44 protein-coding genes (2 of these 44 cut by a window edge) are annotated in these 57,671 nt (G+C 71.3%); 17 read left to right on the top strand and 27 right to left on the bottom strand.

What is annotated here, in order from left to right; genetic code table 11:
• The 3 genes in view from QC385_RS12580 to QC385_RS12570 are tightly spaced (at most 60 nt apart) and all read left to right on the top strand, a layout consistent with a single transcriptional unit that may run on beyond the window.
• A protein-coding gene (locus tag QC385_RS12580) for an ATP-binding cassette domain-containing protein (RefSeq protein ID WP_279541381.1) crosses the window boundary here: on the top strand, positions 1-28 show its final stretch. The gene continues 752 nt to the left of window position 1, outside the view; only the last 28 of its 780 coding nucleotides appear in the window; the start codon falls outside the window, past its left edge; the stop codon is at positions 26-28.
• Complete coding sequence (locus QC385_RS12575) at positions 25-1,302, top strand: sugar ABC transporter permease (protein ID WP_397698706.1); 1,278 nt, start codon at positions 25-27, stop codon at positions 1,300-1,302. Before QC385_RS12580 ends, QC385_RS12575 begins: the two co-directional genes overlap by 4 nt.
• Before the next feature lie 60 nt (positions 1,303-1,362).
• The gene (locus QC385_RS12570) at positions 1,363-2,721 is read left to right on the top strand and encodes an ABC transporter substrate-binding protein (protein ID WP_279541380.1); all 1,359 of its coding nucleotides are present in this window, start codon (positions 1,363-1,365) and stop codon (positions 2,719-2,721) included.
• Between the two features lie 209 nt (positions 2,722-2,930).
• Here the strand turns inward: QC385_RS12570 and QC385_RS12565 are convergent, their stop codons facing one another.
• Positions 2,931-5,729, bottom strand: a complete 2,799-nt coding sequence (locus QC385_RS12565; protein ID WP_279541379.1) for an aconitate hydratase — start codon at positions 5,727-5,729, stop codon at positions 2,931-2,933.
• Positions 5,730-6,006: 277 nt separating this feature from the next.
• Here QC385_RS12565 and QC385_RS12560 point away from each other — a divergent pair, with 277 nt between their 5' ends.
• Both QC385_RS12560 and QC385_RS12555 read left to right on the top strand, forming a co-directional pair.
• Positions 6,007-6,207: a DUF4236 domain-containing protein gene (locus tag QC385_RS12560; protein WP_279541378.1), complete on the top strand. Its 201-nt coding sequence runs from the start codon at positions 6,007-6,009 to the stop codon at positions 6,205-6,207.
• Positions 6,208-6,291: 84 nt separating this feature from the next.
• Entirely contained in the window at positions 6,292-7,821 is a 1,530-nt protein-coding gene (locus tag QC385_RS12555) for a helix-turn-helix domain-containing protein (RefSeq protein ID WP_279541377.1), read from the top strand.
• 298 nt (positions 7,822-8,119) lie between these two features.
• Here the strand turns inward: QC385_RS12555 and QC385_RS12550 are convergent, their stop codons facing one another.
• The gene (locus tag QC385_RS12550; RefSeq protein WP_279541376.1) at positions 8,120-8,347 is read right to left on the bottom strand and encodes a hypothetical protein; all 228 of its coding nucleotides are present in this window, start codon (positions 8,345-8,347) and stop codon (positions 8,120-8,122) included.
• Between the two features lie 375 nt (positions 8,348-8,722).
• Between QC385_RS12550 and QC385_RS12545 the strand changes: the two genes are divergently transcribed.
• Complete coding sequence (locus QC385_RS12545; RefSeq protein WP_279541375.1) at positions 8,723-9,487, top strand: hypothetical protein; 765 nt, start codon at positions 8,723-8,725, stop codon at positions 9,485-9,487.
• 10 nt (positions 9,488-9,497) lie between these two features.
• On the opposite strand, the gene QC385_RS12540 is transcribed toward QC385_RS12545, so the two are convergent.
• The 5 genes from QC385_RS12540 to QC385_RS12520 form a co-directional block, all read right to left on the bottom strand.
• Positions 9,498-11,978, bottom strand: a complete 2,481-nt coding sequence (locus QC385_RS12540) for a hypothetical protein (RefSeq protein WP_279541374.1) — start codon at positions 11,976-11,978, stop codon at positions 9,498-9,500.
• Positions 11,956-15,318 carry a hypothetical protein gene (locus QC385_RS12535; RefSeq protein WP_279541373.1) on the bottom strand — a complete coding sequence of 1,121 codons (3,363 nt, stop codon included), beginning with the start codon at positions 15,316-15,318 and terminating at the stop codon, positions 11,956-11,958. The genes QC385_RS12540 and QC385_RS12535 overlap by 23 nt, the downstream gene beginning before the upstream one ends.
• Positions 15,318-18,950, bottom strand: coding sequence for an AAA domain-containing protein (locus tag QC385_RS12530; RefSeq protein ID WP_279541372.1), 3,633 nt, complete (start codon positions 18,948-18,950; stop codon positions 15,318-15,320). Before QC385_RS12530 ends, QC385_RS12535 begins: the two co-directional genes overlap by 1 nt.
• Positions 18,951-19,327: 377 nt before the next feature.
• Entirely contained in the window at positions 19,328-20,173 is an 846-nt protein-coding gene (locus tag QC385_RS12525) for an oxidoreductase (RefSeq protein ID WP_279541371.1), read from the bottom strand.
• Positions 20,170-21,042 carry a helix-turn-helix transcriptional regulator gene (locus tag QC385_RS12520; RefSeq protein WP_279541370.1) on the bottom strand — a complete coding sequence of 291 codons (873 nt, stop codon included), beginning with the start codon at positions 21,040-21,042 and terminating at the stop codon, positions 20,170-20,172. The genes QC385_RS12525 and QC385_RS12520 overlap by 4 nt, the downstream gene beginning before the upstream one ends.
• 128 nt (positions 21,043-21,170) lie before the next feature.
• Here QC385_RS12520 and QC385_RS12515 point away from each other — a divergent pair, with 128 nt between their 5' ends.
• Positions 21,171-21,947, top strand: a complete 777-nt coding sequence (locus QC385_RS12515) for an SDR family oxidoreductase (protein WP_279541369.1) — start codon at positions 21,171-21,173, stop codon at positions 21,945-21,947.
• An 85-nt stretch (positions 21,948-22,032) separates the two neighbouring features.
• Positions 22,033-22,587 carry a DUF488 domain-containing protein gene (locus QC385_RS12510; protein ID WP_279541368.1) on the top strand — a complete coding sequence of 185 codons (555 nt, stop codon included), beginning with the start codon at positions 22,033-22,035 and terminating at the stop codon, positions 22,585-22,587.
• Positions 22,588-22,592: 5 nt separating this feature from the next.
• Here the strand turns inward: QC385_RS12510 and QC385_RS12505 are convergent, their stop codons facing one another.
• From QC385_RS12505 to QC385_RS12495, 3 genes are all read right to left on the bottom strand, one after another.
• Positions 22,593-23,207, bottom strand: a complete 615-nt coding sequence (locus tag QC385_RS12505) for a hypothetical protein (protein ID WP_279541367.1) — start codon at positions 23,205-23,207, stop codon at positions 22,593-22,595.
• Positions 23,208-23,506: 299 nt separating this feature from the next.
• Complete coding sequence (locus QC385_RS12500; RefSeq protein WP_279541366.1) at positions 23,507-24,205, bottom strand: class I SAM-dependent methyltransferase; 699 nt, start codon at positions 24,203-24,205, stop codon at positions 23,507-23,509.
• 135 nt (positions 24,206-24,340) lie between these two features.
• A complete protein-coding gene (locus QC385_RS12495) occupies positions 24,341-25,021 on the bottom strand; it encodes a response regulator transcription factor (RefSeq protein ID WP_279541365.1) in 681 nt (226 codons plus the stop codon).
• Positions 25,022-25,374: 353 nt separating this feature from the next.
• Between QC385_RS12495 and QC385_RS12490 the strand changes: the two genes are divergently transcribed.
• The 6 genes from QC385_RS12490 (at position 25,375) to QC385_RS12465 (ending at position 31,038) form a co-directional block, all read left to right on the top strand.
• Positions 25,375-26,841 carry a Y4yA family PLP-dependent enzyme gene (locus QC385_RS12490; RefSeq protein WP_279541364.1) on the top strand — a complete coding sequence of 489 codons (1,467 nt, stop codon included), beginning with the start codon at positions 25,375-25,377 and terminating at the stop codon, positions 26,839-26,841.
• Entirely contained in the window at positions 26,838-28,157 is a 1,320-nt protein-coding gene (locus QC385_RS12485; RefSeq protein ID WP_279541363.1) for a pyridoxal-phosphate dependent enzyme, read from the top strand. Before QC385_RS12490 ends, QC385_RS12485 begins: the two co-directional genes overlap by 4 nt.
• Positions 28,158-28,162: 5 nt before the next feature.
• The gene (locus QC385_RS12480; protein WP_279541362.1) at positions 28,163-29,359 is read left to right on the top strand and encodes an aminotransferase class V-fold PLP-dependent enzyme; all 1,197 of its coding nucleotides are present in this window, start codon (positions 28,163-28,165) and stop codon (positions 29,357-29,359) included.
• A 90-nt stretch (positions 29,360-29,449) separates the two neighbouring features.
• Complete coding sequence (locus QC385_RS12475) at positions 29,450-30,214, top strand: class I SAM-dependent methyltransferase (protein ID WP_279541361.1); 765 nt, start codon at positions 29,450-29,452, stop codon at positions 30,212-30,214.
• Positions 30,215-30,360: 146 nt separating this feature from the next.
• Entirely contained in the window at positions 30,361-30,660 is a 300-nt protein-coding gene (locus tag QC385_RS12470) for a hypothetical protein (protein ID WP_279541360.1), read from the top strand.
• A 66-nt stretch (positions 30,661-30,726) separates the two neighbouring features.
• On the top strand, positions 30,727-31,038 hold the full coding sequence (locus tag QC385_RS12465; RefSeq protein ID WP_279541359.1) for an ArsR/SmtB family transcription factor: 312 nt from the start codon (positions 30,727-30,729) through the stop codon (positions 31,036-31,038).
• 25 nt (positions 31,039-31,063) lie between these two features.
• On the opposite strand, the gene QC385_RS12460 is transcribed toward QC385_RS12465, so the two are convergent.
• The 4 genes from QC385_RS12460 to QC385_RS12445 form a co-directional block, all read right to left on the bottom strand.
• Positions 31,064-31,936: an LLM class flavin-dependent oxidoreductase gene (locus QC385_RS12460; protein WP_279541358.1), complete on the bottom strand. Its 873-nt coding sequence runs from the start codon at positions 31,934-31,936 to the stop codon at positions 31,064-31,066.
• Between the two features lie 170 nt (positions 31,937-32,106).
• Complete coding sequence (locus tag QC385_RS12455) at positions 32,107-32,559, bottom strand: DUF6299 family protein (RefSeq protein WP_279541357.1); 453 nt, start codon at positions 32,557-32,559, stop codon at positions 32,107-32,109.
• A 104-nt stretch (positions 32,560-32,663) separates the two neighbouring features.
• A complete protein-coding gene (locus QC385_RS12450; RefSeq protein WP_279541356.1) occupies positions 32,664-33,062 on the bottom strand; it encodes a RidA family protein in 399 nt (132 codons plus the stop codon).
• On the bottom strand, positions 33,059-34,405 hold the full coding sequence (locus tag QC385_RS12445; protein WP_279541355.1) for an acyl-CoA dehydrogenase family protein: 1,347 nt from the start codon (positions 34,403-34,405) through the stop codon (positions 33,059-33,061). Before QC385_RS12445 ends, QC385_RS12450 begins: the two co-directional genes overlap by 4 nt.
• A gap of 127 nt (positions 34,406-34,532) precedes the next feature.
• Here QC385_RS12445 and QC385_RS12440 point away from each other — a divergent pair, with 127 nt between their 5' ends.
• Together QC385_RS12440 and QC385_RS12435 are read left to right on the top strand one after the other, a co-directional pair.
• Positions 34,533-36,155, top strand: a complete 1,623-nt coding sequence (locus QC385_RS12440) for an AMP-binding protein (RefSeq protein WP_279541354.1) — start codon at positions 34,533-34,535, stop codon at positions 36,153-36,155.
• 15 nt (positions 36,156-36,170) lie between these two features.
• Positions 36,171-36,998: a PaaX family transcriptional regulator gene (locus tag QC385_RS12435; RefSeq protein WP_279541353.1), complete on the top strand. Its 828-nt coding sequence runs from the start codon at positions 36,171-36,173 to the stop codon at positions 36,996-36,998.
• On the opposite strand, the gene QC385_RS12430 is transcribed toward QC385_RS12435, so the two are convergent.
• Together QC385_RS12430 and QC385_RS12425 are read right to left on the bottom strand one after the other, a co-directional pair.
• The gene (locus QC385_RS12430; RefSeq protein WP_443032898.1) at positions 36,982-39,342 is read right to left on the bottom strand and encodes a bifunctional salicylyl-CoA 5-hydroxylase/oxidoreductase; all 2,361 of its coding nucleotides are present in this window, start codon (positions 39,340-39,342) and stop codon (positions 36,982-36,984) included. The genes QC385_RS12435 and QC385_RS12430 overlap by 17 nt on opposite strands.
• Positions 39,343-39,347: 5 nt before the next feature.
• Positions 39,348-40,175 carry an enoyl-CoA hydratase family protein gene (locus QC385_RS12425; RefSeq protein ID WP_279541352.1) on the bottom strand — a complete coding sequence of 276 codons (828 nt, stop codon included), beginning with the start codon at positions 40,173-40,175 and terminating at the stop codon, positions 39,348-39,350.
• Positions 40,176-40,483: 308 nt separating this feature from the next.
• On the opposite strand from QC385_RS12425, the gene QC385_RS12420 reads away from it, so the two are divergent.
• A complete protein-coding gene (locus QC385_RS12420) occupies positions 40,484-40,951 on the top strand; it encodes an ATP-binding protein (protein WP_279541351.1) in 468 nt (155 codons plus the stop codon).
• Positions 40,952-40,957: 6 nt separating this feature from the next.
• Here the strand turns inward: QC385_RS12420 and argF are convergent, their stop codons facing one another.
• The 11 genes from argF to QC385_RS12365 form a co-directional block, all read right to left on the bottom strand.
• Complete coding sequence (gene argF, locus QC385_RS12415; protein ID WP_279541350.1) at positions 40,958-41,965, bottom strand: ornithine carbamoyltransferase; 1,008 nt, start codon at positions 41,963-41,965, stop codon at positions 40,958-40,960.
• 92 nt (positions 41,966-42,057) lie between these two features.
• Positions 42,058-43,281 carry an arginine deiminase gene (locus tag QC385_RS12410; protein ID WP_279541349.1) on the bottom strand — a complete coding sequence of 408 codons (1,224 nt, stop codon included), beginning with the start codon at positions 43,279-43,281 and terminating at the stop codon, positions 42,058-42,060.
• 131 nt (positions 43,282-43,412) lie between these two features.
• On the bottom strand, positions 43,413-45,125 hold the full coding sequence (locus tag QC385_RS12405; protein WP_279541348.1) for an HEXXH motif domain-containing protein: 1,713 nt from the start codon (positions 45,123-45,125) through the stop codon (positions 43,413-43,415).
• Positions 45,126-45,218: 93 nt separating this feature from the next.
• On the bottom strand, positions 45,219-45,455 hold the full coding sequence (locus QC385_RS12400; RefSeq protein ID WP_279541347.1) for a hypothetical protein: 237 nt from the start codon (positions 45,453-45,455) through the stop codon (positions 45,219-45,221).
• Positions 45,456-45,546: 91 nt separating this feature from the next.
• On the bottom strand, positions 45,547-46,686 hold the full coding sequence (locus QC385_RS12395; RefSeq protein WP_279541346.1) for an effector-associated domain 2-containing protein: 1,140 nt from the start codon (positions 46,684-46,686) through the stop codon (positions 45,547-45,549).
• A complete protein-coding gene (locus tag QC385_RS12390; protein ID WP_279541345.1) occupies positions 46,683-47,858 on the bottom strand; it encodes an alpha/beta fold hydrolase in 1,176 nt (391 codons plus the stop codon). Before QC385_RS12390 ends, QC385_RS12395 begins: the two co-directional genes overlap by 4 nt.
• Positions 47,859-47,945: 87 nt before the next feature.
• Complete coding sequence (gene fxsT, locus QC385_RS12385) at positions 47,946-52,256, bottom strand: FxSxx-COOH system tetratricopeptide repeat protein (protein WP_279541344.1); 4,311 nt, start codon at positions 52,254-52,256, stop codon at positions 47,946-47,948.
• Positions 52,257-53,327, bottom strand: coding sequence for an AAA family ATPase (locus tag QC385_RS12380; protein ID WP_279541343.1), 1,071 nt, complete (start codon positions 53,325-53,327; stop codon positions 52,257-52,259).
• Positions 53,324-54,913: a VMAP-C domain-containing protein gene (locus QC385_RS12375; RefSeq protein ID WP_279541342.1), complete on the bottom strand. Its 1,590-nt coding sequence runs from the start codon at positions 54,911-54,913 to the stop codon at positions 53,324-53,326. Before QC385_RS12375 ends, QC385_RS12380 begins: the two co-directional genes overlap by 4 nt.
• A 132-nt stretch (positions 54,914-55,045) precedes the next feature.
• Positions 55,046-57,622, bottom strand: a complete 2,577-nt coding sequence (locus tag QC385_RS12370) for a polynucleotide kinase-phosphatase (protein WP_279541341.1) — start codon at positions 57,620-57,622, stop codon at positions 55,046-55,048.
• A protein-coding gene (locus QC385_RS12365) for a 3' terminal RNA ribose 2'-O-methyltransferase Hen1 (RefSeq protein WP_279541340.1) crosses the window boundary here: on the bottom strand, positions 57,619-57,671 show its 3' end. It continues 1,411 nt past the right edge of the window; the window shows 53 of its 1,464 coding nt (coding positions 1,412-1,464); the start codon falls outside the window, past its right edge; it ends in the stop codon at positions 57,619-57,621. The genes QC385_RS12370 and QC385_RS12365 overlap by 4 nt, the downstream gene beginning before the upstream one ends.

Below are 57,671 nucleotides of genomic sequence, written 5' to 3'. Positions count from 1 at the left end.
GAAGGGCGACGAGGAGGCGTGGCCGTGACCGGGGGCGGACCGCCCCGGGGTGGTGGCGCCGGGCCGGTCGCGCCCGGCCGCGGGCCGCGCACCCGCGGCTGGCCCGGCGGCCTGCGCGACTACGCCCTGGAGATGCGCGGCAGCGTGCGGGACGCCGAGCGCGGGCCGCTGCTGGTGGTGGCCGGGCTGATCGTGATCTGGATCGTCTTCCAGGCGCTGGACGACAAGTTCCTCTCGCCGCGCAACCTGTCCAACCTGAGCGTGGACATCGTCGGGACCGGGCTGGTCGCCGTCGGCATCGTGTTCGTGCTGCTGATCCGGGAGATCGATCTGTCGGTCGGCTCGGTCAGCGGCCTGGCGGGGGCCGCGTTCGCCGTGCTGAACGTGAACCACGGGATGCCGGAGGGGCTCGCGGTGATCGTGGCGATCGCCGCGGGCATGGCGGTGGGCGCCTTCCACGGGTTGTTCTTCGCGTGGCTCGGTGTGCCCGCGTTCGTCGTGACCCTCGCGGGGCTGCTGATCTGGAACGGCCTCACGCTCGACCTGCTGGGCGCGAGCGGCACCATCAACATCGACGAGGAGGGCCTGGTCGCCTCCCTGACCAGCCGGCATTTCGGTGACGACGTGGCGGCGTACGCGGTGGCGGCGCTCGGCACGGCCGGGTACTTCCTGGCCGCCCACCGCAAGCGCGCCCGGCACCGGGCCGCCGGGATGCCGTACCGGCCGACGGGCGAGATCGGGCTGCGCACCGGTCTCCTCGCGGTGCTGGCCTTCGCCGCGGCCCACACGCTCAACCGGTTCCAGGGGCTGCCGCTCGCGCTGCTGATCTTCCTGGTGGTCCTCGTCGTCTCGGACTACGTGCTGCGCCGCACCCGCTACGGGCGGCGGGTGTACGCGCTCGGCGGCGGGGTCGAGGCGGCGCGGCGGGCGGGCATCAGCGTGGAGCGGGTGCGCGTGGCGATGTTCATGGTGTCGGGGACGCTGGCCGCGATCGGCGGGCTGTTCGTGGCCTCGGGCCTGACCTCGGCGAGCCCCACGACGGCCCGTGCCGCAGGCTCCGGGATGCTGCTGATCAACGCGATCGCCGCGGCCGTCATCGGCGGTACGAGTCTGTTCGGCGGGCGCGGCTCGCCCTGGTCCGTGCTGCTCGGTGTGCTGGTCATCCAGTCGATCGCCTCGGGCATGGGGCTGCTGGGCGTGGAGGACGCCGTGCAGTTCATGATCACGGGCGGGGTGCTGCTGGCCGCCGTCGCGGCCGACGCGCTCTCCAGACGCGCGGCGGCCCGGCGGGGTCGCCCATGAACAGCACGTTTGTCCAGAAATGCCTAAAAACCGGTAAAGATGGGTAGGGGCCGAAGTGCCATGAAACGCAGCCGCCTCGTCCGGTTGGCCGTGGCCGCCGCAGCCGTCACCGGCCTGGTCCTGTCGGGCTGCGGGGACACGGACCCGCAGCCGCCCGGCGGATCGAACGGCAGCATCAACGTGCTCAGCGTGGGCAATCCGCCGATGCAGGACCTCAAGAAGCTCACCAAGAAGTACTTCACCGCTGAGACCGGCATAGAGGTCAATTACACGCTGCTGCCGGAGAACGACGTCCGCAGGACGATGGACCGCGAGTTCGCACGCCAGGGCGGGCACTATGACGTGGCGAGCGTGAGCGCGTACGAAGTGCCGATCTACTCGGAGCGCGGCTGGCTCGCCCCGCTGGACTCCTACGTGAGGGCGGACAAGGACTTCGACCAGGCCGACATATTCCCCAACCTCGTCGCATCGCTGACCGGGGCCGACGGCAGGCTCTACGCCCAGCCGTTTTACGGGGAGGGTTCCTTCCTGGCGTTTCGCAAGGACCTCTTCCGCCAGGCCGGCCTGTCCATGCCCGCGAACCCGACCTGGGAGCAGGTCGCCTCGCTCGCGGCCAGGATCGACGGCACGCACGGCACGAGCGGCATCTGCTTGCGCGGTCTGCCCGGATGGGGGCAGAACCTGACGCCGATCAACACCGTCGTGAACACCTTCGGCGGCGCCTGGTACGACATGGAGTGGAACGCCCGGCTCACCTCACCGGAGTTCCGCAATGCGGTGCGGTTCTACGTCGATCTGGTCCGCGAGCACGGTCAGCCCAACGCCCACCGCATGGGCTTCCTGGAGGTCCTCGACGCCTTCGTGGCGGGCAAGTGCGCCATGTGGTACGACGCCACCGTCCTGGCCTCGTCGGTCGAGGCCGACGGCTCGGCGGTCAAGGGCAAGGTCGGCTATGTCCCGGCGCCGCACGACAGGACGGAGAAGGCCGGCTGGCTGTGGACCTGGGCGTGGGGCATCCAGAAGGCCAGCAAGAACAGGGACGCCGCGTGGGAGTTCATCTCCTGGGCCTCCTCCAAGGAGTACCAGGAGCTGGTCGGGCAGGAGGTGGGCTGGACCGCGGCACCCGCCGGGAACCGCAAATCGCTCTACGCCAATCCCGAGTACCAGCAGGCGGCCGGCGCCTGGTACCGGCAGGAGTACACGGCGGCGACCGACTCCGCCGACCCGAAGAACCCCGGCGTCGGCCCCCGTCCCTACCCCGGAATCGGCTTCGTGGGCATTCCCGAGTTCGCCGTGCTGGGTACCGCGGTCTCCGAGCAGATCGCCGCGGCCATCGCCGGGAAGCAGTCGGTGGACATGGCCCTGGCCAAGTCGCAGGACCTCGCCCAGGCCGCGGCGGCGAAGTACCGGGGCGAGTGACCCGGCGGTCACCGTCGTTCGGAGAGTGCCGGCACCCCGGCGTGCGGCTTCCGGGCCCGCTGAGGGAACCCCGTGTTCAGCCTGAGCGTGGGCGATGCCCCCGTGCCGTCGGCCTCCCGGCCCCGGCTGGCGCCAATGGCAGCGGGCCGCGCCCCCGGTCACCCGGGAACGCGGCCCTCGAACTGCCGTGAAGCGCCTCGCCGGTCCGCTTAGTTGCGGATCAGGCTGCGCAGCACGTACTGCATGATGCCGCCGTTGCGGTAGTAGTCCGCCTCACCGGGGGTGTCGATGCGGACGACCGCGTCGAACTCGACGCCGGTGTCGGTGGTGACCTTCACCGTGCGCGGGGTGGTGCCCTCGTTGAGCTCGGTGACGCCGGAGAAGGAGAAGGCCTCCTCACCCGTCAGGCCGAGGGACTCGGCGGACTGACCCTCCGGGAACTGGAGCGGAAGGACGCCCATGCCGATGAGGTTCGAGCGGTGGATGCGCTCGTACGACTCGGCGATGACGGCCTTGACGCCGAGGAGCGCGGTGCCCTTGGCGGCCCAGTCGCGGGACGAGCCGGAGCCGTACTCCTTGCCGGCCAGGACGACCAGCGGGATGCCGGCGGCCTGGTAGTTCTGCGAGGCGTCGTAGATGAAGGAGACCGGGCCGCCGTCCTGCGTGAAGTCACGCGTGTAGCCGCCCTCGGTGCCCGGCGCGATCTGGTTGCGCAGGCGGATGTTGGCGAACGTGCCGCGGATCATGACCTCGTGGTTGCCTCGGCGGGAGCCGTAGGAGTTGAAGTCGCGACGCTCGACGCCGTGCTCGGTGAGGTACTTGCCGGCCGGGGTGTCGGCCTTGATCGCACCGGCCGGGGAGATGTGGTCGGTGGTGACCGAGTCGCCCAGCTTGGCCAGCACGCGGGCGCCGGAGATGTCGGAGACCGGGGTGGTCTCCATCGTCATGCCCTCGAAGTACGGGGGCTTGCGCACGTAGGTGGACTGCGGGTCCCACTCGAAGGTGTTGCCGGTCGGGATCGGCAGCGCCTGCCACTGGGCGTCGCCCGCGAAGACGTCCGAGTAGGACTTGGAGAACATGTCCTCGCCGATGGCGTTGGCGACGACCTCGTTCACCTCGGCCTCGGAGGGCCAGATGTCCTTCAGGAAGACCGGGTTGCCGTCCTGGTCGGTGCCCAGGGCGTCACGGGTGATGTCCACCTTCATGGAGCCGGCGAGCGCGTAGGCCACGACCAGCGGCGGGGACGCCAGGTAGTTCATCTTGACGTCGGGGTTGATACGGCCCTCGAAGTTCCGGTTTCCGGAGAGGACCGAGGTGACCGCGAGGTCGTGGTCGTTGACGGCCTTGGAGACCTCCTCCGGCAGCGGGCCGGAGTTGCCGATGCAGGTGGTGCAGCCGTAGCCGACGAGGTTGAAGCCGACCTTGTCGAGATACGGGGTCAGGCCCGCCTTCTCGAAGTAGTCGGTGACGACCTTGGAGCCCGGGGCGAGGGTGGTCTTGACCCACGGCTTGCGGGTCAGGCCCTTCTCCACCGCCTTCTTGGCCACCAGCGCGGCGGCGACCATGACGTACGGGTTGGAGGTGTTGGTGCAGGAGGTGATGGCCGCGACCGTCACGGCACCGTGGTCGATCTCGTAGGTCGATCCGTCGGGGGCGGTGACGGTGACGGGGTTCGACGGGACGGCGGCACCGGTGCCGTCGGCGTGCTGCGGGGCGCCGGCGCCGTTCTCCTGGTTGCCGTAGGCCGGGGCGTCGGAGGCCGGGAAGGACTCGTCGCTCGCCTCGTCGACCGGGGAGGCCGAGGCGGCGGCCTGCTGGGCGACGGGGGCGTCGACGTAGTTGAGGACGTCCTTCGCGAACTGCTGGGCGGCCTCGGCCAGGACGATGCGGTCCTGCGGGCGCTTCGGACCGGCGATGGAGGGGACGACCGTCGACAGGTCGAGCTCCAGCTTCTCGGAGAAGTCCGGCTCGGCCTTCGGGTCCAGCCAGAGGCCCTGCTCCTTGGCGTACGCCTCGACGAGCGCGAGCTGCTGCTCGGAGCGGCCGGTGAGCTTCAGGTACTTGATGGTCTCGTCGTCGATCGGGAAGATCGCGGCGGTGGAGCCGAACTCCGGCGACATGTTGCCGATGGTCGCGCGGTTGGCGAGCGAGGTGGCGGCGACGCCCTCGCCGTAGAACTCGACGAACTTGCCGACGACGCCGTGCTTGCGCAGCATCTCGGTGATCGTCAGCACCAGGTCGGTGGCGGTGGTGCCGGGCGTGAGCTCACCGGTGAGCTTGAAGCCGACGACGCGCGGGATGAGCATGGAGACCGGCTGGCCGAGCATGGCGGCCTCGGCCTCGATGCCGCCGACGCCCCAGCCCAGCACACCGAGGCCGTTGACCATGGTGGTGTGCGAGTCGGTGCCGACGAGCGTGTCGGGGTACGCCTGGCCACCTCGGACCATGACCGTACGGGCCAGGTGCTCGATGTTCACCTGGTGGACGATGCCGGTGCCGGGCGGGACGACCTTGAAGTCGTCGAAGGCGGTCTGGCCCCAGCGCAGGAACTGGTAGCGCTCCTTGTTGCGGCCGTACTCCAGCTCGACGTTCTGCGCGAAGGCCTCGTTGGTGCCGAACTTGTCGGCGATGACGGAGTGGTCGATGACCAGCTCGGCCGGGGAGAGGGGGTTGACCTTCGCCGGGTCGCCGCCCAGCTCCTTCACGGCCTCACGCATGGTCGCGAGGTCCACGACACAGGGAACGCCCGTGAAGTCCTGCATGATCACGCGGGCCGGCGTGAACTGGATCTCCTGCGACGGCTGGGCCTGTGAGTCCCAGCCGCCGAGGGCGCGGATGTGGTCGGCGGTGATGTTCGCGCCGTCCTCGGTGCGGAGGAGGTTCTCCAGCAGCACCTTCAGGCTGTAGGGGAGGCGCGCGGCGCCCTCGACCTTGTCCAGCCGGAAGATCTCGTACGACTCGTCGCCCACCTGCAGCGTGCTGCGGGCGTCGAAGCTGTTCGCCGACACGACAGTCTCCTTCATTGATGTGCGCGTACCACCACGATCCTGCCGCCACGGCCTCTCGACCGATCCGCTAAGGTAAGGCTAAGTTAGGTAACCCTTACCGTTGGACTCGTTGACGGCTTGCGTCTGCGGTGCTCCTCGGCAGATATCTCGATGTCGAGATAACTCTAGTACACCGGTCGCGGTTGGTCATGCCCCGGCGTCCGCCATGCGGTCATGCACGCCCTTCTCCGGGGTATCCGAACCAGGTATCCACGCCACGAACGGAGAGGAGACAGGCATGCCGCTCACGTTCCGCAAGAGTTTCCGGATCCTTCCGGGGGTGCGTCTGAACATCAACAAGCGCTCCTGGTCCATCACGACCGGCGGCGGCAAGAACGGCCCGCGCCACACGCGCAGCAGTACGGGACGTCATACGACATCGATGGATTTGCCCGGACCTTTCGGATGGCGGCGCACGCGCACGAGTCGCCGACCCTGAAGCCACCAGGGAGGATTGACTTCCCGTCACCCGAATGGCCCCCCTGGCGGGGAGCCATCTCATATCTGAGATAACCTCAACCGCATGGCAGACGACTACCTCGTACGCATCGGCAAGCTCATCCGTGACGCCCGGCAGCACCGGGGCTGGACTCAGTCGCAGCTGGCCGAGGCGCTCGGAACCAGCCAGAGTGCCGTGAACCGGATCGAGCGCGGCAACCAGAACATCAGCCTTGAGATGATCGCGCGCATCGGGGAGGCCCTCGACAGCGAGATCGTGTCCCTCGGCTACGCCGGTCCGATGCACCTGCGGGTCGTCGGCGGGCGCCGTCTCTCCGGCGCCATCGACGTCAAGACGAGCAAGAACGCGTGTGTCGCGCTGCTGTGCGCCTCACTGCTCAACCAGGGGCGCACAGTGCTGCGCCGCGTCGCCCGCATCGAGGAGGTGTACCGCCTCCTGGAGGTGCTGGGCTCGATCGGCGTGCGCACCCGGTGGATCAACGACGGTGTCGACCTGGAGATCGTGCCGTCGGCCGAACTGGACCTGGCGTCGATCGACGCGGACGCGGCCCGCCGCACCCGCTCCATCATCATGTTCCTCGGTCCGCTGCTGCACCGCATGGACCACTTCAAGCTGCCCTACGCCGGCGGCTGCGACCTCGGTACGCGCACCGTCGAGCCGCACATGATCGCGCTGCGCCGGTTCGGTCTCGACATCGCCGCCACCGAGGGCCAGTACCACGCGGTGGTCGACCGCTCGGTCCGCCCCGACCGCCCCATCGTGCTGACCGAGCGCGGCGACACGGTGACCGAGAACGCGCTGCTCGCCGCCGCCCGGCACGACGGCATCACCGTCATCCGCAACGCCTCCTCCAACTACATGGTCCAGGACCTCTGCTTCTTCCTGGAGGCCCTCGGCGTCAAGGTCGACGGCATCGGCACCACCACGCTCATCGTGCACGGCGTGCCGACCATCGACGTCGACGTGGACTACTCCCCCTCCGAGGACCCGGTCGAGGCGATGAGCCTGGTCGCGGCGGCCGTGGTCACCGAGTCGGAACTGACGGTGCGCCGCGTGCCGATCGAGTTCCTGGAGATCGAGCTGGCGGTACTGGAGGAGATGGGCCTCGACCACGACCGCACGCCCGAGTACTTCGCCGACAACGGCCGCACCCGGCTGGTGGACCTCACCGTCCGGCCCTCCAAGCTGGAGGCGCCGATCGACAAGATCCACCCCATGCCGTTCCCCGGCCTGAACATCGACAACGTCCCGTTCTTCGCGGCCATCGCGGCGGTCGCCCAGGGCAAGACCCTCATCCACGACTGGGTCTACGACAACCGCGCGATCTACCTGACCGACCTCAACCGCCTCGGCGGCCGCCTCCAGCTGCTCGATCCGCACCGCGTCCTGGTCGAGGGCCCGACCCGCTGGCGCGCCGCCGAGATGATGTGCCCGCCCGCCCTGCGCCCCGCCGTGGTCGTCCTCCTGGCGATGATGGCGGCCGAGGGCACGTCGGTGCTGCGCAACGTGTATGTCATCAACCGGGGTTACGAGGACCTGGCGGAGCGGCTGAACTCGATCGGGGCGCAGATCGAGATCTTCAGGGACATCTGAGCTGCGGGTGCCGCGCGCACCCGCACGGGGGACGACCGACTCGCCGGCCTCCAGGTCAGCTCCCTTTCGGTTCCGCCGTTGCGGCTGCCCGGGTCTGGTGGGGGTTCGCCAGTTGGAGACCGTGTCGTTCTCGGATGCGGCTTGCTGCTCGCAGCGCTGGGGGGCTTCGTGCGTGAGGCGGCGGGTCATGAGGTTGATGGCGGCGAGTTGGGTCATGGCGGCTGAGCGGTGGGGGTGGTTTCGTAGTCGCGGGCCAGGCGGCGGTGGTGCATGAGCCGAAAATGCCGTCGGGGAGCACTCACTTCTCCTCCTCGATACGGGCAAGTTCCAGGAGGTCCCGGCGTACGGCCGGCGGCTTCGCGGCGAAGAAGCAGCGCCAGGCCAGCGAGGCCAGCCAGGGCAGAGAAGCGCTGGCGACCGCCAGCCCGTACAGCCAGGGGGTGCCGGTGGTCGCGGCCGCGGTGACGAGGGCGGCCGAGGTTCCACCTGCGGCGGCCGTGGCTTGAAGTCTGCGTGTCTTTGTCATGCTTCGAGTCTCGGATCGGGCCGATGACCGGTCTAAGGCCTGCTGTGATGAACTCCTGATGTGCACGCGGCCGTTGGTCACCGGGAGAGCATTTGAACGCTCACCGAGAGGACACCGTCGCAGGCCGCAGGCCGGTATGGTGAGCAAATGACGCACGGGGTGTCGGACGAACCTGATGGCATCGAGGTCGAGATTCTCGGCTCTCCGAGGGTTCGTCGGGCCGATGGAACGTGGTTGGATCTGTCTCCGCAGCTCGGAGACCTACTGGTAGCCCTGGTGCTCGCCGGGCCCGAGGGCCGGTCGGCGGAGTGGTTGCGCAGGGAACTGTGGTCTCATCTCCCGACTGCCGACAAAAACCCCGTCGCGCAAGCCGTCATGAAGCTGAGACGGGGGCCAGTCCTGATCCCCAGACCGCGCGCCGGAGGCAACTACCGTCTCGAACTCCCGGCGTCCCGGATCGACGCGCTGGTCTTCCGCGATGGTGTGGCGGCTCTCGGAGCCGACACCTCGACTGCGCGGGTGGACGCCCTGCTGGGTCTGTGGCGGGGCAACCCATGGGAACGCGGCGCGGGATTACGTCCGAGTGCGTGGAGCGACATCCGTAACGCCCGCGATCGGCTTGTCGCACACGTACGTGCGCTGCCGGCCGGGCAGCGGGCCGAGTTGACGCGGTGGAATCGGTTCTGTGAGTTCTTCGCCTCGGAAGCCGGCGCCTGGCGTGAAGAGCATCCGGTCCGTGAACGGCCCCGCCGGAAGCACGTGCTCATCGTCGACGACATGATCGGTGACGCGCTGAAAGGAGCACTTGGCGGTGTCTACGACTGCACGGTCGTGTCCTCGCTGAGCGACTGGAAGGTGATGCTGGAGCGAAGTCACGCTCTGGACTTCGACTGCGCCCTGGTCGACCGCCACCTGCGCGAGAGCATGGACGACCAGAGCGGTGAGATCGTCCTGAACGACCTGCGCCGGCTGTGTCCCGGGCTGCCGACCGCGCTGATGTCCGCGGAACTGCCCTACGAGGACGCCGAGAGCGTGCAGAACAGACTGGGAGTCCGCACCGTCATCGCCAAGCACAACGACAAGGACGGTGCGATGGTCCCGCTCACCGTCCTGGTCGAGAGGCTCATCGGACCGTCCTGAGCCCAGCAGATCAGGCGGCCAGTGGAAGCAAGAGACGCAGATGGGCGCCGCCCAGGTCGGCAGACGGCTCCCTGAGCCGCTCCAGCCTGCCCCGGCATGCCTCCATGTTCCGCTCGGCGTGCACCAGCCCCTCACCGCCGGGCATCCGGTTGGCTCTCCGGATCCGGTCGAGAGCGGTGCGGTCGGCGTTGCCGAACCCCGGGCCACTGTCCTCGACGTCCACCACCAGGAAACGCTCGGTCGCCGTGTCCCTGCGTCCGACGGTGATCCGTACCAACCGCCGGGACGACTGGGCGGCGTCCATCGCCTGAGCCGCGTTGAGCACGAGGTCGTTCAAGGTGAGCTGGACCAGCAGGCGCCGGGCTGTCACCCCGCTCTCGCCGCCCGTGCGATCCACCACCTCGGTCTGGACCTGGCCGACGGCGCGCTGAGCGTCGGCCAGCGACTCGGCCAAGGCGAGCATGTCGAATGTCGTGGTGCGTACCGCGTGCTCCACGTCACCCTTCTCCATCGCGTTCAAGTCCTCGATCAGTTCTTCCTGAGCCGAGATCTGAGCCTGCAAAGCCCCGCGCTCGGCGGGGTCGGAGGCCTTGGCGAGTCGGCTCCGCAGTTGATCGAGTGCGTAGAGATGCCCCTTCTTGACGTGCTGGTGGGATCGTTCGGTGCGGCTGACGAGGAGCAGACGGGCCAGTTCCTCGGCCTGGTCGAGATTCTCGTGCAGCCGGCGCAGCGCCTTCACCGTGTCCGCGGCCGTCTCCTCGCCAGCGATCAGGGAGACCAGCCCCGTACCGGGCAGCACCACGTCCCCGCCGCTGCGCTCGACGAGCCCCTCGTTCTCGATGCGGGTCAGAGCGCCGTCGGCATCGATACGCTCCAGCGGCAGATTGCGCGGTCGTAACCGCTCTGCTTCGTATTCCTCCATCAAGAGCATCGTGAGGTCCTCCAGCTCCGCTTCGAGCTGCTCGGCACTCACCCGGTCGGTGCCGTGACGCGCCGCTCTGCCGAACAGCGCGCCGCAGACGACCTGAGCGGGAACGTCGTCCCGGAGCGGGGCGAACACCGCCCGACGCAGGACTCGGGCCACCTCGGGTGAGTTCCTGAGTGCGGACAGATCCTCATGGCCGAGGTCGCGCGGGCGTCGGGCGCTGCTCAGCTCACCGAGCAGCGCCTCCAGGGCAGCCGGCACCGCGGCGGTGTAGTAGAGGACCATGTCCGCGACCTCTGGAGCGGCGCGCAGCCCCAGCAGGTCCATCAGCCAGAGCAGCTCCGCCTTCGTCCCCGTCCCGTCGCCGAGGTCCTGGTCCGCCAGGGAGGCCACCCGGTCGAAGGGCAGTTGCGCGCACACATGCCGCAGCACGTTCATCCGGCGCCACTGGGTGGAGTGCACGCGGCCCTCGTCGCCCGGCTGCAGCAGACTGAACAGGAAGTGGGGTTCGACCACCGCGACACCTTGTGGCAGCTCACCCCGGTCGTCCGAGGTGGGCAGCCACAGGCACGGTCCCGGTCGGGGGCGAGGCGGCTCAGGGCCGATGTGCAGTGTGGTACGCCAGGACAGGGTCAGCCAGGGAAGCCGGGAGTCGACGAGACAGGACAGCTCGACGGTGAAACCACCGTCGCCCGTGGACTGCACCCGGTGGACGGTCGGCGCGTCCTGGACGAGATGGCCGAAGGCGTCGGCGAGCCGGCGGGCGCTTGCCTCGTCCAGCGCATCATGGGCTTCGTGCACAGCGTTGAGCAACACCCAGGCGTGCTCGTCCGAGGGTGCCGGCCGGTACTCGCTGAAGTCAGCGGGCGCGGCGGCGGCCCCCAGGAGCCACTTCACGACGTGGGCACTGGAATGCCGCCCGTACGGCCATCGGGACGGCCGGGACACACTGGCCGGCCCCGCCAGGCCCGGTTCGTATGCCGACTGTGCGGCGACGCGCTCGGCAAGATCGTATTCACCGCTGTCCAGGCAGGCGAGCGCGACGACGAGTTGTTCGGGATGCAGTTCTCCCGACCGCTTCTCGATGTGCCGTCGGCGCGCCGCGACCGCGCCGTCGAGTTCGGTCTCCCACTCGTCGAGTGCGCTGCTGGCCTCTTTACCGCTGTCGAGCGCGAGCAGGTTCCAGTAGTCCTCGTCGACGGAGAGGCCGAGTGCTCTGGCCCGGGTGGCCAGTCGGTGGACGCGTGGCTGCAGTTGGCTCCGGGTCGCGGCGGCCGCCCGGTCGATGCGGTCGGCCAGCTCCGCGCGTTGCTCTTCCGGCAGTTCGGTGCAGGCTCGCTCCAGCAGTGCCCGAGCCGTGCGGAAGTCCTCGGAGTCGATCAGTCGCTGCACGCCCCCGGCCGGGTCCGTGACGGGTGCCAGCAGTCCCCCGAGGACTGCGTCCGCGGCACCGGACGCGGTCAAGCCGGTGGCGGTCAGGCTCAGCGCGAACAGGTCCGGCTGTCGCCAGGCCGCCGGCCAGTCCATGATCATCGCGGTCAGCTCATCCGTCCGTTCGTCGCTCACCGCTCCCCCATTCCCTGATGTCCTGCATCGCGGTCAGCGCATGCTCCGTGAGGTGACGCTGGGGCGCCGGGTGGCCACCCACGTCGGTGTACAGCGCAGGCCAGACCTCGGCCAGCCGGATCGCGGTCGGGCGGGCCTCGGACACCAGATAGCCGGCGGCTCCGTGGCTGTTCGGGTGATGGAACGCCGCGACGGCCTCGGCGGCATGCTTCACCTGGCGCAGCCGCTCGAGGTAGCCCCGTCGTATGCCGCTGTGGAGGATGTTGTTCTTGTGCCCGGCCATCACCTCCGCAGTCGTGCGGTCGACGTGATCGGGCAGCTCCGCCACTTCGCTTCGCGCGGCCCAGCGGACGACTCCGGGCAGGTCCCGCGCCTCGACGGCAGTACGCAGTTCGCCGAAGAGTCCGTGGGCGTGGAAGAGATGCTCGTTGGTCTTCAGGCCCGCCTCGAAGCGGAAGTGCGTCGCCGCGGCCGTCACCAGCGTCTCGTCCAGCACGTCCCAGGCCTCGACGACCTTGCTGTCCCGGTGGCGGCGCAGCAGTTGCCGGCGTGCGATGACGGTCGGGCCGGGGTGCTCGACGATGCCCGGCGGGCAGTGCCCGGCGAGTTCGGCCAGTTCCACCCAGCACGGCCCCGGGTCCGACACGGTCGCGAGGAACTCGAGGGTCTCACGGACCCGGGCCGCCAGGTGTGGCGGTACCGCGGGTTGACCGGAGGCGCCTGCCCAGGCGAGCAGTGTCGCCGCGCCCAAGGCGATGAGCGCGGCCGCCTGGCCCGGTGGGGGTGTCTCCTGCAAGGCAGCGCTTTCCAGGGCGTCACCGATGTGAACCGTATGCGCCGCCGCGGCGGCAGCCGCGAGGGGAAGAGGCAGCGTGCCCTGTGGCAGGGCCCGGCGCAGGACCCACGCTTCGAAGAAGTGCCCTCGCGCCCAGAGGTCTTCCACCAGCCAGTCGGCCCAGGGCAGCAGATCACGGTCGACGGCATCGAGCCGCCCGCGCAGCGCGGCGGCCACCGTCACGCGGAGGAGTTCGTCCGGCGCCAGGGCCTCCCGCAGGTCGGCCAGGAGCACTGCGGGGTCGCCTTCACCGACTGCGGTCATGACCAATCGCGCCCGGCCTCCGGCATCCGGACACCGATCCAGCTCGCCCATCAGACGGTGCGAGCGCTGGCCCAGGCGGCTGAAGGGCGCCGGTCGCACGGCGGGGCGGTGAACAGCCGGGACATCGAGCAGCGCGGCTGCCTGCTGGGCACACTCCCCGCCGCTGATCCGCAGGCTCAGTTCGGCCGGCGGTCTGCGGCCCGGCTGCCCCCGGTACGAACCGTCATGGGAGAGGAAGTCGAAACTGCCCACGATGAGTTCGTCGTCCCAGACAAGGGCATGGGCCGCCGACTGTGTCTGGTGCACCTTGAACCGAGGGGCGGAGGCGCTCGTCTTCTCCAGCAGTTCCCGCGGGTCCGCGCCCTGGGAACGCACGTAGCGGTACAGCACGTCGACCCGGACACCGCTCTGGGCCCGATCCGCCAGAGCAGCCACGAGGGGCTGTCTGACGACGGTCGGGGCGATGATGTCGCTGGCAACGACCACCTGCCTCGACGTGGAACGCACGGCCTCCCACAGGGCGTCGCGATGGGCGGAGTCCTCGACCAAGGTGACGGACGGCAGTGCGCGTGCGGCCAGGTGCCGGCGCGTCTCCTGCGCGCAGGAGCGCCAGGCGAGCGCCCAGGCCCGCACGGCGGCGTCGGACGCCGCCGTGTCCTGTTCCAGGGGTGACGGCACCTCCGACCACGTCAGCCGCTGGGACGGCGGGACCCAGTCGTCCGCGGGGCGCGTGAAGTCGCGTTCCCGGAACAGCACCGAGGAAGCGGTCGCGCCGTCCGGCATGGCCCGGCGCACCCAGCGAAGGATGGCCTCGGCCGGCTGGCAGCCACCCGGCTCGGCGGCACGGATCAGAGCCCCGAGTTGACCGGTGTTGCGTTCCATACGGTTCAGGAACGCGTAACTGCCGACGAGTGCCGTGTGGTTGTCCGCCACCGCCATGTTGGCGTTGACGTTCGCGGGGCGGCGTGCCACGAGCACGGCCGACCCGTCGTGTTCACTGGCGTCGGCCGCGTATCGCAACTCCTCCAGGGCGTTCATCGCGCGGGGATCGATCTGTTCGGTATGTCCTCGACCCCAAAGCAGCACCAACTGCACGCCCTGCTCCACGGCTGCCCGTAGCGCGGGCAGCAGATCGGCCAGCCCTTCGGAGCGCACCGCAGACGCGACGAGGACCACCTGCCGCTCGGCGGCCGCGATCACTTGCAGGACGGCCGCCCGGTAGTCCGTGTGCGTCCGCACCAATTGGACCTCCGCCTCGCCGTCCTGGCGCGCACCGACCTGTGAGCGGGCGGTGCGCAGCGCCTCGACGAGGCTTTCGTGAAGGGTGCCCCGGGTGCCCGCCGGCGCAGTGAGAGCCTGGCTCGCGAGGGTCTCCAGTCGGGTGAGGGTGCGCTCCAGGGACGGCGGATCGGCCAGCCGGGTCTCCAGACTGGCTTTCAGCTTCTTGGAGAAGCGGTGATCGGGACGCCGCTCCAGGAACTCGGTCAGCAATCTGCCGATCCGCTCACAGTGGGCGAGGCTGCGGCGTGAGTCCTGTGCCACGCTCACCCGGAGGACCTCGCTCTCCGGGTCCTGTCGCACCGTGATATCCACGGGGAACCACATGGTGCGCTTGGATCCGGCGAGCTTGCCGGCGGGCAGCAGCCGCGCCTCCAGCACACGCAGATTCCTTCCCCTCGGCCGGTCGGAGGGGTCGGACACCTCCCGCTCCCGGACGCGTTCGGCGAGCTGCTCCCGCACGGCGCGGACCAGGTCGCTTCCGGTGATGTCGTCGGCCGTGGCCGCGAACATGGGGTGCGCGGGAACCGTCAGGTCACGGTCGGGCGGGTGGCTGTAACCGGAACGGCCGGTCAGGTGACCGCTGACGCGGTCCAGCCACACGTCCACGGTCTCCAGCGTGAACTCGGCACCCACCAGCTCGTCCTGCCTGCCCTCGGCGTAGGCGTCGAGCACGAGCGGTGTCGGGGCCACTTCCGCGCCGTACATGTCGAGCGTGACGTAGTCGCGCCGCCAGAGGTCGAACACGAGTTGCAAGGTCATGCGGTTGCCGAGCTCGAACAGCCCCGAGAGCCTGCTCAGGCTCACGCCGGGACGTCCACGATCAGTGCGCTGCTGCTCGGTCCACAGCTCGACGATGCCGCGCAGCACGGTGGACTCGATCCTGGACAGCGTCTCGCCGTAACCCAGCTGGACGCGTGCCGGGACCGCCTCGTACGGCAGGAAGATCCGCAGGGCCGGCATCAGAGCACCCCCGGCCGAGACGCGGGGACGATCTTGCCGTAGCGCTCCACCAGCGTGCACACGTCGGCCCACATGGGGCCGCCGTTGTGGCGGAAGTGCTCGAAGGAGCCCACGAGGATCAAGTGCTCGCGGGCCCGGGAGAACAGGACGTTGACGAGTTCGGGTTCATGCAGATGGCCGATGCTGCGCCAGGGCTGTTCGGCAGGTCCGCGTTGCTGGTCGCGGACCAGGGAGACGATGACGACGTTGGCTTCCCTCCCCTGGAAGGCGTGGATGGTGGACGAGTAAGGCCGTATGTCGCCCCAGGAGTTGAACAGGTCGAGTTGCCGACGGTAAGGCGTCAGGACGGCCACCGGGTGGTCGCCGTAGCCGTCGCTGCCGGGCACCGGGCGGGGCCGGAGCGACCGCAGCAGGGACCTGACGACCTGCACCTCGCCCGGATTGCTCCACGCGGGTTCGTCCGCGCAGTCGGGCACCTTACCGGTGTCCAGCCAGAGAACGGCCTGGGAGTCTGGACGGTGCAGGACGGGGGTGTCGTCCCGTCCGGTCGCGAGCAAGCCCGCCGCGTTGACATCGACGTGTCCGTCCTCGCCGGTGCCGTCGACGGCGTAGAAGGCCCGGCTGACGATCTCGCTGATGGCCGGACGCATGCGGTACTGGGTGCGAAGCGTATGCCGGGGCGGCTTTTTGACCGGCCGGACCGGGTCGTCGGTGAAGAGGTGACCGAACATGCCGAAGACGTTGAGGTACGCGGCTTTCCGTTCACCGTGCAGCCTCAGGTCCGGGTCCTCCGACCGCGCGCAGACGTCGAGGAAGTCGAGCACCTCGCGGCGACGGTGCGCGGGCAACTGCCGGTGATCGCCGATCAGTGACCAGCGGGTGCCCCGGACCATGGGAATCGCCAGCTCCGTGGGCCACGCCTTGGCGGCTTCCTCGATGACGACCCAGTTGAACAGATCCGTGTCCGCGGCCTGGGCCAAGGCGCCGGGCGTGGCCGACGAGCAGGTGGCGAAGACCAGGTTGGCGGCGCGTTGCAGGCGGTCGATCAGCTCGGGCAGGCTGTCCTGCACGACCTCACGCCAGGTGGCGAGCAGGTTCTTCTCCCCGTCGCGGCTGTGCGGCTCGTTCAACTTCTCGGAGGTACGGCTGACGATCTCCTGCTGGGTGCGCTCGGCCAGGTGATGGATCAGGAAGGGCTTCACCAGCCCGTCCACCTTGTCCTCACGGCGAATACTGCTGGCCCGTACGGCGATCACATCGGAGGTGGCCTGGGCGAGCGGGGTATCACCGGACAGCAGTCCCAGTTTGCGCAGAAGCCGTTCAGCGATGTTGTCCAGGGCGAAGTTGGACTGGGTGGAGACGAGTACCCGGTCACCGGGCTCCTGCTCCAGGTAGCGCACGACGGCTCTTGAGGTGACTTCCGTCTTGCCTGTCCCCGGCGGTCCCTGAAGGGCGAACAGAGGCTCCACGTCACTGAGCGCCTCGACGACTCGCTCGGCGTTGCTGCCCTTGTCCAACGAGACCGAGACCGCGGCATCGGGTCGGGCCAGTTGCTGGACCAGGACCCTGTTCTCCAGCAACTCCCAGCGAGCTTGTTCCTGCCGGTCGAGCGCCATCCACGAGCCGAAATCGTCGGCGAGAACCAGCCATCCCTTCTCCGGGATGCCCTCGGCACGCCGGCCGGCCGCCAGCGCGACGGTGTCGCTGTGGGCGTCGACGCAGTCGCCCACGAACGAGGGAGTACGGGCCGGGTGGCCCTTGTCGTCGGCATGGACCGAAACCGACACGGTGCCGTCCTCGTTGCTGGCCCCGGCGAAGAAGTCACCCATGGAAGGCCGCAGACTGGGCGTGTTGGCGAAGGCGGTGGCCATGGCGGAGCCGTGCCGCCAGACGCGGTCGCGTTCCTCGTCGAAGCGCACCACGACCGTTCCTCGCTGGTCCGACGGCTCCACGAGGACGTATGGGTAGCGCCGGGACTCCAGCTCGCTCCGCTGGAACTGCAGCAGCCAGTCGAAAGCCTGGCCGTACTCCCGCTCCGCCTTGGTTTTCGGCGCGAACTGTTCGACCGCCTGCAACAACGGCTCCCACGAAGGGCTGTCCCGGAGCTGGGCCTGCATTTCCCTCACGTGAATGTCCGAGGCCGTGATCCGGATCCGGGCGGGGATGAAGCGCCACTTCTTCGCCCTCTTCACCGCGGCCAGCAGGTTGCGGCCACGCGCGCTGTCCAGTTGCAGCGCGAAGGTCAGCAGCAGGCCGCGGGGGTCCGGGACGCCCGACTGGCGACCCGCCCGTACGGGTTCGTAGGGCCGGCAGAACCAAGCGATGTCCCGGCCGAGGAGCAGGCGGTCCGCTGCGCGCAGCTTGTCCGCGTCGGCGCCCGGCACGAACGGCAGCGCCCCGTCGGTGAGGTGCAGGAGCCGGGCATCCTTGAGGTCGCCCAGTATGAACTCGGTGGTCTCCAGGCGTCCCTCGTCGGACGCCGGGTCAAGGTCGATCAGTTCCCACTTCAGCAGGGTCTTACGGCATTCGTCAGGCATGAAGACGAGCAGGTACTCCTCGTCGGGCCGCTCCTCGCGTGTGGCCGTCACCACCTCGTAGTGGTCGCTGAGCCGTCCGACGACATCCGTCGCGGTCGGCCGTCCGGTGGGTTTGTCCCAGTCGATCATGTCGCGCAGGAGAGTGGCGAGAGGGCCGGGAAGGCCCCGTAAGCCGGCGGCGAGGTGCTCGTTGACGCGACGTGCGGCGGTGAGCAGGCGATCAAGGTCGGGAGCCGACTCGGGCCCCTCCGTCATGGCTGCCTCTGCCTCGGCCAGCAGATCACCGGGGAGGGGACCGGTCATCCACTCGGCGACGACCATGCCCAGGCTGTAGATGTCGGAGCGGAAGTCCTCCAGGCGGGCCCCCTCCTCGAGGAGGAAGCGGATGCGCTCGGGGGAGAAATAGACCAGGGCGTCACTGCCCTGGGCCACGATGAGCCGACGTGCATGTGCCGCCCGCTCCTGGGCGTCCAGCAGGAACGACCGGAGCAGGTTCGACACCAGGCCGCTCATCTCGAACCGGCTCAGCACCATCTGGTCCTGACCGTCGACCTTGGCCCGGCTGATGGTGCCCGGCCAGATATTGCGGTGCACGACGCGCATGTCGTGCAGCACCGACAGGGCGTCGGCGAGGGACAGGAACTGGGCGACCGCCTCGCGCCGGTCGGCGCGCAGCTCCTCGATCTCGTCGGCCAGCCCCGGCCGCATACCGAACTCGGTGTCGGTGTCGTCGAACAACTGCTGCCCGGCTCGCGTGATCACGTAGGCGCAGCCGCGGATGCCGAAACGCCTGGTCGCGGACTCCTCGATGAAACCACCGCTCTCCAGTCCGGGCAGCGCCGGATGCTGGAGGGCCGCGACCCGCCGCAGCACGGTGAGCTCCTGCTTCCACAGGTCTTCACCGAGTCCGGACACCCCCAGGTAGAACTGCACGGTGACGGGGGTTCTGGTCGTCCGGTCGGCCAAGTCGTAGCGGTAGAGCGAACCCGGCAGGAGTTCGGTTCCGTGAGCCTGGGTGCCGCCGCCCGGGATGCGAAAGGATCCGTAGGCAGTGGAGTCGGAGCCACAGAACAGCGCCGTGACAAGCGCATCCATCTGCCCCAGCGACATCGGCCCCTCCCGTAGCGCGACGGACTCGGTACGTTATCTGATTGCCCGTCGGGAGATGCCCGTATCTGCGAAGTCCGTTCTCTCCTCTCGGCTGGGACCAGAACCGAACCGGGGCGACTGCGCACGCGTCTCGATACGAAGGAGACGCGTGCGCGACGGACCACATCCGCGCGCGTCCGACGCACCGCTGTTCTCGCTCAGCCCTGCACGAGCGTCACAGACCGAGTCCGGTCTGTGTGGAACCCGGCAGAGACGGACCGACCGGCCTCGAGGTCGGTCGTGGACGCCTGGGCCATCGAAGCGCCCTCCATGGCGCGCGGAACGGGGTGGTGCCGACGGGTTCCGACACACCCGGGCATCGCTCAGGCGGCCGGGTAGTCGGCGCCGACCGTGACGTCCCGCCAGGTGTCGAAGCCGGCCCGGAGCGTGGCGAGTCGCGCGGTGGCGATGTCGTACGCGGCCTTCCCCAGCAGCAGACGCAACGGGGGCTCGGGTGACTCGACGGCGTCGATGACGGCCGCGGCCGCCCGCAGCGGATCGCCCGGCTGGTGGCCGTAGGTGGCAAGAGTGGCGGCACGCCGCGCGCCGGCGGTCGCCGCGTAGTCCTCGATCACGGTGGCCGACTGGCGCATGGAGGGGCCGGACCAGTCGGTGCGAAAGGCGGCGGGCTCGACGATCGTCACCCCGATGCCGAGCGGGGCGACTTCGGCGGCGAGCGACTCGGACAGTCCCTCCACCGCGAACTTGGTGGCGTGGTAGTAGCCGGTGGCGCCGAAGGCCGCCAGGCCTCCGAGGGAGGAGATGTTCACGATGTGACCGGCCCGGCGGGCACGCATGCCCGGCAGGACGGCCCGGGTGGTCTCCACGAGCCCGAAGACGTTGGTGTCGAACAGCGCCCGGACGTCCGCGTCCTCCCCTTCCTCGACGGCGGCGAGATAGCCGTAGCCGGCGTTGTTCACCAGGACGTCGATCCGCCCGAACTCCGCTTCCGCGCGCTCGACGGCTTCGGCGACCTGAGCGGGATCCGTGACGTCGAGGGCCAGGGCGAGGGCCCGGTCGCCGTGGCCGGCGGCCAGGCCGGCGACGGTGCGCGGATCGCGGGCGGTGACCGCCGCCCGGTGGCCGCGTTCGAGGAGGGTGGTGGCGAGGGCGCGGCCGAGGCCGCTGGAGCAGCCGGTGATGAACCAGACGGGTGTGCTGTCGTTCATGTGCGAAAGTCCTTGGTTGATTCAGCAGTCGTTTCGGTGGGGTGCTGCTCGCCCGCGCCGAGGCTGCCCAGCAGGCTGAGCGCCTGTTCGGACGGGCTGCCCGGGGCCGCCTGGTAGACGACGAGTTGCTGGCCGGGGGCGCTGTTGACGGTGAGCGACTCGTAGTCCAGCGTCAGTTCCCCGACCTGCGGGTGCCGGAAGCGTTTGGTCTCACGGGTCTTCTGGCGGATGTCGTGGCGGGCCCAGAGTCGGCGGAACTCCTCGCTCTTCAACGACAGTTCACCGACCGTCGCGATGAGCAGCGGGTCGTCGTGGCCGGTGCCGGCGGCGGCCCGCAGCCCGGCCGCCGTGTTGACCGCCACTCGGTCCCAGTCCGGGTAGAACTCCCGCGCGTCCGGGTCGAGGAAGACCAGTCGCAGCAGGTCCCCGCTGTGGGTGTGACCGGCGAACAGCCCACGCCCCAGGGCGTTGTGGGCCAGCACGGTCAGGCAGCGGCCCAGGACCACCGCCGGAGTGCTGTGCCAGCCCTCCATCATGCGCAGCAGGACCGGGCTCACCGGCTCCGGCCGCGTGCGGCCACGCGGGCGGGCGGCGACGGGGCGTGCCAGCCGGTGCAGGTGCTCGACCGCGTCGTCCTCCAGCCGCAGGGCCCGGGCCAGCGCGTCGACCACCTGCGCCGAGGGGTGCCGTTCCCGGCCCTGTTCCAGACGGACGTAGTAGTCGGCGCTCACCCCCGCCAGCATCGCGACCTCTTCCCGGCGCAGGCCCGCCACCCGGCGCCGGCTCCCGGCTGGCAGCCCCGACTCCTCGGGGCTGACCAGGGCACGCCGGGCACTCAGGAACCGGCCGAGCCGGTTGTCGCTGTCCATGCCGTCCACCGTAGGTCCGGCCGGGGGGCGGCGGGAGCCCGCAAGGTGGCCGCGCCACTCCTACGATCCGCTTTCCTCGGGACGGTGCGGCCTGGTCACGGGTGCACGCCGGACGCACGGTGGACGGCATGACACACACCTCTGACTCCCTCCCCCTCACCGGCCGCGTCGCGGTCGTCACCGGCGCCTCCAGCGGGATCGGTGCCGCGACGGCACGCCGCCTGGCGGACGGCGGTGCGAGCGTCGCGCTGCTGGGCCGCCGCGAAGACCGCCTCGAGGCGCTGGCCCGGGAACTGCGCCGCGACGCCCCCGGAGCCGTCCTGCCGGTCGCCGTCGATCTCACCGACGCCGAGGCCGTGCCGGAGGCCGCCCGCGCCGTCGCCGGGGCGCTCGGCACCGTCGACCTGGTCGTCGCGAACGCCGGCGTCATGCTCGGCGCGCCCTTCGAACGCGCCCGGTCCGACGAGTGGGACCGCATGATCGACGTCAATCTGCGGGGCCTGCTGCACACCTCCCGCGCCTTCGCCGACGGCCTCCTCGCCGTGGGCGCCCGCGGCGGCCCGGCGGACCTCGTCCACGTCGGCTCCGTGGGCGGGCACGCCCTCTTTCCCGACTGGTCCGTCTACTGCGCCACCAAGGCGGCCGTCGCCCATCTCACCCGCAACCTGCGTGCCGAACTCGGACCGCGCGGTGTCCGCGTGAAGAACATCGAGCCGGGCGTGACCGGCACCGAACTCGGGGCGGACATGCAGGACCTCGGAATGCGCGAGACCCTGTCCCGCCTGCGCTCCGGCGTGGGGCCCCTGGCCGCCGAGGACATCGCCGAGGCCATCGCCTTCGCGGTGTCGGCGCCGCCGCACGTCAATGTCGCTGAGATGGTCGTGGTACCGGTGCGGCAGGGGTGATCCGCGCCCCGTACAGCGCGCGGAGCTCGGGCACGCGGTTCTCCTCGTCAGGTGTGGATCCGCGTGAACGGGAAAGTCCGGCGATGTGGACGCGCTCCTGCTGACCTTCGGGCACAGCACCGCCGATCGGGACCGGATCGCCGATCTGCTGGGCCGCGCCGGCGTCACGGCCGTCGTGGACGTGCGGACCGCTCCCGGCAGCCGCCGCGACCCCGACCTGTCGCGGCGGCGGCTCGCCGAGTGGATGCCGGGCCGCGGCATCGCCTACCGGTGGGAACCCGCTCTCGGCGGGTTCCGCAGACCTCCCGTGGACAGCCCGGACACCGTGTGGCGCAACGCCTCCTTCCGGGGCTACGCCGCCCACACCCGGTCCCCCGAGTTCGTCACCGCGATGGACCGGGTGCTGCGCGAGGCCTCACACGGCCGCACCGCCGTGATGTGCAGCGAGGCGGTCTGGTGGCGCTGCCACCGCCGGCTGATCGCCGACTTCGCGGTGCTCGCCCGCGGCGTACCGGCTCACCACCTCATGCACGACGGGCGCCTCAGCGTCCACGCGCCGACGCCCGGCGCGCGACTGCGCGACGACGGGCTCCTCGTGTACGACGGTCACGACGGCAGCACAGGGCCGGGTCGCGGCTGAGCCCGTCAGTACAGCTTGTTGACCGCCGTGACGGTGGTGGCCTTGAAGTCGGACACCTGGGCGTGCTGGAAGTTGCCCATCTGGCCCCACAGGACCACCGTCACGGTCCTGCCGTCGCGGCCGACCGAGAACAGGCCGATGTCGGAGGAACCCCACGCCGAAGCGGTGTGGAGGCCGTAGACATGGGCGCCCTCCTCGACGTTCAGCCGGCCGTAGCTCTTCTGCGTCGCCGTGATGTCCGGGTCCTGCTCCATGAGCTTCTTCGCGCAGCCGGCGATGTCCTTGCGCAGCAGCGCCGCGAAGTCCTTGGCACGCTGCACGTCGCGCTCCACGACCGTGATCTGCTGGGCGCTGGTGTCGTACTCCGTCCAGTACGAGCGGTGGGAGGCGATGGACGGCAGGGCCTCGCCCACGCACACCGGCAGCGGGTCCGGCTGACCGGCGGTGACCGGACCGGCGTACCAGGGCGAGGTCGGGTGCGGCGGCAGTTCGGCCGGCTTCAGGAACCGGGGTGTGTCGTAGGCCGGTGCGGCGGCGGCCGGGACGGCGACCGCGGCGACACCGGCGGCGGCCGCCAGCGCGGCCACGGTGGTACGGATGCCTCGAGTACGGACCTGCATGTTTCCCCCATGGTCTTCGTGTGGATGCGCGGGCTTCCGCCCTTGCACCCATGAAGACCCGTCACCCTGCGCATACGTTGCCCTGCACACCTGCTACGGGTTCGTCCCGAATGTCACCGGCGCGCTACAGGGGTCCGCCCGCCGAAGACCGGCGCATGCGTGCGGCTGGTGGAGTCTCTGGGGAGACTGTGAGTAACCTTCGGCGAGCCCGGGGCGGACGATGAGGGGGCGGACGCAGGCGGCGCGGGCGCCGGTTGATCGCGGGCAGGGCGGCCTCTTGGGCGGGCCCGGGGCGGGCTTCAGGACAGGGTGAAGAAGATCATGGGGTTGTCCGTGCTGTCCTTGACGGAATGCCCCAGGGCGAGGCGCCGCTTGACGTCGTTCAGCCGGTCGTGGATCTCGGGGGCGTGCGCCCGGGACGCGGTGAAGTACCGGCTCCCCCGCTCTGCGAGCCAGCGCAGCACCACCGCTCCCTCGGTGAACGGCAGCGCCCGGCGCCCGTGGAACACGTCGTGGACGCACACGGGTATGCCGGGCCGCATGCGCGGCAGCAGGTGCCGGACGTACCAGCAAGCGAAGCGCGCCGAGTGCGCGGCGTCGATGAACAGGAAGTCCGCCGTGTCGGGGACCTTCTCCAGGTTCTCCCGCACGTCCCCCTGCGTGAACGTCCAGCGTCCCTCGGCGAGTCGGCCGGGCACCTCGCGCAGGACGTGGTCCACCACGTCGTACGAGTACAGGTGGCCCGTGCCGTTGTCCCGCAGGGCGCGCAGGATCCAGGTGGTGGACCAGCCGTGGAACGTGCCGATCTCCACCACCGTCTCCGGCCGCGCCTCGCGCAGCAGCAGATAGGTGATCTCCGCCTCGAGGTCGTCGAGTTGGGCCTTCATCGCATGCGGCGGCGCGAGCAGCACGCGCTGTTCCTCGCGGACCCGGTCGAGGTCGTCGGCGTAGGTGCGGTAGAGGCGGACGACGTGGTCGATGTCGAGGGGCTGGTGCATGTGGCGCTCCGTGCGTACCGGTCCGTGGTCAGGGCGGGGCGACGGTAGGGCGCGGGAGGCGGGCCGCACGTCACACCCGGGTGCCAAGTGCGGCGTCGCACCTGGGTATGACCCGAACGACAGGGGCCTGCCGGCTCAGTCGGCCGATCCGGGCACGACCAGCCCCGACTCGTAGGCCAGAACGACCAGTTGGGCACGGTCCCTGGCACCCAGCTTGGCGATCAGCCGGGTCATGTGGGTCTTGACCGTCTGCTCGGCCACCACCAGCGTCCCGGCGATCTCCGTGTTGGACAGGCCCCGCGCGACCAGCCCGAGGACCTCGGTCTCCCGGGGCGTGAGGCCGTTCAGCCGCAGCCGGGCCTGCCGCCTTGCCCGGGGGCGGCGGCGGGTCATGTCCTCGATGAGGCGGCGTGTGACGGAGGGGGCGAGCAGGGCGTCACCGGCTGCGATCACCCGGACGGCCTGGACGAGTTCGGCGACCGGGGCGTCCTTGAGCAGGAAGCCGCTGGCGCCGGCCTGGAGGGTCTCGTAGACGTAGTCGTCGAGGTCGAAGGTGGTCAGCATCAGCACCTTGGGCCGGTGCGTCACGCCCGGCGGCGGATCGAGCAGCCGCCGGGCCGCCTCGAGACCGTCCATCTCCGGCATCCGGATGTCCATCAGCACCACGTCGGGGTGGGTGCTGCGGCAGACCTCCACCCCGCGCCGGCCGTCGGGCGCCTCCCCCACGACGTCGATGTCGCTCTGCGCGGACAGCAGTGCGGCGAATCCCGAGCGCACCATGTCCTGGTCGTCGACGACGACCACTCGTACGACCATGTTCACTTCTCCCGTTCCGGCACGCGAACCCGTGCGGCCCGGCCACCCGTTGCCGGGGACGGCGGACAGCGGCCCACTCTGTGCCGCGGCGCGGGGCCGCCGCCTCGGCCGAACGGCCACGACACACCGGTCCGACCTGCGACGGCTCGGCCGAACGACGGATGCAGCCGTCCCGCGCCGGGCGCGCGCCGCCCGGCCAAACCGTGATCCCCTTCACACCGGCGCGGGGACAGGCCCGGGCCTTACAGGGCGTAAAGCGACCGAAGAATGGATATGGGCTATACGGCGAAACGCGGGGAGTGTCGGACGTGCCCGGATGCCGGGCGCGTGCCGCTACAGGGGAGGGAGCGCGCATGGACGACCAACCCTTGTATCTCGAACCCCGACTCGAACCACGGCTCAGGTCGCTCCTGGCGGCGGCCGGGACGCTGCACTCGCTCACCGACGGGCTCGGTTCACCGCTGCACGTCGTGGTGCCGGACCAGATCGCCGAGAACCTGGAGCGGTTCCGGTCCGTGTACCGGGCACACCACCTGTCCGGCCAGGTCTACTACGCCCACAAGGCGAGCCGGTCCAGTGCGCTGCTGCGCCGGCTCGCCGCCACGGACGCGGGCGTGGACGTCGCGTCGCTGGGCGAGTTGCAGCACGCGCTGGGGGCCGGTTTCACCGCCGACCGGATCACGGCCACGGGGCCGAAGAACCCCGAGTTCCTGTGGCTCGCGGCCCGTACGGGCGTGACGGTCGGAGTCGACGGCGTCGACGAACTGGACCGGCTCGCAGCGCTGGTGCGCAAACACACGCTTGCCCCGGTGCGGGTGCTGCTGCGGCTGTCGGGTTTCGAGACGTCGGGGGTGAAGGTGCTGAGCCGGCGCAGCCGTTTCGGCACGCCCGTACGGGAGTTGGATTCCCTGCTGGAGGCGGTCGAGCGGCACGGCGACGCGGTCGAGCTGACGGGGGTGGCCTACCACCTGGACACCACGAGCGTCGCGGAGAAGGCGACCGCCCTCGAAGGTTCCCTGGCGGCCCTGGAGGCGTGCCGGAGCCGGGGGCTGCGGCCCCGGGCCGTCGACATCGGGGGCGGGTTCGGCGTCAGTTACCTCGCCGAGCGGGAGCAGTGGGAGGCGTACACGAGCGCGCTCACGGCCGCGGTCCTGGGCCGCCGCCCGCCGCTGACCTGGGGCGGGCACGGTTACGGGCTGCGCAACGAGTCCGGCACCGTGCGCGGCGTGCTCGGCCTCTACCCCGCGCACCGGTCCGTCGCCGGAGCGGCCTATCTGGACGAGCTGCTGGCCCAGCCCGCCGCCTCCCTGGGCGGGCGCCCGCTGGCCGCGTTGCTGCTGGAGCACCTGTACGACCTGCACAGCGAGCCCGGCCGGGCGCTGCTGGACCAGTGCGGCCTGACCCTGGCGAGGGTGCTGGAGGTCCGCTCCCAGGAGGCGGGCGGCGCACTGCTCGTACGACTGGCCGCGAAGGCGGACGACATCGCCCTGGAGGACCACGGAGTGCTGATGGACCCGGTCGTCATCCCCAGGAGCGGAGCCGGGCCGGGCGAGGGGCCCGTCGCCGTCCACCTCTTCGGCGGCCTGTGTCTGGAGACCGATCTGATCACCCGGCGCACGGTCTTCCTGCCGCGCCGCCCGGTCCCCGGCGACCTGCTGGCCTTCGCCAACACCGCCGGTTACGCCATGGACTTCCACGCCACCCGCGCCCAGCATCAGCCCGCCGCCCGCAAGGTCGCCGCCTGGCAGGACGGCGACGTCTGGCGCTGGTGCCTGGACGACCAGTTCTGGCCGATCACGCCCTCGGGGGGAGCTCAGTGAGGTACGACAGCATCACCGATGCGATAGGCAACACCCCGTTGGTACGGATCGACCCGGCCGTGCACGGCCTGCGCAACATCGACCTGTTCGCCAAGCTGGAGATGCTCAACCCCTTCGGCTCGGTCAAGGACCGGGCGGCCTGGAACATGGCGCGCCCGCTGCTGAACCAGGCGGTCGAACACGGCAGCCAGGTCGTGGAGTTGTCCAGCGGCAACACGGCGAAGGCGCTGGCGGTCGTCGCGGGCATGCACGGCCTGGGCTTCAAGAGCGTCACCAACCGGATGCGGGTGCCGGAGATCAAGGACCTGCTGCTGCTGCTCGGCGCTCAGATCGAGGAGCTGCCGGGGCAGAGCGAGTGTCTGGACCCGACCGCGACGGACGACCCGCTGACCCTCTTCCACCGCACGCTGTCCGCTTCCGGCAATACCTACCTGCACACCGACCAGTACTTCAACCCGCGCAACACCGAGGCGCACCTCACCGGCACCGGCCCGGAGATCGTCAAGGACCTGGACGGCCGCGTGCCGGACTGGTTCGTCGCCTGCGTGGGCACGGCCGGTTCCTCCACGGGCGTGGCCCGCGCGCTGCGGGAGGAGGACCCCTCGGTGCGGGTGGTCGGACTGGTGGCGGCCAAGTCCGACTTCATACCCGGGATCCGCACCATCGACGAAGTGCAGGAGGTCGGCCTGTTCGACCCGGAGACGTACGACACGATGGAGTCGGTGAGCTCCGACGAGGCGATCGAGGGGATGCTGACCCTGAACCGCCGCTGCGGCATCCTGGGCGGGCCGACCGGAGGCGCCGCCTACCACGGGGCCGTCCGTCATCTGCGCGCTGTCGACGAGGAGTTGACCGAGCGCCGGACCGCGGTGTTCATCGTCTGCGACCGCGTGGAGAGCTATCTGAGCTACGTCCGGCAGCGGCGGCCCGACCTGCTGGGCCGGCCGCCCCGGAAGAACTCGCCGGCCGATCTGACGGACGCGGAGGTCGGCGGGACGCCGTCGGTCACGGTGGCCGAGGCCCGGCGGTGGATCGCGGCCGAGGGGCCGCTCGTGGTCGACCTGCGCAGCCCGTTCGCGTACGCGGCGCTGCACATCGACGGTTCGGTCAACATCGTCGACGAGCTGTTCGCCGAACTCCTCCAGGGGGGCCTGCCGTTCAGCCGGAGCCGGCCGGTGCTGCTGGCGTGCCCGGTGGGCGAGCAGTCCGCGCGGTACGCGGCGCTGCTGACCCGGATGGGCCATCCCGACGTCCGCAGCCTGGCCGGCGGCATCATCGCCTGGCGGGACGCGGGCGCGCCCCTGGTGCGGGACTGACCGCCATGACCGCACCCGCGATCCGCGACGATCTGCGCCAGTGGCAGCAGGCGCTGCGCGACCAGTTCCCCATCGTCACCGGGCACCCGGAGCTGGCGTACCTGGACAGCGCGGCGACGGCACAGAAGCCGCAGGCCGTCCTGGACGCCGTGCAGAGGTATCTCACCACCAGCAACTCCAACGCGGCACGCGGTACCTACACATGGGCCAACCGGACCACCGAACTGGTCGAGCGCACCCGCGAGCGCGTCGCCCGGTTCCTCGGGGATCACCAGACCGAGCGCTCCGCCGTCCACTTCACGAGCGGCACGACCGAGGGGCTGCGCTCGATCGCCCGCGACTGGCTGCCGGGGTTCCTGCGCGACGGCGACGAGATCGTCGTACCGGACGCCGACCACCAGGCCAACATCGAGCCGTGGCGGGAGGCCCAGCGGCTGCTCGCCCGCGAGGGCGTGCACGTCCGGGTGATGCCGATGCCGTACCAGAGCGGTTCCGGGGACTACGACCACCGCGCGCTGGCCGAACGGGCCGGCCCGCGCACCCGGTTCGTCGCCACCACCCATGTGCACCATGTCTACGGCGGCGACATGAACGTGCAGCGCATCCGCCGGGCGGTCGGTCCGGACGCGGTCATCTGTCTGGACGCGGCGCAGAGCGTGGGGCATCTGCCGGTGTCCGTGGCCGAGTTGGACGTCGACTTCGTCGTCCTCTCCGGGCACAAGGCGCTGGCCCTGCCCGGTACCGGGGCGGTGTGGGCCCGGCAGGAACGCGGCCCGGCGTTCACGCCCGGCGGGTGGAGCGGCACCCCGAACACCGTGGGCATCGCCTCCCTCGAAGCGGCCCTGGACTGGCTGGACGCCGCCGGTGTGGAACGCGTCGAGCGCTGGACGGTCGCCCTGGCGGCCCAGCTCACCGAGGGGCTGCGCCATCTGGACGCCTACGAGATCCTCGGCTGCCCGCTGAGCCTGGCCGCCGACTCGGCCGTGCAGCGGCGCCAGGGCATCGTCACCCTGCGGCACCGCGCCATCGACTCGGGCGACCTGGGCTTCATCCTCTTCAGCCACGGTTTCATGGTCCGCTCGGACAACCACTGCCAGGGCGAAGCGGGCGAGAGGACCGGTTCGGTCCGTGTGAGTCTGCACGTATACAACACCGTTGAGGAGATCGACCGGCTGCTGTCCGTCCTCGCTTCACTCCAGTGACTCCCCCAACTAGGCATAATGGGAACCGTTTCCACCTGTAGGCTCGGTCCGGAAAGAGTCAGGTGCGAGACGGCAAGGTGGCGCGACCGGATGGGACTGAGTCTGGCGACGGCGGAGCGGTGGGTGGAGCGCTGGGAGCTCCAGCAGCAGCGGTACGCGGTCGACCGCGAGGAGCGGTTCACGGTGATCGCCGATGTCGTCGAGCACGTCACGGCCGGGCAGGACTCCCGGCCCCTCGCCGTCGACCTGGGCTGCGGGCCCGGCTCACTGGCGGCCCGGCTGGTCCGGCGGCTGCCGGACGCGGAGATCGTCGCCGTGGACCGGGATCCCGTGCTGCTGGAGCTGGGCCGGACCCACCACCCGGACGCGGCCCGCTACGTCGACGCCGAGATCGGCGCACCCGGCTGGACCTGGGCCCTGAAACTGGACCGGCCCCTGGACGCGGCCGTCTCCACGACGGCCCTGCACTACCTCGACCGCGACACCCTGCTGCGCGTCTACCGGCAGCTCGCCGCGCTGCTGCGGCCCGGCGGTGTCCTGGTCAACGGCGATCACCTCCCCCAGGACGACACGGGCCCGGCCGGGATCGCCGCCCATGTCGGGCAGTGCCGGGCCGACCGGCAGCGGGTGTTCGCGCACGAGGACTGGGGCTCCTGGTGGGCCGCCGTCGCCGACGACCCCGAGCTGACGGACCTGCTCGCCGAGCGCCGCCGCCGCGAGGCGCCTCCGAGCACCGGCCGCCCCGCCGAACTCCCCCTCTCCGCCCATCTGGAGCTGCTGCGGCAGGCGGGCTTCGCCACGGCGGGCCCGGTCTGGCAGTACGGCGAGAGTTGCGTGGTCGTCGCGGTTCGCTGACCCGGCGTCACCCCTGCGCCGCCCTCGACTGGCGGGCGGCGCGAGGCACCCGGACAATACATGCAGGAATCGCTATATGTTAATGTCGCCATGACGGCCCGGCCGAAGCGCCGCGGGCAGCACCAGCACACGCAAGGAGCCACCCCATGACCACCGCCCAGCACATCACGCACGAGAACCACGCGCACACTCACGGCGACGACTGCGGCCATGCCTCCTTCGCGCACGGCGACCACACCGACTACGCCCACGACGGCCACATTCACCGGATGCACGACGGCCACGTCGACGAGTGCGCGAACGGCGGCCACGCGGTGCACCAGAACCACGACCACCAGCACGGTGACGACTGCGGCCACATGGCCGTGCGGCACGAGGACCACACCGACTACGTGCACGACGGCCACCGGCACGCTGCCCACGAGGGACACTGGGACGACCACTGACGAGCCCCGCCCCACGGCGACCGTCCGGGCAAACTGGAAATCGTTGTCATATGCTAATGTGTGCATATGATAACGACGCCCTCTCCCTCGACGGACGATCCGGACCAGACCCTGCACGCGGCCAGCGAGCTGCTGCGCGCGCTGGCCTCGCCCGTACGGCTGGGCATCGTGCGGGAGCTGTCCGCCGGCGGGAAGTACGTCCATGAGCTGGTGACGGCTCTGGGGGTGAGCCAGCCGCTGGTCTCCCAGCATCTGCGGGTGCTGCGGACCTCCCGGATCGTCACCGCCCGGCGTCAGGCCCGCGAGACCCGGTACACCCTCACCGACGACCACGTGGCGCACATCGTGCTTGATGCCATCCGGCACGCGCAGGAGTAGCGCACCGGGTGCATCTCGTCGCGGGTTACGGGACGAGCGGGCGGACGCCCTCGGCCACGAAGCGGACGAAGCCCTCGGGGTCCGGCTCGTCGCCGGTGGGTTCGAGGACGACGGTGTCGGCACCGGCGGCGACCAGGCGCTGAACGGCCTCCGCCACCGCGGCGGCGTCGCCGGCGACTCCCAGGCCGGGGACCTTGTCGGTGCCGGAGGCGGTGCGCTCGGCCTGGAGGCGGGCGGCGGCGTCCGGCCCGGTGGCGGTGAGGAGATAGACCACCACCCGGTGCGAGCCGGTGCGACCGGCCGTCGCGCGGCCCTCGTCGATGAGCCGGCGGGCCTCTCGCACGCCGTCCGGCGGAATGGCCTCACTGAGCAGCGTTCCGTCGGCGGCCTCGCCGGACAGGCGCAGGGAGCGGGGGCCGGTGACGCCGGCGAGCACCTCGGGAGCGGTGGGCGGGGGCCAGTCGAGGCCGACGTCGTCCAGTTTCACGTACCGCCCGTCAGTGGTGACCCGCTCGCCGCGCAGCAGCCCCCGGAGCGCCTCGAGGTACTCGCGCAGCAGCGTGACCGGCGACTCGGCGCGCGCTCCGGCCTGTCCCATCCAGTCCTGCACGCCGTGCCCGACGGTCAGCGTGAAGCGCCCCGGGAAGAGCCGGTCCAGGGTGGCGGCCTCCATCGCGGTGAGGGCGACGTTCCGCAAGGGCACGGGCAGCAGTCCGATGCCGACCCGCAGCCGTTCGGTCCAGGCGAGCGCGGCGGACGCGGTGGCGATCCCGCCCTCCAGGAAGCAGTCCTCCCAGAACCACAGCTCCTCCAGCCCCGCCGCCTCGGCGGTGCGGGCTATGTCACGCAGTTTCTCGGGGGGCAGCTGAGGCCGGAAAACAGCACCAAGAGTCGTCATGGGCCCTTACCTACCCTTGGTGCTCCCGGGTGAACAACTGCTTTACGCTGCTGGGATCTTGACGCCGTGAGACTCCTCGTCGGCGGAAGCGCACGTCACCGCCCGCCCCGGACCGGACCGGTGAGCTCCCCGCGAACCCGGGCCGCTCACCGGTCCGTTCACCGTGGTGTTCAGTCCTGGGTCAGGGTGACGGCCTGGCCGTGCGTCGCGTGGAAGTGGGGCAGCGGCAGGCCGCTGAAGGTACGCAGTTCCATCAGGGTGGCCTCGACGTGGGCCGCGCCGGGCGCGAGCGCGCCGGGCATGGGACGGCCCGTGTTCACCCAGCGGTGCTCCGCGCCGTCGCACACGGCCCGGGTGCCGCCGATGCCGTGACGGGTGGTGGAGACGCCCTGGCTCACGGAGGAGCTGACGAAGACCGGGCCGCTGGAGCTCTGGCAGCGGTAGGTACCGGAGAAGGTGACGGTGCCGTCGGCGGCGATCCGGCCCACCGAGTCGACTGTCACGGCCTCGTACGCGACGGGTGCCGCGGTGGCGGTCGCCGCGGTGGCGGTCGCCGCGGTGGCGCCGGTGAGCAGGAGCAGCGCGGCACCGGCCGCCGCGCCGAGAAGGGGACGTAGACGCATGGGGGAACCTCCCGAGAGGAGTGGAACGGCGGCTTCCACTCGTACCGGGCCTTCGGCCCGACACCGGTGACCCTCACCCCTTCGGTGGCGAGTCCGCCGCGTCCTTACGGCAGCACCGCGAAGCCGTCCAGTTCCACCAACGCCTCCTCGTCCCACAGCCGGACGACCTCGACGACCGCCATGGCCGGGTAGTGGCGGTCCGCCAGTCTCCGCCAGAGGCGGCCCAGTTCGCGGGCGTGGGCGCGGTACTCGGCGACGTCCGTGGCGTAGACGGTGACGCGGGCCAGGTCGGAGGGGGTACCGCCGGCCGCGGTGAGGGCGGCCAGCAGGTTGGTGAGGGCCCTCTCGAACTGTTCCGTCAGGGTCGCGCCGGCCACCTTGCCGTCGCCGTCGAGGGCGGTCTGCCCCGCCAGGAACACGACCCTGGACCCGGAGGCCACAACGGCGTGCGAGAAGCCCGCCGGCGGGGCGAGGCCGGGCGGGTTGACGCGTTCGGTGGTCACCGGGCCTCCTGGTGGGCTGCGTACAACTCCTTGGCGATGATGCCGCGTTGGACCTCGCTGGCCCCTTCGTAGATGCGTGGGGCGCGCACCTCCCGGTAGAGGTGTTCGAGCAGGTGACCACGTCGCAGCGCGCGGGCGCCGTGCAACTGGACGGCCGTGTCGACGACGTACTGCGCGGTCTCGGTGGCGAGCAGCTTCGCCATGGCGGCGCGCCGGGGCACGTCCGGGGCGTCCTCGTCGTACGCCGTCGCCGCCGCGTAGACCATCAGCCGGGCCGCCTCCGTGCGCAGGGCCATCTCGGCGACCTGGTGGGAGACGGCCTGAAGGTCCCTCAGCTTGCCGCCGAAGGCGTCCCGCCCGGCGGTGTGCGCGAGGGTCGCGTCGAGCGCCGCCCGGGCCATGCCGACGGCGAAGGCGCCGACACTGGGGCGGAACAGGTTGAGCGTCCCCATGGCGACCCGGAACCCCCGGTCCACCTCCCCGAGCACGTCGTCGGCCGTCACCGGCACGGCGTCGAAGTCGAGCGCGCCGATGGGGTGCGGGGAGAGCATGTCGAGCCCGGCACCGGTCAGCCCCGGCCGGTCGGCCGGCACGAGAAAGGCCGTGACGCCGCGCGCCCCTGCCCCCGGGGTGGTCCGGGCGAAGACGGTGTAGAAATCGGCCTCGGGGGCGTTGGAGATCCAGCACTTCTCCCCTGTGAGACGCCAGCGGGTGGGGCCGTCGGGGGCGGCGGCGAGCTCGGCGGGGGACGTCGAGTCGTGGGCCACGTGAGGTGAGTCGTGGACCAGGTGCGGTGAGTCGTGGGCATCGCGCGGCGAGTCGTGGACCGCGCGCCCGGATCCCGGAGAGCCGCCGGCAGGAGCCCGAGTGCCCTCGGTTGCGCCGCCGGACGCCGCCCCCGGTGAACCACCATCGGACCCCACCCCCGGTGAGCCGTCCGGCTCAGCCCGCAACCCCAGCGCCGCCGCATCCGACCCCGCCCCCGGCTCACTCAGCGCGAACGCCGCCACCGCGCTGCCGTCGGCCACGCGAGGGAGCCAGCGGGCACGCTGGGCCTCCGTTCCGTGGGCGTGGACCGGGTGGGCGCCCAGGCCCTGGAGGGCGAGGGCCGTTTCGGCTTCCGTGCAGGCGTAGGCCAGGGACTCGCGCATCAGGCACAGGTCGAGCGCGCCGCAGGTGAAGAGCCGGCCGAGCAGGCCGAGGCCGCCGAGTTCGGCGAGCAGGGCACGGTTCACACGGCCCGGTTCGCCCTTCTCGGCCAGCGGGCGGAGCCGCTCCGCGGCGAGGGCGCGCAGCTCGGCGCACCAGGCGAGTTGTGCGGGTTCGAGCGAGAATGCGGTCATCGCCGGTCCCTTCTCCGCCACCCCTGCCTCCGGCCGGGCCACTCCGAGGTTATCGCGGACCGTTGACTGTCGTCACCAACACGATACGCTCCAGAGGCGAGCCCACCACGCCAAGGGGGCGAATCGTATGAATCCACGGGGTACGGCCCACGTCGACACCTTCGCCCGTGACCATCTGCCACCCCCGGACCAATGGCCCGAGCTCCGTTTCGACCTGCCGGAGCTGCGCTACCCCGAACGGCTCAACTGCGCCGCCGAACTGCTCCACGGCCCGCCCGGCGACCGCCCGGCGTTCCTCACCCCGGCCGGAGAGCCGTGGACGTACGCCGAGCTGCGCGCCCGCGTCGACCGTGTGGCGCACCTGCTCACCGGCGAACTCGGCGTCGTCCCCGGCAACCGGGTGCTGCTGCGCGGCCCCACCACACCGTGGCTCGCGGCCTGCTGGCTGGCCGTGCTGAAGGCGGGGGCCGTCGCGGTCACCGTGCTCGCCCAGCAGCGCCCGCACGAGCTGAGCACGATGTGCGAGATCGCCCGCGTCCGGCACGCGCTGTGCGACGTCCGGGCCGTCGACGACCTCGCCAAGGCCGAGATCCCCCACCTGCGGATCACCACCTACGGCGGCGACGCCCCCGACGACCTCCTCAACCGCCCGGCGCCCGGCACCCCGTACGAGGCCGTCGGCACGGCGGCCGACGACGTCGCGCTGATCGCCTTCACCTCCGGCACCACCGGCCGTCCCAAGGGCTGCATGCACTTCCACCGGGACGTCCTGGCCATCGCCGACACCTTCTCCCGGCACGTCCTGAAGCCCGACGCGGACGACGTGTTCACGGGCAGTCCCCCGCTCGGCTTCACCTTCGGGCTCGGCGGGCTGGTGGTCTTCCCGCTGCGGGCCGGGGCGAGCGCACTCCTGCTGGAGCAGGCCGGTCCCGGGCAACTGCTGCCGGCCATCGCCCGCCACCGGGTGTCCGTGCTGTTCACGGCCCCTACGGCGTACCGCGCGATGCTCGGCGAGCTCGACGGGTACGACGTCTCGTCCCTGCGCCGCTGCGTCTCGGCCGGCGAGAACCTGCCGGCGGCCACCTGGCGGGCCTGGCACGACCGCACCGGCCTGCGCGTCATCAACGGCATCGGCGCCACCGAGCTGCTGCACATCTTCATCTCCGCGGCCGACGAGCGGATCCGGCCCGGCACGACGGGCGTTCCCGTGCCGGGCTGGCACGCGCGCGTGCAGGACGAACACGGCGAGCCGGTGCCCGACGGGGAGCCGGGGCTGCTCGCGGTGCGCGGACCGGTCGGCTGCCGCTACCTCGCCGACCCGCGCCAGCGGGAGTACGTACGAGGCGGCTGGAACATCACCGGCGACACCTACGTCCGCGAGGCCGACGGCTACTTCCGGTACGTCGCCCGCGCCGACGACATGATCATCTCGGCCGGGTACAACATCGCCGGGCCCGAGGTCGAGGACGCGCTGCTGCGGCACCCGGACGTGGTGGAGGCGGCGGTCGTGGGACGGCCCGACGAGTCCCGCGGGCAGGTCGTGGTGGCCTTCGCCGTCCTCAAGGAGGGCGCGCAACGGGACGCCGGAGCGCTGCGCGCCTTCGTGAAGAGCGAGCTGGCGCCGTACAAGTGCCCGCGCGAGATCGTCTTCCTGGACGCGCTGCCGCGCACGGCCACCGGCAAGCTCCAGCGGTTCAGGCTGCGCACGGGAGAGCTCCCGGACGGCGGCACCGAAAGCGACCGGGAGTGACCCGAACGACCTAAGATGATCAACGTGTCCGACCAGCATGCACCACGGTCTCTCATCGTCACGCTCTACGGCGCGTACGGCCGCTTCGCGACGGGCCCCGTGCCCGTCGCCGAACTGATCCGGCTGCTCGCGGCGGTCGGGGTCGACGCCCCGTCCGTACGCTCCTCGGTGTCGCGGCTGAAGAGACGCGGACTGCTCGTGCCCGCCCGCACCACCCAGGGCGCGGCCGGGTACGAACTGTCGCCGGACGCCCGCCAGTTGCTCGACGACGGCGACCGGCGCATCTACGCCACGGCTCCTCCCGAGGACGAGGGGTGGGTACTCGCCGTGTTCTCCGTGCCGGAGTCGGAGCGGCAGAAGCGGCACGTGCTGCGCTCCCGGCTGGCCGGTCTCGGTTTCGGCACGGCCGCGCCGGGCGTGTGGATCGCGCCCGCGCGGCTGTACGAGGAGACCCGGCACACCCTCCAGCGGCTGCGGCTCGACGCGTACGTCGACTTCTTCCGCGGCGACCACCTCGGCTTCGCCCCGACCGCGGAGGCCGTCGCCCGCTGGTGGGACCTGGCCGCCATCGCCAAGGAGCACGAGGCGTTCCTCGACCGCCACGCGCGCGTGCTGCACGCCTGGGAGAAACGCGAGGACACCCCGCCGGAGGAGGCCTACCGCGACTACCTCCTCGCCCTGGACTCCTGGCGCCACCTCCCCTACACCGACCCCGGCCTGCCGTCCGAACTGCTCCCGGAAGACTGGCCGGGCACCCGCTCGTCGGCGGTGTTCCAGGGACTGCACGAGCGGCTGCGGGACGCGGGCGCCGAGTTCGTGGGGCTGCTCAGCTCCCCAGAGTGAGCCGCGGCTTGGGCGCGTCCGTGCGGCCCGTCTGGGGGCGGCGGCTGCCCGCGCGGTAGGGGGCCGGCCAGACGGCGCCGGGGCCCGTGTAGCCCTGTTCGCCGGCCGCGTGCAGTGTCCAGTGCGGGTCGTAGAGGTGGGGGCGGGCCAGGGCGCACAGGTCTGCACGGCCCGCAAGGATCAGGGAGTTGACGTCGTCCCAGGAGGAGATCGCCCCGACCGCGATCACCGGGATGCCGGTGGCGCCCCGGATCCGGTCCGCGAAGGGAGTCTGGTACGACCGCCCGAACTCGGGCCGTTCGTCCGCCACGACCTGACCCGTCGACACGTCGATCGCGTCGGCGCCGTGCGCGGCGAAGGCCCGGGCGATCTCGACGGCGTCCTCGGCCGTGGTCCCGCCGTCGGCCCAGTCGGTGGCGGAGATCCGGACGGTCATGGGCCGCTCCCCCGGCCAGACGTTCCGTACGGCGTCGAACACCTCCAGCGGGAAGCGGAGCCGCTTGTCCAGCGAGCCGCCGTAGGCGTCGGTGCGGCGGTTGGTCAGCGGGGAGAGGAAGCCGGAGAGCAGATAGCCGTGGGCGCAGTGCAGTTCGAGCAGGTCGAACCCGGCCCGGGCGGCACGGCAGGCGGCGGCTGCGAACTGCTCGCGGAGGTCGGTGAGTTGCGCGCGGGACAGCTCGCGCGGGACCTGGCTGAACCGCTTGTACGGCAGCGCGGACGCGGCCACGAGCGGCCAGTTGCCCTCCTCCAGCGGCTCGTCCATGCCCTCCCACATCAGCTTCGTGGAGCCCTTGCGGCCGCTGTGGCCGAGCTGCACGCCGATCGCGGTGCCGGGCGCCCGCTCGTGCACGAAGTTCGTGATCCGCTTCCAGGCCTCGCCCTGCCGGCCGGTGTAGAGGCCGGCGCAGCCGGGCGTGATCCTGCCCTCCGCGCTGACGCACACCATCTCGGTCATCACCAGCCCGGCCCCGCCCATGGCCCGCGCGCCCAGGTGGACGAGGTGGAAGTCGCCGGGGACGCCGTCGACCGCCGAGTACATGTCCATGGGTGACACGACGACCCGGTTGCGCAAGGTCAGGCCCCGCAGCCGGAACGGCGTGAACATCGGGGGCGTGCCGGGCGGGCAGCCGAACTCCCGCTCCACGGCCTCCGTGAAGCGGGAGTCGCGCAGCCGCAGGTTGTCGTGGGTGACGCGGCGGCTGCGGGTGAGCAGGTTGAAGGCGAACTGGCGGGGCGGCTGGTCCAGGTACAGGGCGAGGTTCTCGAACCACTCCAGGCTGGCCCGGGCCGCGCGCTGCGTCGAGGCGACGACGGGCCGCCGCTCCGCCTCGTACGCGGTCAGGGCCTTCTCCAGTGAGTCCTGTTCCTCCAGGCAGGCGGCGAGGGCCAGGGCGTCCTCGACGGCGAGCTTGGTGCCGGAGCCGATGGAGAAGTGAGCGGTGTGGGCGGCGTCGCCGAGCAGGACGACGTTGCCGTGCGACCAGCGGTCGTTGACGACCGTGCGGAAGGTCGTCCAGGTGGAGTTGTTCGACTTCAGGGGGCGGCCGCGGAGTGCCTCCGCGAAGATCTTGGCGCAGCGTTCGATCGACTCGGCTTCGCCGAGCTCGTCGAAGCCGGCCGCGTGCCAGACCTCTTCGCGCATCTCGATGATCACGGTGGAGGCGTCCGGCGCATAGGGGTAGCCGTGGAGCTGCATCACGCCGTGTTCGGTCTCGGCGATCTCGAAGCGGAAGGAGTCGAAGGGGAAGTCGGCGGCGAGCCAGATGTAGCGGCAGCGGTGTGGGGTGACCCGGGGGCGGAAGACGTCCGCGTGAGCCTCGCGGGTGCTGCTGTGGATGCCGTCCGCGGCGATGACCAGATCGTGGGTCCGCGGGAGGTCGTGCGGGGCCTCGGTGTGGAAGCGGAGGTCGACGCCGAGTTCGCGGCAGCGGGTGTGGAGGATCTCCAGGAGGCGTTTTCTGCCGAGTGCGGCGAATCCGTGGCCGCCCGAGGTGTGCCGTACGCCTCGGTGGACGATGTCGATGTCGTCCCAGCGGATGAAGTGGCTCTGGAGGGCCTCGTAGACGTGGGGGTCGGCGTGCTCTATGCCGCCGAGGGTTTCGTCGGAGAGGACCACGCCGAAGCCGAAGGTGTCGTCGGGGGCGTTTCGTTCCCAGACGGTGATGTCGCGGGTGGGGTCGAGGCGTTTGAGGAGGGCGGCGGCGTACAGGCCGCCGGGGCCTCCGCCGATGATGGCCACGCGTAGGGGGTGGCTTGTGTCGGGGTGCGGGCGCGGGTGCGTTGTGGCTGGTCGCGCCCCGCGGCGGAGCCGCATATCGACACAGCCCCGCGCCCCTGAGGGCATGGCAGTCACCGTCCGCTCCACTTGGGAGGGCGCTTCTCCGTGAATGCCGCGTGGAACTCCGCGTAGTCATCCCCTGTCATCAGGAGAGCCTGCGTCGAGGCGTCGAGTTCCACTGATGCCGCCAGGGGCATGTCCAGTTCCGCCGTGAGGAGGGCCTTGGTCTGGGCGTGGGCCAGGGCTGGGCCCGTTGCCAGGCGGTGGGCCAGTCGTTGTGCTGTCTCGTCGGCCCGGCCCTCCTCCGTCAGTTCGCTGATCAGGCCGATGCGCTCGGCCTCGGGGGCGCGGACCGGGTCGCCCAGCATCAGGAGGCGGGTGGCGTGGCCGAGGCCCACGACCCTGGGCAGGAGGTAGGCCGCGCCCATGTCGCCGCCGGAGAGGCCGACACGGGTGAAGAGGAAGGCGAAGCGGGCGGTGGGGTCGGCCACGCGGAAGTCGGCGGCCAGGGCGAGGACCGCTCCGGCGCCGGCCGCCACGCCCTGCACTGCCGCGATCACGGGGAAGGGGCACTCCCGGATGGCGCGGACCACCTGGCCGGTCATCCGGTTGAAGTCGAGGAGCTGGGCGGTGTCCATGCCGAGGGTGGCGCCGATGATCTCGTCGACGTCGCCGCCGGAGCAGAAGCCGCGGCCCTCGCCGGCCAGCACCAGGGCCCGTACGGACCGCTCCCGGGACAGCTCCGCGAGCAGGTCGCGCAGGTCGGCGTAGGCGCCGAAGGTGAGCGCGTTGAGCTTCTCGGGGCGGGCCAGGGTGACGGTGGCGACGCCGTCGGCCACGTCGACGCGGAGGTGCTCCCAGCTCGGGGTGCGGGCGGCGGAGCCGGTGAAGGGACTCATGACGTGCGGCCTCCTCGGGCGGGCACTGCCTCACTGAGCTCTACCCCACGAAGTTATCACTCATTCGTGACTGTCGTCATGAGTGCGCGATAGACCGTCCGGGTAGGACTTCCTGGGGAGCCGGGTGTGAACCGGGCCGGTCACATCCGTCACAGATCGTCCACACCGGCGTAACGGCGGGAGCAGCCGTGCGCGGCACGGCGTTCACCTGGGTAAGCCGTGCGGCAAGGGGGCCGCAGGTCCCCCGGCAGTGCCCCTCGGACGCCACGGAAGAGTGGCGCCGTACCATTCATAAGGTTGAAAGCAGGATGTCCTGCTCCATGAACGGACCCGCCTTGTACGAACTCCCCTCAGCCCCCGCCTCCTGGCGTATCGCACTGCCACACACCGCCGCGGCGGTCCCCGTGGCCCGTGCCCTGGTCCGTACGGCGCTGGCCGAGCTGGAGCACGGGGCGGACCGCGACACGGCGGAGCTGCTCACGGCGGAGCTGGTGGCGAACGCCGTGGAGCACACCTCCGGCGAGACGCCGATAGAGCTGGTGGTGGAGCTGATGCCGTCGGGCTGCCAGGTCGAGGTGCACGACACCGACCCGCAGCCGCCCGGCGATCTGACCTGCCCGTCCGGCGGGATGCCCGACCCCTGGCAGGAGCACGGGCGCGGCCTGCTGCTGATCCGCACCCTGAGCTCGTCGTGCGGTCACCGGCCGACCGAGTCCGGCAAGGCGGTGTGGTTCTGGCTGCCCGTGGTGCCGGCTCAGCGGCGGCCGTCGGCCTGACGCGGTTCAGCCGAGGGTCGCGACCAGCACCGCCTTGATCGTGTGCAGGCGGTTCTCCGCCTCGTCGAAGACGACGGAGTGCGCCGACTCGAAGACCTCGTCCGACACCTCCAGGTACTCCAGGCCGTGGGCGGCGTGGATCTCCTGGCCGACCTTGGTACCGAGGTCGTGGAAGGCGGGCAGGCAGTGCAGGAACCTCACGTCCGGGTTGCCGGTGGCGCGCAGGACGTCCATGGTCACCGCGTACGGGGCCAGGGCGGCGATGCGCTCGGCCCAGACCTCCTTCGGCTCACCCATCGAGACCCAGACGTCGGTGGCGACGAAGTCGGCGCCACGGACGCCCTCGTCCAGGGTCTCGGTGAGGGTGATGCGGGCGCCGCTGGTCCCGGCGAGGGCACGGGCCCGGTCGACGACCTCCTCGGCCGGCCAGTACTCCTTCGGGGCGACGAGACGCACGTCCATGCCGAGCAGGGCGCCGGTGACCAGGTAGGAGTTGCCCATGTTGAAGCGGGCGTCGCCCAGGTAGGCGAAGGAGATCGCGTTCAGCGGCTTGGCGCAGTGCTCCGTCATGGTCAGCACGTCGGCCAGCATCTGGGTGGGGTGCCAGTCGTCGGTGAGCCCGTTGTAGACGGGCACACCGGCGTGCGCCGCCAGCTCCTCCACCTTCTGCTGACTGTCCCCCCGGTACTCGATCCCGTCGTACATCCGGCCCAGCACCCGCGCGGTGTCGCGCACCGACTCCTTGTGGCCGATCTGCGAGCCGGAGGGGTCGAGGTACGTCGTCGAGGCGCCCTGATCGGCGGCCGCGACCTCGAAGGCGCAGCGGGTGCGGGTGGAGGTCTTCTCGAAGATCAGCGCGATGTTCCGGCCCCGCAGGTACTGCGTCTCGGTCCCTGCCTTCTTGGCGGCCTTCAGCTCGGCGGCCAGCTCGACCAGACCGCGGAACTCCTCCTCGGTGAAGTCCAGCTCCTTGAGGAAGTGGCGGCCGGCGAGGGCGGTCGGGACTGTCGCCATGGGGCGCTCCAGGGATACGGCGGTACGGGGACGGACAGGACTCCTGGAATACTATACGAAACTCAGCATGCCTATACGTGGACGTGGGGTGCCTATACGGGCTCCCGTTCGACCGGGCAGCTCATGCACCGCGGGCCGCCCCTGCCCCGCCCCAGCTCACTGCCCGGGATCTCTATCACCTCGATGCCCTGTTTGCGCAGGTGGGTGTTGGTGGTGGCGTTCCGCTCGTAGGCGACCACGACGCCGGGTTCGACGGCCAGGACGTTGCAGCCGTCGTCCCACTGCTCGCGTTCGGCCGCGTGCACGTCCTGGGTGGCGGTCAGCACCCGGATCTCGTTCAGGCCGAGCGCGGCGGCGATCGCGCGGTGCATGTGCTCCGGCGGATGGTCGGTGACCTTGAGTTCCTTCTCGCCGACGCCCGGTTCGATGGTGTACGAGCGGAGCATGCCGAGCCCCGCGTACTGGGTGAAGGTGTCGCCGTCGACCATCGTCATCACGGTGTCGAGGTGCATGAAGGCACGCCGCTTGGGCATGTCGAGGGCCACGATCGTCTCGGCGGAACCGGCGGCGAACAGCTTGTGCGCGAGCATCTCGACCGCCTGGGGCGTGGTGCGCTCGCTCATGCCGATGAGCACCGCCCCGTTGCCGATGACCAGGACGTCCCCGCCCTCGATGGTGGACGGGTAGTCGGCCTGCCCCTCGGACCAGAGGTGGAAGGTCTCGTCCCGGAACAGCGGGTGGTGCCGGTAGATCGCCTCGAAGTGCACGGTCTCGCGCTGCCGGGCGGGCCAGCGCATGGCGTTGATGGAGACGCCGTCGTAGATCCACGCGGAGGTGTCGCGGGTGAAGAGGTGGTTGGGCAGGGGGTCCAGCAGGAAGTCGTCCAGTTCCATGACGTGGAAGCGCACGGAGGTCGGTTCCGGGTGCACGTCGAGGAACTCACGCTTGGTCATGCCGCCGACCAGGAGCTCGGCCAGCTCCGCCCCGGGCAGATCCTCGAAGGCGGCTCTTAGATGGTCGGTGGCGAGCGGGCCGTACTCCTTCTCGTCGAAGACCCGGTCCAGGACGAGGGTCCTGGCCGCCGGGGCCTCCAGGGCCTCGGCCAGCAGGTCACCGAAGAGGTGGACGGCGACCCCCCGGTCGCGCAGCACGTCGGCGAACCCGTCGTGCTCGGCGCGGGCCCTGCGCACCCACAGCACGTCGTCGAAGAGCAGCGAGGTCTTGTTGCTGGGGGTGAGCCTTTTGAGCTCGAGATCGGGCCGGTGCAGGATGACGCGGCGCAGCCGCCCGGCCTCGGAGTGGACGTGGTAAGCCATGCCTCCATCCTGACCATCGGAGCGCCCGTTGACGCGCTGCTCGCGCGTTTCGGCGAACTCTTGTTTGCGTCTGCCTGACGACAATCGTCTGTCCGACGACAATCGGGCCGGGCCGGGCCGGGACGTCCCGGTCAGCCGCTGGGCAGCGGCTGGAGCAGCTCCGGCCGGGCCAGCATGCGCCGCGTCTCCCGGCCCGGGTCGAGCACGGCCCGTGCGACGATCCAGCCGGCCAGTAGGTGCGGCTCGGCGGGGTCGGCGGCCAGCTGTCCGGCGTACCGGTCGAGCGCGGCGGCCGCGTCCCCGGCTGCGAGGTGCTCGTCGGCGGTGCGCGGGGCGACGGGGCGGGCGGCGAAGGCGTGGGTGCGGACGTCGGGCCAGGAGGTGCGGTCGGGGCGGAAGCGGGGGCCGTCCGACGGTATCTCCACGGCGGGGTCGACGTTGCGCAACCGCCACTCGGTGCGGTGCAGCGCGGCGGCCGTACGGGCCCGGGTGAGGGCGGCGTGCGGGACCGGCTCGCGCAGCCAGCCGTCCAGGGTGCGGGCGAGGCCCGACACGAGGGCCCGGCCCTGCACGGTCAGCCGGCCGCTGGTCAGCAGCGTGCGCACGGCCAGGCGGCTCTGGAGGCGACGCAGGGCGAAGAAGTAGGCGGCCCGCTCGGCTTCCTCGGCCCGCTCAGCTTCCTCGCCCCCCTCCGCTCCGGCCAGCCGGTCCCGCCAGAAACCCGCGACGCCGGTGAAGGCGTAGGCGCCGTGCAGCAGACCGGTGAGGTGGCGCGGGTCGGTACGCCAAGGTGCGTAGTAGCGCTCGGCCCGGTCGTCCTCCAGCAGCGGGAACAGGTGCAGGAGGGCGGCCAGTTTGCTGTGCTGGAGCTCGTGCACCAGGGTCTCGGCGAGGGCGAGCGCGGAGGCCGGACGGACGATGAGCATGCCGCCGAAGGAGTCACCGCTGGAGGCCGACACCTGCACGAAGGGGGGCGGGGGCGGGCTGACGGAGGTGCGCCCGAAGGGCACGATCGCCCGGATCATGGCGGGGTCGACCCGCCCGGGGCCCGGTGTGCCCGGCCGTGCGAGGATCCGCGCGGCCTCCCCGAACAACCGCTGCCACTCCTGGGCCTCGTCCTCGTCGAGCCGGGCGGGGGGCAGGTGGTCGTCGAGATCGCGGTAGGGGTCGAGGTCTTCGAGTACGACGGTGACAGGGGCCCCGCCGCCGGGGCCGGTGTGGGTGAGGGTCCGCAGCGGGAGCCAGGTGCCCCCCGCGGCGTCGGCACGCCGCGTCAGCGGATGACAGGTCACCCGCACCGATCCGGTCGTGCCGCCCGGCCCGGTGACCGTCAGCTCTCCCCCGCCCGTCGTGGCCCGGCCGACCGCCAGTCCCTCCTCGGCGTCGGGGAGTTGGACCATGCCGAGACCGGGCAGGGGCAGCCGCCCACTGGTGAGGGGAACGTCGAGGGTGGCCTCCGTGCCCGCGTGCAAGGAGGCCGAGAGGGCCAGCGCACCCAGGTGGCCCGCCTCCGCCCACAGCGGCGGCCCGGTCGCCGTGCCCCGCACCCGGCGCAGCATGTGGCAGATCCAGCCGCCCGTCGCCGGGGCCAGCAGCAGGCGTTCGACCGGCTCGGGCGACTTCTCGGCCGCCTCCTTGAGCACGCGCCAGGCTTCGGCGGCCGGGGTGAGGGGGGTGGGCAGGGCGTCCAGGTGGTCGAGGAGGGTGCGCAGGAGCAGCAACCGCCGCGCGCGTTCTGCTCGTTCGAGGAAGGCGACGGCCGCTGCCGAACCGCCTCCGGCGGCCAGCTCCGCGAAGAGCCGGTCCGGCATGCGGAAGGGAGCGAGGTGCTGCTCGCTGGTCATCGTCGCGGGCCTCCGGTCGCTTGGCGGACATGCGCGGACCCCGGTGCGTGAGCGGTCGCATCGGAGTTGTGCCGTCGGGACGGCGTGGGCCTGCTAATCGGCTCGGGCGCCCCCCGGCCCCTCGCCACTCCTCATGCTGCTACGGGCGCGCAGCACCTCGGCCAGCAGGCGGGTGGTGGGGGGCAGGGCGGGGAGACCGTCCACGGCGCTCAGGGGCAACGCCGCGAGGTCCGCCAGATCGGATTCCCACACAACGGTCTCCCCGATGGCGACGACCGGTTCAGGTGCGGTGGCGGCTCCGGCGTGGTGCAGAGCGGGTGGCTGGTCCAAGATGCTCCCCCTTCTCGCACGGTGGCACGCGATGCCCCGTGTCTCTCCATCATGGCGATGGCCAATACCCCCCGGGGCGAAAACCGTGCGATTACTCCACTGACCACCGCCGATCACGCCGGTCCGTCGCCGGAGGCACCAACGCGGCCAGCGCGGCGGCGAGTTCCGCCTTCAGTTCCGGGTCGTCGTCGACGGACACCACAGCGTCGAACAGGTCCCACAGTACCTCCGGGTTCCGCCGGGTGAGCCCGCCGAGGATGTTGACGGCGTCGGTACGCGCCTTGCTGTGACGGCGCAGTACGGCGGTGACATGAGGGTCGAGTGCGCTCACGACCGTCTGCCGCTCGCCGGCGTCCTGCATCAGGGGGTAGGCGAGCAGAGCCTCCACCGCCCGCTGCAACGCCGTGAGGGACCGCGGCGCCGCGGGCGGCACGGCCGGCGGCAAGGTCTCGGTGCGGTCAGGGCCCTGGAGGCGAATCTCGGGATGCTGCAGAGTACGGCCCTCTTGCCTGAGGGCCGCGATGCGCGCTCGAACGGCCGGAAACAGTTCCTCCGGATCGGGCGGCGCCGGCAGAACGGCCGCCCGGTCGGCCAGCAGACCGAGCAGGACGTCGGAGAACAGGCCGGTGCCACGGACGGGGTCGTTGGCCGCCGCCCTGCCCCGGCCGGCAGCGCGCAGCACGGTCTGCCGGTGCGCATGGTTGGGCCGACCCACGGGCAGTGCGTCGGCGGGCAGCGCCTCCTGGAACGCCAAGTCCTCCTCGAAGGTCTCGCAGGCGTCCACGATCCACATCTGCTCACGCAGACCGGGCACGGCGTCGCCCGCGTACCGGGCGAGCGCGGAGTCCAGGTCGATGCCCACCTTGTCGGCGAGACCGGCGTCCGCGCAGAAGAGCCGGAGCCGCCCGGCCCGGTCCAGCACGCCGTGTCCGCCCCACCACACCCACAGCATGTCGCCCTGGGCCGGGGACAGTTCGCGGACGAGGACCCGGCGCAGGGTCGCATGGTCCGCGGGCCGGTAAGGCACTTGCGGGCCGTACGGCGGCAAGGGGGCCAGATGTAGCCGCACTTGCGGCTCCGGCACCCCGGCGTCCCGCAGCAGCCGCCAGAACCGTACGGCGTCCCGGGCGGGGCCTGGCAGCCGCCAGGCGTCCCCGGCCTCGTACGACTCGATCCCGACGACGAGGGCGTGCACCCGGGCCGGGTCGACGGACAGCTTCGGGCCGGTCACGGCAGGTGGTCTCCGATGTGGCGGTACACGACGGGGTTCGTCCAGTAGGCGCTGTGCGCGGCGGGGAACGGCTGGCCGCTGTCGACGGGGACGTCGGTGACGCGGCCCGGGAAGAGTTCCGCGCCGAGGTAGCCGAGGAGGTCGCGCGGGTCGTACAGGTTCAGCCAGGCAGGGAAGTGCGGCGGCAGGGGCGCGGGGTGTTCGAGGGAGGGCAGGGAGCCCGACTCGTAGAGGAAGGGCCCTTGGGAGCCGGCCGTCACCAGGAGGCCGACCTGCGGTAGCGGGGCGGGGATCAGCGTGTCCAGGGCGATGATGCCGCCGAGGCTGTGGCCGACCACGGCGACGGGCGGCTCCAGGCCGGCGACGAGGGTGCGCAGGCCGTCCCGGAAGGCCGCGCCCCGGCTCAGGTAGCGCAGAATGTCACCGGCGGCGGGGTGGGCGGCTTCGGTGAGGACACGCCGGCGGCGCTCGACCGCCCGCGCGGCCATGGCCCCGGCCGACCGCAGCAGGTAGGAGCGCAGCCCCCGCTCGGCGCCCCGGGCCGGTGCTCCGAGGGCCTCGGCGAGGCGGTCGGTGACGGCGTCACGGGTCTCGCCGACCGGGACGAGCGGGGAGTCGGCGTCGAGGGCGTCGGCGATGAGGCGGGCGGTCAGGGAGCGGGCGGCGAGAACGGCGAGGTCCGCCGGGTCGAGGGCGTCAGCGGCGGGGCCGAGCAGGGGGTGGGCGGCCAGGTCGGTGGCGGCGCGGGCCAGTCCGGGGCCCACCTCGGCTCCTGGTTCGTCGCCTCGGGCGGCGAGTGCGGTGAGCAGCGCCCGTATGCGCTGCTGGGGCGGTACGGTGCCGGGCGGGCGTTCGACGGCCGGGCCGGATGCGGCGGCGGCCGAGGCCAGTTCGGCGTACGGGTCGTCGTAGAGGACAGCCCACGCCGCGGTCGTCTCGTCGCTCGGGTCCGGGCTCGCCGGTCCCCTACCAGGACCGCGTGTGGTGCCGGACCGGGGCGGCAGACTCGCCCCGCCGGCCGCGAGCGTGGCACCGTGTGCCGCTCCCCAGTAGTAGGGCACGATGTCCATCCCGGCGCGCTGTGCGGCCAGTCCGGCCGTCACCCGCCCCACCAGGCGGGAGAAGGCCGGTTCACGCACCCCGGTTCCGTGAACGAAGACGACCGCCGTCATGCGCCCCCCCGTGAGACGGACACCTCACGGTGTCAACTTCCCACTATCGCAAGGAGGTTGCGCCCAGGCAAACGGGCGCGGCCGGTGTCACATGGGCATGGGAGCGATGTCGCACTCGATGCGGCGGCGCTGGCGGGCGGCCTGGAGCCAGGGGTGGCTGTTGCGCAGCACTGCGGCGAAGCCCTCCACGGCCTTGCGCTGGAGGGCGTCCGCCTCGTCGGCCCGTCCGAGTCCCCGCAGGTCGAGGGAGAGGTTGGAGATGCAGGAAAGGGTGAGCGGGTGGCCCTCACCCGCTACCTCGGTCAGCAGGGGCAGGTTAACGGAGTCGATGGCGTGCGCCCGCTCGAAGTCGAGCCGGCCGTAGAAGGTGTTGGCCTGGCCGATGCCCACGGTGAGGGTGATGATGTGGTGCGGCCCGACCGTGTCGCTCAGCCGCCGCACGACGTCGTCCTCCAACTCCTGCGCGGCGTCCAGGGCACCCAGGGCCCGCTCGGTGGCGGCCAGGTTCGCCCTGGTCAAAAGGGTGTGCGCGTGGTTCGCTCCGAGGCGCCGCTCAAGCCGGTCCGCGGTGGTCCCCGCGAGCCGGTGGGAGCCTTCCAGATCCCCGGCCAGGCGGCGGTCGACGGAGACGTTGGCCGCCGTGGTCAGCGTGTCGAGGTGCTCGTCGCCGTAGCGGGTCGCGAAGTTGCGCAGGGTGTCCTCTGCCAGCTTGGCGCCCTCGGCGAGGTTTCCGTCCCGGCGGCGGCAGACTCCGAGGTCACGGGCGATGCGCAGGGTCAGGGGGTTTTTGTCACCGAGCGCGGTGAGCGCCCGGCGGTAGACGTCCTCCTGAAATTCACGCGCCTCGGGGTACCGGCCCGCCTCTCGCGTGTCGATGCCGACGCAGTGGAGGGTGTTGAGCGTGAAGAAGCTGGCGTCGCCGAGCAGGGCGTCGCGCTGGCGGGCGGTCTCCTGGTCCAGCGTCAGCGCTTCCTTGAACTGCCCGCACAGCCGCAGGTCCACCCCCAAGCTGTGAGCGCCCCGCAGGGTGGCCTGGTCATCGGGGCCGAACAACGATCGAGCCAGTTCGGTGGCCTCCCGGCCCAGGTCCCGCGCCTCCTGGAATCGGCCCTGGTAACGGCGGGCGTCGGACATGTCACATAGGGAGTCGATGAGTTCCTCAGGCTCGACCTGCACCCGGCGGGAGACCTCCAGCGCCTTCTCGGTGAGCGGGATCGACTCGGCGATCTGCCCGGTCCGGCGCAGCAAGAACGCGAAGCCCTTGATCATGCGGATGACATAGATGTCCTCCTCGCCCGAGGCGGCGAGCCAGGCGCTCCACGCCTGCCGGCCGAAGGCCGCCGCGCCTTCGTGGTCACCCCAGTAGTAGAGGAACCACATGGTGTCGTAGACCAGGTCGCGCACATAGGGGTCGGTGCTGGTCACCGCCTGGGAGGCGAGCACGTGGGGCAGCAGCGCCTGGTAGGCGCGCCACTCCAGGGAGGATCCGTAGGGGCCCCGGTTCGCAGCGGACAGCAGTTGGTGGGCGGCGTCCCGCATCCGCTCGCGTTCCTCTTCGCTCAGCTTGGCGAGGAGCACAGTCTGGAGCAGGCGGTGCATCTGGAGGGTGCCCGCGCGCGGATCGACCTTGATCAGGGAGAACTGGCTGAGGTCGCGGATCGCCCGGTTCAGTTTGATCGGCTCGCGCAGCATCGGGTCGATCTGTGGCGTGATGTTGACGCCCCGGCTGCTACGCAGGATCGACCTCGGGATCGGCTCGGGGGCCATGCTGGCGCAGATGTCGAGCAGTTGGCGGGCACCCGGATTGTTCTCCCTGATGCGTTCCAGGGAGATGTCCCAGGCGGCGGCAACGGAGACCGGGTAGTCGGGGCTCTGCTCGATCTCCAGGATCTCCGGGCTGCGCCGGGCGAGCAGTTCGAGGTACTCGTCGACCTCCATGCCGGTGACACCGAGCCAGGCGCCCGCCTGCTCCACGGCGAGCGGCAGGTCACCGAGGGCCTCGGCCAGCCGGTCGGCGTCCTCCCGCGGCAGGTCCGCGGCGCGCTTCTGAAGCAGCTCGATGGACTCCTCGCGCTCGAAGACATTCACCAACAACGAGGTGGCCACCCGTTCCCAGCCCCGGTTCCGGGAGGTGACGATGATTTTCCCCGGTGCGTTGGCGGGGAAGTAACCGCGTACCATCTCAACGTCTTCAGCGTTGTCGAAGACAAGCAGCCAGTTGTCGTACGGCACCCCCGCGCGTAGCGCTTCCAGGGCCGCAGGGACTGCTGTGCCGGCGGCCGGAACTCCCACAGTGTCCTGCTCGGCCGGCGCGACACCCAACTGGGCGGCCAGAGTCGCGAGGGCCGCGAGCACGAGGCTCTCCCGCTCGGCGGGGATCCAGCAGATCACTCTGTAGTCGTGCTGATGGGTGTAGATGTACTCCAGCACCAGCTGGGACTTGCCGACACCGCCGAGACCGTGCAGCGCGTGTGGCAGCACGGCTGCGGTGTCCTGTGCCGCGAGCTGTTCCTCCACCGTCCGCAACAGTGCCTGCCGGCCGACGAACGTGGTGTTCCGCAGGGGAACATTCACCAGGAGGGCAGGCGGTTCGGTCGATGTCCTGTTCATTCCCTGCCCTGTCTTCGTCGGATACTGGTCCGGTTCCTGTGACGCCGTCACCGGTTGCGCTGCGGGCTGCTCGACAGCCCTTCTGCCCGCCGGCCGTGCGCGTCGGCGTGCGGGCCTGTTGTTGACGACCCCTGGGACGTCCCGCTCCACCTCGATCCGGCGGGCCCGTTCGGCGTACGGCCCTGCCAGCGCCCTCATGACAGCGAGCTCCGAAGCCCGCCAGGCCCCGGCGTCCGGGTCCGGCAGGGCGGTGCCGTACGGGTCCCGCAGGGCGGCCCGCAGTGCGACAGCCTGTTCTCCTGCTGCGGGCAGTTCACCGAGGACACCGATGATGCGGGCCAGCTGAGCACGGGTCGTGGTGGCGAGGAGTGCCTCGCGGATGCCGTCGGCGAAGTCGGGACGTTCCATGTCGCGGCCGCCCCAGTCGATCAGGCCGCCCATGAGGATCTCGGCGAGGTGTTCGGGGCCGGCCGTCGGCATCGTCCGTTTCCGCAATTGGTCGATGAGATCGAAGTCGAAGGGAATCGCGGCGACATGAGTCGCCAGTCGGCGGGCCGCCGGCGTGGCGAGCGTGAAGAAGCGGCCCACCGCGTCACCGGCTCCCGACCGGCGAGGAGCACGCAGACCGGGCGCGGGAGCTCCTTGGTACAGCGTTCCGGCCACCACGGCGGGCAAGGTACGGCGCACGCCCCGCTCGCCGAGCACGAGGTCGGCCCAAGCGGAGAAGGAGCCCGCCTTCAGGGAAAGTACCGGGACCGGCAGGGCGCCGTCGACCAGTTGCGGCAGTGGGCGCATCGGGTCGAGCCCACCGGCCGACGGTCGCAGGCCGAGGCGGTGGTTGGCCGCGCCGAAGCCGCCGGCCTCCAGTTCCGCCGGATAGGGATACAGCGAAGAGCGGTGCCTCATGTGGGGCGGCAGAAGATGCACCAGGGCGGTGGGGCCGGCCCGGCCCAGGCGGCCGAGGAGGCGGTCGGCGGCCGGAGCCGCCCAGCCGTGGCGGAGCCCGTCCGTGACGACGAGGAAGATGCGGTCCTTGCGTCCGTTGAGGACTTCACCCGGGTCCGCCGTGGTCCCTGCGGCACTCCAGCGCAGCCTCGGCTCGCCGTTCCGGGGCACGACCACGTCGACGGCTCGGACTGCACGGAAGGCACCGCTGTGTTCGGCGGCTGCGGCCAGGGCGGCCGTCTCCGCACGCCACACCGCCATGGTGGCGGTCTCGTCCATGAGGATGACCAGCTCGAAGGCGGTGACGTCGGCGGGCCGGAAGCTGGGAAGCCACAGCTCGTCGAAGATGCCCCGTTCCGCCGTGGTCTCTTCGTCCAGTTGCACGGCGTCGTGGGACGGTACCTGGCGCGAGAGGTGGTGCAGCACGCGCGCCAGTTCCGCAGCGGGTCCGTTGTCCGCCGGGGCGGTGGACCGCGTCGGCGCCAGCGCGGGAACGCCCAGGCGCACGCGGTCGGACCCGTCGGGGTCGGGGGTGAAGGACGGGGCCGCAGACGTTGCGGTGTCATCCTTCGGCGGATCGGGCGGCTCCTGGCGCGAGACGTGGGGCGGGAGCTCCGGGACCCCGGCCGGTTCCGTCTCCGGGGAGTCCCCGCCCGTCCGGATCGGGGCACCGGTGCGGGGCGAGTGGGCCATCAACCAGACGGCGTCGGCGAGATCCTGCCAGCGCAGGGCGGACGGTCCGGACGCGGCCGGGGGCGGCTGCGGCCCTGACCGCCCTGCGACGGCCGTGTCGGCACCACCGGGGCCGGACCCGGATGCCGGGCAGCCGGGCTCCCCGTCCACTCAGCGGCCCTTCGCCAGATCACGCAGCAGCATCTCCAGGAGCTTGCGTCCCCCCTCGTCGGCCCGGAACGTACCGGCGGAGGTGAGCTGGACGGCGTTGAGCAGCTGGTCAAGGGAATGCATGCCACCCGCCTCGATGCGCTGGACGAACAGGTCCACCAGGGATTCGGCGTCCGGCGGCCGCGTCCTGAGGTGACTCTCCACGATGGCGAGCAGCTGCTCCCGGGTCGGGGTACGCATGGCCAACGGCAGACAACGCCGGCGGAAGGCGGCAGGGAACTCCCGCTCCCCGTTGCTGGTGATCACCACCACCGGGAACTCCCGGCACTCCACTCGCCCTTGCCGCACAACGGCGTGCACCCCCGCGTCGCCGGTGTGCACCCGTGCGCTGTCCTGGTTGTCCCGCACCAGCTCCGGGATCTCGTAACTGCCGTTCTCGAGCACGTGCAACAGATCGTTCGGCAGGTCGATGTCGCTCTTGTCGAGTTCGTCGACAAGCAGCACTCGAGGGCGTTCATAGGGCAGCAGGGCAGTGCCCAGCGGGCCCAGAGTGATGAAGTCGCCGATGGCGGGCGCCGGTGCTGCCGGCGCACTGGGTTCGGCCCCGGCGGCCGACGGGGCGGCTCCGGCAGGGCTCAGACCGGCTCGCCAGGCCGCGATGGCCTGTGCGCGGCCGAGAGCGTCGTGGGCGTACAGTCCGTCACGCAATGTGGTCCGGCTGACGATGTTCCACTCCAGCACACGCCCCAGACCGAGCTCACGGGCCATGAGGTAGGCGAGTGTGGACTTGCCCACGCCCGGTGACCCGGTGACCAGAAGCGGCCTGCGCAGCAGCAGGGCGGCGTTGACGATGTCGGTGCTCTCGCTGTCGAGCTGGGGCACCGCGTCGACCTGTCCGAGGCGGCGCGTCGCTGACTCCTCGTCCTCAGGAGCCGCAGGCTGTGGCGGGCCGCCTCGGAACCGGCGCCAAGGCGGCACGGGTGGTAGTTGGGGCGGCGTCCCTCGCGGGGCGGCCCCCGTGGCTCGGAAGACGCGCCAGTTCTCCACCTCCGCCGGTTCCGGCCCGCTCATACCGGGGTCTCCTCACTGTCGATGGTGCGCCTGCTGCCCATATAGGCGATGTCGTGCTCATGCGCCAGGTCGTCGTCCGCGGCTGTCTGGATGTCGACGAGCCGGTGGGGGTCGTCCCAGAAGAAGGCGATGTGCCGGCCGAGCAACAGGGGCCCGGCAGCGTCGACTTCCGCTCTGCGTCTCAGTCGATGGATGACGAGAGGGAGCTGGGCCGGCTTCTGAACGGCGGCGAAAACGGCTGTGACCACCTCGCGACGCTCTTCGAGGAACGTGCCCCTGCGGTCCCAGACGGCCAGCGGGACTCCCTCCGCGATGGCAGCCTTGAGAACCTCCATGGCAGGGCTCCCGTCGGGAGCGTCGAGCACCGCCGCAGTGCGGCCGGGGTCGGCGGCAAGGGCTGCCTGCCACTCGTTCAGCCCGTCGGCATCCGAAGACCGCCAACCGTGCACAGTGATCCCCTGGCGTTGCAACCGGGTCCAGCGCTCCAGCCATTGTGCCCTGACCAGTACGTCGTCCGTCCGCATCCGCTCCAGGCTGCGCAAGTGCACCGCGTACTTCAGCCCGAGAGGCAGCGGGTTGCCGTCCCCCGAGCGCACCGTCAGCCCTGCCACGTTGTGGTTCAGCAACTCGTACGGCAGGACGAACTCAACGTAGGGCGGCGTGGCTTCGGAGCCGTCGAGCAGGGGTTCGCCAAGGCCGCCAGGGGCCAGCCGTACGACTTGGCGCAGAGCGCGCTCCACCGCCCCGCCCAGTCCGTCAAGACTGATCGTCTCGGGCAGGCAAGGCTGAGGTTGCCAGTAGCCGGGAACCGTATTGAGCCAGGGGCGGACCACGATGTCCCCGGAGCCGTCCCCCGCCGGTTCCACGGTCACCACGAGGCATCTGGGAATGGTGGGGTCGGCGGTGGCAGCGGCCCGTTGAGACCGGCGTCGTCGCAGCGGGGCGAGCAGGCCGGCCCGCTCCGCCCAACCTCGCGACCATGAGGACAGGGCGTGCTGCCAGGCAGAGGACGCGACCAGCCCCGCCGCGTGCTCGATGAGCAGCACAGCGGGCGGCAGACCGTCCGGCTGCGCGTTCAAGTCCAATAAGTGCGTGAAGAGTTGCTCGGGGGACAGGCGAGGCGGCATCTCACAGTGCAGTTCCCTGGCGAGGGCGTCGCGCAGAGCCGCCCCGGACAGCTGCCCCTTCACGGCGGCGAGCAGGGCGACGGCCGCTTCCGTGTCACGAGGGGACAGCGGTCCGGACAGCGGTGCGGCAGCGTCCACCGTGTGCCCTCCGGGCGTCAGCAGCCGCTCGAACGCGGAGGCGGCCGAGGCACCTTCGCAGAGCCTCACCACATCAACCAGCACGCGCCCGCCCCCCGGCACGCTCAGCGCCGCCCGTACAAGGGCGATGACGTCCTCACGCTGCTTGGTTCCGCGCACATCGACGTGCAGGTTCAACTGCTCGGAGAGGATCCCGGCGAAGAACACCCGCCCGGGCTGATCCTCCACACAGCTCAGTTCGCACAGCGCCTCTGTCAGGCGGAGCAACAGAGAGCCTCTCGGCGTGCGTCCGAACTCGCCTAAATCCGCCGCTGTCTCCACCGACCTTCCCCCACGAGCCGGTACACCTGACTGACCAGCGAACGTAGCACGTCATTTCCTGACTAACCAGGTTGCTCGGCGTCGGGAGTCGCAAAGCGCAGGTGGGCGACGGCAGAACCGTCGCCCACTCGTTCACAGCCTCGGGTCCACCGGCTCCGACTCCAGCGCCAGCACCCCGAACACCGCCTCGTGGACCCGCCACAGCGGCTCGCCCTCGGCCAGCCGGTCCAGGGCCTCCAGACCGAGCGCGTACTCGCGGATCGCCAGGGACCGCTTGTGGTTGAGGAACCGCGAGCGCAGGCGGGCCAGGTTCTCCGGGCGCGTGTACTCCGGGCCGTAGATGATCCGCAGGTACTCGCGGCCGCGGCACTTGATGCCGGGCTGGACCAGGCGGCCCTGTGCGTCGCGGACGAGTGCGCCGACCGGCTTGACGACCATGCCCTCGCCGCCGCGGCCGGTCATCTCCAGCCACCAGTCGACACCGGCCCGGACGGACTCGGGGTCACCCGTGTCGACGTACAGCCGCCGGGTGGTCTGGAGCAGGCCGCTGCCGTCGTGCTCGACGAGCCGGTCGAGCAGGGTGAGCTGCTCGTCGTGCGGCAGCCCGGCGAGGCTGCGGCCCTGGACCGCGAGGATCTGGAACGGCGCCAGGCGGACGCCGTCCAGGCCGTTTGTGGTCCAGCAGTAGCGGCGGTACGCCTCGGTGAACGCGGCGGCGTCGGCGGACCGTTCCCGGGTGCGGGACAGCAGTGCGGTCACGTCGACGCCCCGTGCCGCCGCGCCCTCCAGCGCGGCCAGCGCGCCCGGGAGCACCGCGCCGGACGCGGCGCCCACGGCGGCGTACTGCGACCGCAGCAGCCCGGATGCCTTCAGCGACCAGGGCATCAGCTCGGCGTCCAGCAGCAGCCAGTCCGTCTCGAGGTGGTCCCAGAGGCCGGCGTCGCCGATCGCCGTGCGCACCCGGTCGAGGATCTCCTCGGTAAGGGCGTCGTCGTCGAGGAACGGGCGGCCGGTGCGGGTGTAGAGGGACCCGGTGGGGCCTCCCCCACTCTCGGCCGCGCTCGAGCGGGAGGTGCCCCCGACACCGAAGCGCTTGCGGGCCGTCTCCGCGTCCCGGCACACCAGGGCCACCGCACGCGAGCCCATGTGCTTCTCCTCGCACACGACCCGGGCGACACCGTCCGCCGCGTACTGCGCGAAGGCCTCGGCCGGGTGCTCCAGGTAGCCGTCGACGCGCGAAGTCGCCGTCGGGGCCATCGTCGGCGGCAGGTACGGCAGCAGCCGCGGGTCCACCGCGAAGCGGCTCATGACCTCCAGGGCAGCGGCCGCGTTCTCCTCGCGGATCGAGATCCGGCCCTGGTGCCGGGTCTCCACGACCCGGCGGCCGTGCACGTCCGCCAGGTCCAGCGGGCGGCCGTCCTGCCCGCCGGGTGCCTCGGAGCGCAGCGGCCTGGCCGGCTCGTACCAGACCCGCTCGGCGGACACGTCGACCAGCTCGCGCTCCGGCCAGCGCAGCGCGGTGAGCTTGCCGCCGAAGACGGCGCCGGTGTCCAGGCAGATGGTGTTGTTGAGCCAGGTGGCCTCCGGGACCGGGGTGTGGCCGTACACGACGGCCGCCCGGCCGCGGTACTCCTCCGCCCACGGGTAGCGCACCGGCAGGCCGAACTCGTCGGTCTCCCCGGTCGTGTCGCCGTACAGGGCGTGGCTGCGGACCCGGCCGGAGGTGCGGCCGTGGTACCGCTCGGGCAGCCCGGCGTGGCAGACGACCAGCCGGCCGCCGTCGAGGACGTAGTGGCTGACGAGGCCGTCGATGAACTGCCGTACCTCGGCGGCGAACTCCTCGCTCTGGCCCGCCATCTGCTCGATGGTCTCGGCGAGGCCGTGGGTCTGCTGGACCTTGCGGCCGCGCAGGTACCGGCCGTACTTGTTCTCGTGGTTGCCGGGCACGCACAGGGCGTTGCCCGACTTCACCATCGCCATGACGCGGCGCAGCACGCCCGGGCTGTCGGGGCCGCGGTCGACCAGGTCGCCGACGAAGACGGCGGTCCGGCCCTCCGGGTGGACCCCGTCCGTGTAGCCCAGCTTGTCGAGCAGCGACTCCAGTTCGGCGGAGCAGCCGTGGATGTCGCCGATGATGTCGAAGGGGCCGGTGAGGTGGGTCAGGTCGTTGAAGCGCTTCTCGGTGACGACGGTGGCCTGCTCGACGTCCTCCACGCCCCGCAGGACGTGCACCTTGCGGAAGCCCTCGCGCTCCAGCTGCCGCAGGGAGCGGCGGAGTTCGCGGATGTGGCGCTGGATGACCCGGCGGGGCATGTCCGCGCGGTCGGTGCGGGCCGCGTTGCGCTCGGCGCACACGTTCTCGGGCACGTCGAGCACGATGGCTATCGGCAGGACGTCGTACTGCCGGGCCAGGTCGATCAGCTGTCGGCGCGCGTCCGACTGCACGCTGGTCGCGTCCACGACCGTGCGGCGGCCTGCCGCGAGACGCTTGCCGGCGATGTAGTGCAGGACGTCGAAGGCGTCCTTGGTGGCGCTCTGGTCGTTCTCGTCGTCCGAGACGAGACCGCGGCAGAAGTCGGACGAGATGATCTCGGTCGGCTTGAAGTGCCTGCGGGCGAACGTGGACTTGCCGGAGCCGGAGGCGCCGACGAGGACCACCAGGGAGAGGTCGGTGACGGGCAGAACGCGCCCTTCGCGTACGTCGGTCATGCCGCCTTCGCCTCCTTCGGGGTGGTCAGTGTGAACACGGCCATCTGGG

Origin of the sequence: Streptomyces sp. DH10 (assembly GCF_029813805.1) — a bacterium.
GTDB lineage: Bacteria > Actinomycetota > Actinomycetes > Streptomycetales > Streptomycetaceae > Streptomyces > Streptomyces coeruleofuscus.
Note: the sequence above shows the minus strand (reverse complement) of the source record. Positions and strands in the feature narration are given on the sequence as shown.

Excerpts from the sequence above, each read along its gene's own strand:
- QC385_RS12425 (WP_279541352.1), bottom strand. The coding sequence starts at position 40,175 with ATGAGTCCCTTCACCGGCTCCGCCGCCCGCACCCCGAGCTGGGAGCAC.
- QC385_RS12405 (WP_279541348.1), bottom strand. The coding sequence starts at position 45,125 with ATGACCAGCGAGCAGCACCTCGCTCCCTTCCGCATGCCGGACCGGCTC.
- QC385_RS12440 (WP_279541354.1), top strand. The coding sequence starts at position 34,533 with ATGAATCCACGGGGTACGGCCCACGTCGACACCTTCGCCCGTGACCAT.
- QC385_RS12555 (WP_279541377.1), top strand. The coding sequence starts at position 6,292 with ATGGCAGACGACTACCTCGTACGCATCGGCAAGCTCATCCGTGACGCC.
- QC385_RS12500 (WP_279541366.1), bottom strand. The coding sequence starts at position 24,205 with ATGCACCAGCCCCTCGACATCGACCACGTCGTCCGCCTCTACCGCACC.
- QC385_RS12515 (WP_279541369.1), top strand. The coding sequence starts at position 21,171 with ATGACACACACCTCTGACTCCCTCCCCCTCACCGGCCGCGTCGCGGTC.
- QC385_RS12475 (WP_279541361.1), top strand. The coding sequence starts at position 29,450 with ATGGGACTGAGTCTGGCGACGGCGGAGCGGTGGGTGGAGCGCTGGGAG.
- QC385_RS12390 (WP_279541345.1), bottom strand. The coding sequence starts at position 47,858 with ATGACGGCGGTCGTCTTCGTTCACGGAACCGGGGTGCGTGAACCGGCC.
- QC385_RS12520 (WP_279541370.1), bottom strand. The coding sequence starts at position 21,042 with ATGGACAGCGACAACCGGCTCGGCCGGTTCCTGAGTGCCCGGCGTGCC.
- QC385_RS12420 (WP_279541351.1), top strand. The coding sequence starts at position 40,484 with ATGTCCTGCTCCATGAACGGACCCGCCTTGTACGAACTCCCCTCAGCC.
- QC385_RS12480 (WP_279541362.1), top strand. The coding sequence starts at position 28,163 with ATGACCGCACCCGCGATCCGCGACGATCTGCGCCAGTGGCAGCAGGCG.
- QC385_RS12465 (WP_279541359.1), top strand. The coding sequence starts at position 30,727 with ATGATAACGACGCCCTCTCCCTCGACGGACGATCCGGACCAGACCCTG.
- QC385_RS12470 (WP_279541360.1), top strand. The coding sequence starts at position 30,361 with ATGACCACCGCCCAGCACATCACGCACGAGAACCACGCGCACACTCAC.
- QC385_RS12505 (WP_279541367.1), bottom strand. The coding sequence starts at position 23,207 with ATGCAGGTCCGTACTCGAGGCATCCGTACCACCGTGGCCGCGCTGGCG.
- QC385_RS12410 (WP_279541349.1), bottom strand. The coding sequence starts at position 43,281 with ATGGCTTACCACGTCCACTCCGAGGCCGGGCGGCTGCGCCGCGTCATC.
- QC385_RS12495 (WP_279541365.1), bottom strand. The coding sequence starts at position 25,021 with ATGGTCGTACGAGTGGTCGTCGTCGACGACCAGGACATGGTGCGCTCG.
- QC385_RS12490 (WP_279541364.1), top strand. The coding sequence starts at position 25,375 with ATGGACGACCAACCCTTGTATCTCGAACCCCGACTCGAACCACGGCTC.
- QC385_RS12455 (WP_279541357.1), bottom strand. The coding sequence starts at position 32,559 with ATGCGTCTACGTCCCCTTCTCGGCGCGGCGGCCGGTGCCGCGCTGCTC.
- QC385_RS12550 (WP_279541376.1), bottom strand. The coding sequence starts at position 8,347 with ATGACAAAGACACGCAGACTTCAAGCCACGGCCGCCGCAGGTGGAACC.
- QC385_RS12530 (WP_279541372.1), bottom strand. The coding sequence starts at position 18,950 with ATGGATGCGCTTGTCACGGCGCTGTTCTGTGGCTCCGACTCCACTGCC.
- QC385_RS12460 (WP_279541358.1), bottom strand. The coding sequence starts at position 31,936 with ATGACGACTCTTGGTGCTGTTTTCCGGCCTCAGCTGCCCCCCGAGAAA.
- QC385_RS12370 (WP_279541341.1), bottom strand. The coding sequence starts at position 57,622 with ATGACCGACGTACGCGAAGGGCGCGTTCTGCCCGTCACCGACCTCTCC.
- QC385_RS12445 (WP_279541355.1), bottom strand. The coding sequence starts at position 34,405 with ATGACCGCATTCTCGCTCGAACCCGCACAACTCGCCTGGTGCGCCGAG.
- QC385_RS12435 (WP_279541353.1), top strand. The coding sequence starts at position 36,171 with ATGATCAACGTGTCCGACCAGCATGCACCACGGTCTCTCATCGTCACG.
- QC385_RS12535 (WP_279541373.1), bottom strand. The coding sequence starts at position 15,318 with ATGCCGGCCCTGCGGATCTTCCTGCCGTACGAGGCGGTCCCGGCACGC.
- QC385_RS12570 (WP_279541380.1), top strand. The coding sequence starts at position 1,363 with ATGAAACGCAGCCGCCTCGTCCGGTTGGCCGTGGCCGCCGCAGCCGTC.
- QC385_RS12560 (WP_279541378.1), top strand. The coding sequence starts at position 6,007 with ATGCCGCTCACGTTCCGCAAGAGTTTCCGGATCCTTCCGGGGGTGCGT.
- QC385_RS12525 (WP_279541371.1), bottom strand. The coding sequence starts at position 20,173 with ATGAACGACAGCACACCCGTCTGGTTCATCACCGGCTGCTCCAGCGGC.
- QC385_RS12380 (WP_279541343.1), bottom strand. The coding sequence starts at position 53,327 with ATGAGCGGGCCGGAACCGGCGGAGGTGGAGAACTGGCGCGTCTTCCGA.
- argF (WP_279541350.1), bottom strand. The coding sequence starts at position 41,965 with ATGGCGACAGTCCCGACCGCCCTCGCCGGCCGCCACTTCCTCAAGGAG.
- QC385_RS12545 (WP_279541375.1), top strand. The coding sequence starts at position 8,723 with ATGAAGCTGAGACGGGGGCCAGTCCTGATCCCCAGACCGCGCGCCGGA.
- QC385_RS12430 (WP_443032898.1), bottom strand. The coding sequence starts at position 39,342 with ATGCCCTCAGGGGCGCGGGGCTGTGTCGATATGCGGCTCCGCCGCGGG.